Origin of the sequence: Streptomyces spinoverrucosus (genome assembly GCF_006539505.1) — a bacterium.
Lineage (GTDB): Bacteria > Actinomycetota > Actinomycetes > Streptomycetales > Streptomycetaceae > Streptomyces > Streptomyces spinoverrucosus.
Genome location: NZ_BJND01000030.1, coordinates 57,494 through 101,766 on the forward strand (window position 1 = coordinate 57,494; position 44,273 = coordinate 101,766).

General features: G+C 71.8%; 37 protein-coding genes and 1 pseudogene (1 of these 38 cut by a window edge). 16 read left to right on the top strand and 22 right to left on the bottom strand.

Annotated features, from left to right (window positions below; translation table 11 throughout):
• The 6 genes from SSP24_RS21505 to SSP24_RS21530 all read left to right on the top strand — a co-directional run.
• Positions 1-536, top strand: partial view of a DUF5685 family protein gene (locus SSP24_RS21505; RefSeq protein WP_141311303.1) — the 3' portion only. Its footprint begins 643 nt before the window's first position; only the last 536 of its 1,179 coding nucleotides appear in the window; its start codon lies off the left edge, out of view; the stop codon is at positions 534-536.
• Between the two features lie 387 nt (positions 537-923).
• Positions 924-1,826 (top strand): S1 family peptidase, encoded by a 903-nt coding sequence (locus SSP24_RS21510; protein WP_141311304.1) that lies wholly within the window; start codon positions 924-926, stop codon positions 1,824-1,826.
• A 368-nt stretch (positions 1,827-2,194) separates the two neighbouring features.
• A complete protein-coding gene (locus tag SSP24_RS21515) occupies positions 2,195-3,277 on the top strand; it encodes a S1 family peptidase (RefSeq protein WP_141311305.1) in 1,083 nt (360 codons plus the stop codon).
• Positions 3,278-3,593: 316 nt separating this feature from the next.
• On the top strand, positions 3,594-7,061 hold the full coding sequence (locus tag SSP24_RS21520) for a DNA polymerase III subunit alpha (protein WP_141311306.1): 3,468 nt from the start codon (positions 3,594-3,596) through the stop codon (positions 7,059-7,061).
• Entirely contained in the window at positions 7,058-8,032 is a 975-nt protein-coding gene (locus SSP24_RS21525; RefSeq protein WP_141311307.1) for a DNA polymerase Y family protein, read from the top strand. The genes SSP24_RS21520 and SSP24_RS21525 overlap by 4 nt, the downstream gene beginning before the upstream one ends.
• Before the next feature lie 158 nt (positions 8,033-8,190).
• Positions 8,191-9,057, top strand: coding sequence for an esterase/lipase family protein (locus SSP24_RS21530; protein WP_141311308.1), 867 nt, complete (start codon positions 8,191-8,193; stop codon positions 9,055-9,057).
• Positions 9,058-9,111: 54 nt separating this feature from the next.
• On the opposite strand, the gene SSP24_RS21535 is transcribed toward SSP24_RS21530, so the two are convergent.
• On the bottom strand, positions 9,112-10,173 hold the full coding sequence (locus tag SSP24_RS21535; RefSeq protein WP_141311309.1) for a lytic polysaccharide monooxygenase auxiliary activity family 9 protein: 1,062 nt from the start codon (positions 10,171-10,173) through the stop codon (positions 9,112-9,114).
• Between the two features lie 195 nt (positions 10,174-10,368).
• Positions 10,369-10,506, bottom strand: a complete 138-nt coding sequence (locus tag SSP24_RS42940) for a hypothetical protein (RefSeq protein WP_167529651.1) — start codon at positions 10,504-10,506, stop codon at positions 10,369-10,371.
• A gap of 139 nt (positions 10,507-10,645) precedes the next feature.
• Here SSP24_RS42940 and SSP24_RS21540 point away from each other — a divergent pair, with 139 nt between their 5' ends.
• On the top strand, positions 10,646-11,263 hold the full coding sequence (locus SSP24_RS21540; RefSeq protein ID WP_141311310.1) for a class I SAM-dependent methyltransferase: 618 nt from the start codon (positions 10,646-10,648) through the stop codon (positions 11,261-11,263).
• Positions 11,264-11,277: 14 nt separating this feature from the next.
• Here the strand turns inward: SSP24_RS21540 and SSP24_RS21545 are convergent, their stop codons facing one another.
• Positions 11,278-11,781, bottom strand: a complete 504-nt coding sequence (locus tag SSP24_RS21545) for a ribonuclease FAU-1 family protein (RefSeq protein WP_141311311.1) — start codon at positions 11,779-11,781, stop codon at positions 11,278-11,280.
• Positions 11,762-12,691: a GNAT family N-acetyltransferase gene (locus tag SSP24_RS21550; RefSeq protein ID WP_141311312.1), complete on the bottom strand. Its 930-nt coding sequence runs from the start codon at positions 12,689-12,691 to the stop codon at positions 11,762-11,764. The genes SSP24_RS21545 and SSP24_RS21550 overlap by 20 nt, the downstream gene beginning before the upstream one ends.
• 71 nt (positions 12,692-12,762) lie before the next feature.
• Between SSP24_RS21550 and SSP24_RS21555 the strand changes: the two genes are divergently transcribed.
• Positions 12,763-13,137 (top strand): GntR family transcriptional regulator, encoded by a 375-nt coding sequence (locus SSP24_RS21555; RefSeq protein WP_141311313.1) that lies wholly within the window; start codon positions 12,763-12,765, stop codon positions 13,135-13,137.
• Between the two features lie 96 nt (positions 13,138-13,233).
• On the opposite strand, the gene SSP24_RS21560 is transcribed toward SSP24_RS21555, so the two are convergent.
• Both SSP24_RS21560 and SSP24_RS21565 read right to left on the bottom strand, forming a co-directional pair.
• Positions 13,234-14,007: a DUF72 domain-containing protein gene (locus SSP24_RS21560; protein ID WP_141311314.1), complete on the bottom strand. Its 774-nt coding sequence runs from the start codon at positions 14,005-14,007 to the stop codon at positions 13,234-13,236.
• 29 nt (positions 14,008-14,036) lie between these two features.
• Positions 14,037-15,131 carry a DUF5925 domain-containing protein gene (locus SSP24_RS21565; protein ID WP_141311315.1) on the bottom strand — a complete coding sequence of 365 codons (1,095 nt, stop codon included), beginning with the start codon at positions 15,129-15,131 and terminating at the stop codon, positions 14,037-14,039.
• Positions 15,132-15,299: 168 nt separating this feature from the next.
• On the opposite strand from SSP24_RS21565, the gene SSP24_RS21570 reads away from it, so the two are divergent.
• On the top strand, positions 15,300-16,712 hold the full coding sequence (locus SSP24_RS21570) for a GH39 family glycosyl hydrolase (RefSeq protein ID WP_141311316.1): 1,413 nt from the start codon (positions 15,300-15,302) through the stop codon (positions 16,710-16,712).
• A gap of 3 nt (positions 16,713-16,715) precedes the next feature.
• Here the strand turns inward: SSP24_RS21570 and SSP24_RS21575 are convergent, their stop codons facing one another.
• From SSP24_RS21575 to SSP24_RS21600, 6 genes and pseudogenes are all read right to left on the bottom strand, one after another.
• Positions 16,716-20,300 (bottom strand): lipopolysaccharide biosynthesis protein, encoded by a 3,585-nt coding sequence (locus SSP24_RS21575; protein ID WP_141311317.1) that lies wholly within the window; start codon positions 20,298-20,300, stop codon positions 16,716-16,718.
• Positions 20,293-21,093 (bottom strand): polysaccharide deacetylase family protein, encoded by an 801-nt coding sequence (locus tag SSP24_RS21580; RefSeq protein WP_174864682.1) that lies wholly within the window; start codon positions 21,091-21,093, stop codon positions 20,293-20,295. Before SSP24_RS21580 ends, SSP24_RS21575 begins: the two co-directional genes overlap by 8 nt.
• A 280-nt stretch (positions 21,094-21,373) precedes the next feature.
• Positions 21,374-22,351 (bottom strand): annotated as a pseudogene (locus tag SSP24_RS21585) (glycosyltransferase family 2 protein); the annotation flags it as partial.
• Positions 22,348-23,199: a glycosyltransferase family 2 protein gene (locus SSP24_RS21590; protein ID WP_229864938.1), complete on the bottom strand. Its 852-nt coding sequence runs from the start codon at positions 23,197-23,199 to the stop codon at positions 22,348-22,350. The gene SSP24_RS21590 and the pseudogene SSP24_RS21585, both read right to left, overlap by 4 nt.
• Positions 23,200-23,532: 333 nt before the next feature.
• Positions 23,533-24,630 (bottom strand): GNAT family N-acetyltransferase, encoded by a 1,098-nt coding sequence (locus tag SSP24_RS21595; RefSeq protein WP_141311318.1) that lies wholly within the window; start codon positions 24,628-24,630, stop codon positions 23,533-23,535.
• 1 nt (position 24,631) lies between these two features.
• A complete protein-coding gene (locus tag SSP24_RS21600) occupies positions 24,632-25,027 on the bottom strand; it encodes a hypothetical protein (protein ID WP_141311319.1) in 396 nt (131 codons plus the stop codon).
• A gap of 220 nt (positions 25,028-25,247) precedes the next feature.
• On the opposite strand from SSP24_RS21600, the gene SSP24_RS21605 reads away from it, so the two are divergent.
• A complete protein-coding gene (locus SSP24_RS21605; RefSeq protein ID WP_141311320.1) occupies positions 25,248-26,048 on the top strand; it encodes an SGNH/GDSL hydrolase family protein in 801 nt (266 codons plus the stop codon).
• Positions 26,049-26,061: 13 nt separating this feature from the next.
• Here SSP24_RS21605 and SSP24_RS21610 read toward each other — a convergent pair whose 3' ends face one another.
• The 4 genes from SSP24_RS21610 to SSP24_RS21625 form a co-directional block, all read right to left on the bottom strand.
• On the bottom strand, positions 26,062-27,666 hold the full coding sequence (locus SSP24_RS21610) for a serine/threonine-protein kinase (protein ID WP_141311321.1): 1,605 nt from the start codon (positions 27,664-27,666) through the stop codon (positions 26,062-26,064).
• A gap of 46 nt (positions 27,667-27,712) precedes the next feature.
• Entirely contained in the window at positions 27,713-29,326 is a 1,614-nt protein-coding gene (locus tag SSP24_RS21615; protein ID WP_141311322.1) for a sulfite exporter TauE/SafE family protein, read from the bottom strand.
• Entirely contained in the window at positions 29,323-31,047 is a 1,725-nt protein-coding gene (locus SSP24_RS21620) for a tetratricopeptide repeat protein (protein WP_141311323.1), read from the bottom strand. Before SSP24_RS21620 ends, SSP24_RS21615 begins: the two co-directional genes overlap by 4 nt.
• Before the next feature lie 100 nt (positions 31,048-31,147).
• Entirely contained in the window at positions 31,148-32,671 is a 1,524-nt protein-coding gene (locus SSP24_RS21625) for a DUF4331 domain-containing protein (protein ID WP_141311324.1), read from the bottom strand.
• Positions 32,672-33,332: 661 nt separating this feature from the next.
• On the opposite strand from SSP24_RS21625, the gene SSP24_RS21630 reads away from it, so the two are divergent.
• From SSP24_RS21630 to SSP24_RS21640, 3 genes are all read left to right on the top strand, one after another.
• Positions 33,333-33,875, top strand: coding sequence for a sigma-70 family RNA polymerase sigma factor (locus tag SSP24_RS21630; RefSeq protein WP_141311325.1), 543 nt, complete (start codon positions 33,333-33,335; stop codon positions 33,873-33,875).
• A gap of 43 nt (positions 33,876-33,918) precedes the next feature.
• Entirely contained in the window at positions 33,919-34,725 is an 807-nt protein-coding gene (locus SSP24_RS21635) for an anti-sigma factor (protein WP_141311326.1), read from the top strand.
• Between the two features lie 126 nt (positions 34,726-34,851).
• Entirely contained in the window at positions 34,852-35,121 is a 270-nt protein-coding gene (locus SSP24_RS21640) for a hypothetical protein (RefSeq protein ID WP_141311327.1), read from the top strand.
• Between the two features lie 41 nt (positions 35,122-35,162).
• Here SSP24_RS21640 and SSP24_RS21645 read toward each other — a convergent pair whose 3' ends face one another.
• The 3 genes from SSP24_RS21645 to SSP24_RS21655 all read right to left on the bottom strand — a co-directional run bounded on the left by SSP24_RS21645 (position 35,163) and on the right by SSP24_RS21655 (position 38,200).
• Positions 35,163-36,359 carry a CaiB/BaiF CoA transferase family protein gene (locus tag SSP24_RS21645; protein ID WP_141311328.1) on the bottom strand — a complete coding sequence of 399 codons (1,197 nt, stop codon included), beginning with the start codon at positions 36,357-36,359 and terminating at the stop codon, positions 35,163-35,165.
• Positions 36,360-36,440: 81 nt separating this feature from the next.
• Complete coding sequence (locus SSP24_RS21650) at positions 36,441-37,223, bottom strand: ABC transporter permease (RefSeq protein WP_141311329.1); 783 nt, start codon at positions 37,221-37,223, stop codon at positions 36,441-36,443.
• Positions 37,220-38,200 carry an ATP-binding cassette domain-containing protein gene (locus SSP24_RS21655; protein WP_141311330.1) on the bottom strand — a complete coding sequence of 327 codons (981 nt, stop codon included), beginning with the start codon at positions 38,198-38,200 and terminating at the stop codon, positions 37,220-37,222. Before SSP24_RS21655 ends, SSP24_RS21650 begins: the two co-directional genes overlap by 4 nt.
• A gap of 63 nt (positions 38,201-38,263) precedes the next feature.
• On the opposite strand from SSP24_RS21655, the gene SSP24_RS21660 reads away from it, so the two are divergent.
• A complete protein-coding gene (locus SSP24_RS21660) occupies positions 38,264-38,977 on the top strand; it encodes a TetR/AcrR family transcriptional regulator (RefSeq protein WP_141311331.1) in 714 nt (237 codons plus the stop codon).
• Here SSP24_RS21660 and SSP24_RS21665 read toward each other — a convergent pair.
• From SSP24_RS21665 to hmgA, 3 genes are read right to left on the bottom strand one after another with little or no spacing between them, the layout of a single operon-like run.
• Positions 38,974-40,116 carry a type ISP restriction/modification enzyme gene (locus tag SSP24_RS21665; RefSeq protein ID WP_141311332.1) on the bottom strand — a complete coding sequence of 381 codons (1,143 nt, stop codon included), beginning with the start codon at positions 40,114-40,116 and terminating at the stop codon, positions 38,974-38,976. The genes SSP24_RS21660 and SSP24_RS21665 overlap by 4 nt on opposite strands.
• Positions 40,117-40,142: 26 nt before the next feature.
• Positions 40,143-40,892 carry a GntR family transcriptional regulator gene (locus SSP24_RS21670; protein WP_141311333.1) on the bottom strand — a complete coding sequence of 250 codons (750 nt, stop codon included), beginning with the start codon at positions 40,890-40,892 and terminating at the stop codon, positions 40,143-40,145.
• A gap of 60 nt (positions 40,893-40,952) precedes the next feature.
• Positions 40,953-42,326: a homogentisate 1,2-dioxygenase gene (gene hmgA, locus SSP24_RS21675; protein WP_141311334.1), complete on the bottom strand. Its 1,374-nt coding sequence runs from the start codon at positions 42,324-42,326 to the stop codon at positions 40,953-40,955.
• 164 nt (positions 42,327-42,490) lie between these two features.
• On the opposite strand from hmgA, the gene SSP24_RS21680 reads away from it, so the two are divergent.
• Positions 42,491-43,105, top strand: coding sequence for a hypothetical protein (locus SSP24_RS21680; protein ID WP_141311335.1), 615 nt, complete (start codon positions 42,491-42,493; stop codon positions 43,103-43,105).
• Entirely contained in the window at positions 43,102-43,719 is a 618-nt protein-coding gene (locus tag SSP24_RS21685) for a TetR/AcrR family transcriptional regulator (RefSeq protein WP_141311336.1), read from the top strand. The genes SSP24_RS21680 and SSP24_RS21685 overlap by 4 nt, the downstream gene beginning before the upstream one ends.
• The last annotated feature ends 554 nt before the right edge of the window (positions 43,720-44,273 follow it).

Below are 44,273 nucleotides of genomic sequence, written 5' to 3' on the forward strand. Positions count from 1 at the left end.
ACGCCGTGGAGGACCGCGAAGCTGACGCCGCGTCGGGTGCCTGGAACCCCCTCACCGCCACGGGCACCTCGCTCACCGAGGCCCGGCGGCTCGCCGACGACGCCGTGCACGGGATCCGGCTCGCGCTGCGGGAGGTGGAGTTCTCGGACGGGCGGCTGGCGCACCGGCTGCTCGTGCATGAGCTGCCCACCTCGGTCGACCGCGCCTTCGGCACTGCCTCCTGCGGGCATCGGCCCGAGCTCGCCGGGCCCTACGCTCCGCCCGGCGGACCGGCCGGGCCGGGTGCGCCGCTGCCACCCGGGCCGCCGCGCCGCGACCGGCGCGGGCTGCTCGCGGGGTGTGCCGTGTGGCTGGGGCTGGCCTGTACGTGTCAGTTGTGCTGCGGCACGTACGAGGACCCGTGGACGCGGGAGCGGAAGGAAGCGCCGTGCGGCAACTCCGACTGCGGCGACTGTGGTTGCGACGGGTGCTGCAATTGCTGTGACTGCTGCGACAACTGTGGATGCGACGGGTGTGACTGCGGGTGCAGCTGCTGAGGGCGGCCGCGGCGGGACGTTCCATGCTCGACGAGCATCCGGAGGGGTGACTTCCGGCCATCCCCGGATCGTGGATGGCCGACAGTGACGGGGTCGCGGCGGACGCATGGGTGGTGTTCGGCCCAGCCGGGCCTGCCCCTTCGTACTGCCCGGCAACCTGACGGGGTGTAGGGCGGGGCAGGGGTGGCCATTCATTCCGCCCAGTTGGTTCAAAAGTTGACGGCCGAAAGGCGCCCTTGCGTCCGCCCGTCGTGCGGCCGAATACTCCCCCTCAGCGCTTGTCAGGGGCACGGCGGGTTCGGAATCCGGACAACGATGCCATCTGACTGCGCCTCACGGGCCCCGACCCCACGCGGGCCCCCGACTTCCCATGTGGAGGAACGAAAAGTGAGGATCAAGCGCACCACCCCCCGCAGCGGTACGAGACGGACCCGGCTGATCGCCGTTTCCACCGGCCTCGTGGCCGCAGCCGCGTTCGCGGTCCCCAGCGCGAACGCGTCCGACGTCACCACGTTCAGCGCCAACGAGCTGAAGAGCGCCAGCAACTCGGTGCTCAAGGCCGACGTCCCGGGCACCGCCTGGGCCGTCGACAGCAAGACCAACCGCGTGCTGCTCACCGTCGACAGCACGGTCTCCGCGACCGAGCTCGCGAAGATCAAGAAGGCGGCCGGTGCCAACGCCGACGCCCTGACGATCAAGCGCACCCCGGGCAAGTTCAACAAGCTGATCGAGGGCGGCGACGCCATCTATGCGAGTAGCTGGCGCTGCTCCCTCGGCTTCAACGTCCGCAGCAGCAACGGAACGTCGTACTTCCTGACTGCCGGTCACTGCACAGACGGCGCGGGCACCTGGTACGCCAACTCGGGCCGCACCACGGTTCTCGGCCCCACCGCCGGTTCGAGCTTCCCGACCAACGACTACGGGATCGTCCGGTACACCAACACGTCCATCTCCAAGCCCGGCACCGCGGGCGGCGTGGACATCACCCGTGCGGCCACCCCGAGCGTGGGCACCAACGTCATCCGCGACGGTTCCACCACCGGTACCCACACCGGCCGTGTCACCGCCCTGAATGCCACCGTCAACTACGGCGGCGGTGACGTGGTCTACGGCATGATCCAGACCAACGTCTGCGCCGAGCCCGGCGACTCGGGCGGCCCGCTCTACGGCAGCAACGGCGTCGCGTACGGTCTCACCTCCGGCGGCAGCGGCAACTGCTCCTCCGGTGGTACGACGTTCTTCCAGCCCGTCACCGAGGCGCTGAGCGCGTATGGCGTGAGCGTGTACTGAGCGCCGTGCCGGTAGAGGCTGTGGCATCACATGTGCCCCCGCATGCAACTGGTGTGCGGGGGCACATCCTTGTGCGCGTCCGGCTGGATTCGGTGCCGAGGGGCGACTTCAAGACAGGACTAGACCTCACCTACCGCATACCGGTTACTCGCTCGTAGTGTTTGCAGTGCGAAGATTCCTGTGGTGACCGTGGACAGTCAAGGTTGCGCAAGGCGTAAGGGGCGCACGCCACTTGCCGTACGCGCGTCCTGAAGTCGACCTTGTGTGCTCCCTGTGGGTCTCGGAATAGTGGGCGCCCAGTCCACAGACCTTCTGATCCGCGAGATCCCCACTACCTCCCGGATCGACCCCCCACAGGAGGACGTGAGTTGAAGCACCGACGCATACCCAAGCGGCGGGCCGCCGTGGCAGGTGCGGGCATCGCCGCACTGGTTGCCGCGGGAGTGACCTTCCAGAGTGCGAACGCCAGCGAGACCCCGGACGCCCCGGAGGTCAAGACGCTGTCGGCCCTGGCGGCCGGAAAGCTCGCCTCGACGCTCGACCGTGACCTCGGCGCCGACGCGGCGGGAACGTACTACGACGCCAAGGCGAAGAGCCTCGTGGTGAACGTGCTCGACGAGGCCGCCGCCCAGCTGGTCGAGGAGGCCGGCGCCAAGGCGAGAATCGTCGAGAACTCCCTCGCCGAGCTCAAGAGCGCGCGTACCACCCTCAAGCAGGACGCGACCATCCCCGGCACCGCCTGGGTGACCGACCCGACCACCAACAAGGTCGTGGTGACCGCCGACCGCACCGTCTCCGCGGCCGAGTGGAAGAAGCTGACCCAGGTCGTCGAGGGGCTCGGCGGCACGGCCGAACTCCAGCGGACGAAGGGAGAGTTCAAGCCCTTCATCGCCGGTGGTGACGCGATCACCGGTGGCGGCGGGCGCTGCTCGCTCGGCTTCAACGTGGTCAAGGGCGGCGAGCCGTTCTTCCTGACCGCCGGTCACTGCACCGAGGGCATCTCCACGTGGTCCGACTCGTCGGGCAACGTCATCGGCGAGAACGAGGCCTCCAGCTTCCCGGGCGACGACTACGGCCTCGTCAAGTACACCGCCGACGTCGACCACCCGAGCGAGGTCAACCTCTACGACGGCTCGGCGCAGCAGATCACCGGCGCGGCCGAGGCGACCGTCGGTATGCAGGTCACCCGGAGCGGTTCGACCACGCAGGTGCACTCCGGCACGGTCACCGGTCTGGACGCCACCGTGAACTACGGCAACGGCGACATCGTCAACGGCCTCATCCAGACCGATGTCTGCGCCGAGCCCGGGGACAGCGGCGGCTCGCTGTTCTCCGGCAGCAACGCGATCGGCCTCACCTCCGGCGGCAGCGGTGACTGCACGTCCGGCGGGGAGACGTTCTTCCAGCCGGTGACCGAGGCGCTGTCGGCGACTGGGACGCAGATCGGCTGATCTTCGCCGCGCAGCTTGTGCTTGTGCTCGTGTGAAGTCCCGCCCCGTGTGTGAGGGGCGGGACTTTCGCGTTCGCCGTGGGTGGTTGCTCTGTGGGGTGCGCTGCGGGGCGTCGTGGGCTTGTCGCGCAGTTCCCCGCGCCCCTTTACCCGGCGTGCAGTCCCGTCGCTCACATGCTGCTGGGGCGCGTTTGTGCAGGTGGGGCTTGCCCGAGTCGATGTCGCACAGATGTTCGGGAATTGGTCTATGGTGGGGGTGGGAGAGTTGGAACTGATGTTCGAGAGCCGGTAGGGGCTCGCGAGTGCGGGAGGTGCGTGTGCCGGGTTTCACGCATCTGCACACCGTCTCCGGGTTCTCCCTGCGCTACGGCGCCTCGCACCCGGAGCGGCTGGCCGAGCGCGCCTCCGAGCGGGGCATGGACGCCCTCGCGCTCACCGACCGCGACACCCTCGCCGGTACCGTCCGCTTCGCCAAGGCCTGCGCGAAGGCGGGCGTCCGTCCGCTGTTCGGGGCGGAGCTGGCCGTGGCGGAGCCCGAGCCCGACCGTGTACGGCAGGACCGGCGCCGCCGCACCCCCGTGCGTGGCGGTGCCTTCATCGACGAGTCGACACCGCGCGTGACCTTCCTCGCCCGGGACGGCGCCCGCGGCTGGGCCGATCTGTGCCGAATCGTCACGGCGGCCCATGAAGGCGAGGGCACGCCCCTGCTGCCCTGGTCCGCCAACCACGCCGACGGCCTCACCGTCCTGCTCGGCCCCGACTCCGACGTCGGCCGCGCCCTCGCCGCGGGCCGCCCGGACCGCGCCGCGAAGCTCCTCGCCTGCTGGCGGGAGATCTACGGCGATGCCCTGCGCCTGGAGGCCGTCTGGCACGGCCGCAAGGGCACCGGCCCCGGCTCCCTGCGCCTGGCCGCCCGTACCGTCGGCTTCGCCGCCGAGCAGCGGATCCGGCCCGTGCTCAGCAACGCCGTCCGCTACGCCGACCCCGGCATGGGCCCGGTCGCCGACGTACTGGACGCCGCCCGCCGCCTGGTCCCGATCGACCCGACCAAGGAACTGGACTCCGGCGAGGCCTGGCTGAAGAACCCGGGCGTCATGCTCGGGGTGGCGGAGCGGGTCGTCGAGGCCGCCGGCTTCCGGCGGGACACCGCCCACCGGCTGCTGGAGCAGACGCAGGCGACCGCCGCCGAGTGCCTGGTCGACCCCGAGGACGACCTCGGCATCGGCACCGTGCACTTCCCCGAGCCGCATCTCGTCGGCGCGGACCGGCGCAGCGCACAGCGCGTGCTCGCCTCCCGGGCGGCGGCGGGGATGGTGCTGCACGGCTACGCCGGCCGGCGCGACTACTGGGAGCGGATGCACGACGAGCTGGACATCATCGCCCATCACGGCTTCGCCTCCTACTTCCTCACCGTCGCCCAGGTCGTCGACGACGTGAAGAAGATGGGAGTCCGGGTCGCCGCGCGCGGCTCCGGCGCGGGCTCCCTCGTCAATCACCTGCTCGGCATCGCGCACGCCGATCCGGTCGAGCACGGGCTGCTGATGGAGCGCTTCCTGTCCAAGCGCCGTCTGGTGCTGCCCGACATCGACATCGACGTGGAGTCCGCACGCCGTCTGGAGGTCTACCGGGCGATCATCGGCCGGTTCGGCGCCGAGCGGGTCGCGACGGTCGCGATGCCGGAGACGTACCGCGTCCGGCACGCCATCCGGGACGTCGGCGCCGCCCTGTCCATGGACCCCGCCGACATCGACCGCATCGCCAAGTCCTTCCCGCACATCCGCGCGCGGGACGCCCGCGCCGCCCTCGACGAGCTGCCCGAGCTCAAGCAGCTGGCGGGGGAGAAGGAGCGCTACGGGAGGATGTGGGAGCTGGTCGAGGCGCTCGACGCCCTCCCGCGCGGGGTCGCCATGCACCCGTGCGGGGTGCTCCTGTCCGACGCCTCCCTTCTCTCCCGTACGCCGGTCATGCCGACCAGCGGCGAGGGGTTCCCCATGTCGCAGTTCGACAAGGACGACGTCGAGGACCTCGGGCTGCTCAAGCTGGACGTGCTCGGGGTGCGGATGCAGTCGGCGATGGCGCACGCGGTCGCCGAGGTGGAGCGGGCGACGGGGGAGCGGATCGACCTGGACGCGTTGCGGGACGGCGATCCGGCGACGTACAGCCTCATCCGCTCCACCGAGACGCTGGGCTGCTTCCAGATCGAGTCGCCGGGGCAGCGGGACCTGGTCGGGCGGCTCCAGCCGGCCACCTTCCACGACCTGGTCGTCGACATCTCGCTCTTCCGGCCCGGGCCGGTCGCCGCCGACATGGTGCGGCCGTTCATCGCGGCGCGGCACGGGCGGGCGCCGGTCCGCTATCCGCACCCCGACCTGGAGGGGCCGCTGCGGGAGACGTACGGAGTCGTCGTCTTCCACGAGCAGATCATCCACATCGTCGACATCATGACCGGCTGCGGGCGCGACGAGGCGGACCGGGTGCGGCGCGGGCTGTCCGATCCGGAGTCGCAGGGGCGGATCAAGGTGTGGTTCGCCCAGCACGCGGCGGCACGCGGGTATGACGCGGAAACGATTCAGCGCACCTGGGAGATCGTCGAGGCGTTCGGTTCGTACGGCTTCTGCAAGGCGCACGCGGTCGCCTTCGCCGTACCGACGTACCAGTCGGCGTGGCTGAAGGCGCATCACCCCGCCGCCTTCTATGCCGGGTTGCTGACGCACGACCCCGGGATGTATCCGAAGCGGCTGCTGCTGGCGGACGCGCGGCGGCGGGGGGTGCCGGTCCTGCCGTTGGATGTGAACAAGTCGGGGGTCGCACACAGGATCGAACTGGTGTCTGAATCCGGAGTGTGGGGGCTCCGGTTGGCCCTCTCCGATGTGCACGGGATCAGCGAGGCCGAGGCGGCGCGGATCGCGGACGGGCAGCCGTACGCCTCGTTGGTGGACTTCTGGGAGCGGGCGCGGCCCAGCCGGCCGCTGGCGCAGCGGCTGGCCCAGGTCGGTGCGCTGGACTCCTTCGGCGCCAACCGCCGTGATCTGCAACTGCACCTGACCGAGCTGCACCGGGGCGCGCGCAGTGGCGGCGGCGGTCAACTCCCGCTGTCCGGCGGGCGGAAGACCGCCCCGGCCGGGCTGCCCGACCTGTCCGCGGCGGAGCGGCTCAGCGCCGAGCTGGGTGTGCTGTCCATGGACGCCTCGCGCAATCTGATGGACGATTACCGGGCCTTCCTCGACGAGCTGGGCGTGGTGTCGGCGCGGCGGCTGCGCGACGCCAGGCACGGGGAGACGGTGCTGGTCGCGGGCGCCAAGGCGGCCACGCAGACGCCGCCGATCCGGTCCGGCAAGCGGGTCATCTTCACCACGCTGGACGACGGTACGGGCCTGATCGACCTCGCCTTCTTCGACGACTCGCACGACGCCTGCGCGCACACCGTCTTCCACTCCTGGCTGCTGCTGGTGCGCGGGGTGGTGCAGCGGCGCGGGCCGCGCAGCCTCAGCGTGGTGGGTTCCGCCGCCTGGAACCTCGCCGAGCTGGTCGAGCTGCGCGCGGAGGGCGGGCTCGACGTGGTGGCGGAGCGGCTGGCGGAGCCGGGGCGGCCGGAGCCGGTACCGGAGGGGGCGGACGGCTCGGGCGGTTCCGGGGGCGATCCGACGCACGGGCGGCGGATCCGTATGCCCACCGGATACGAGATGCATCCGTGGGCCGATCTGCGTCCTGCGGGCGAAGAGGCCTCACAAGGGCCTGCGAAGGCAAGGAAGTTGTGGCACCAGAGTCCGGGGAGTGCGGGATGACCATCCTCTGCGTACGTTTCCAGCTGCCGCCGGCGCACGAGGCGGCCCTGCCCCGGCTGCTGGGGTTGCTGGAGGAGTTCACGCCGGTCGTCGAGGCGTTGCCGCCGGACGGGGCGCTGGCCGATCTGCGGGGTGCCGAGCGGTACTTCGGGCGCAGCGCCGTGGAACTGGCGTCGGTGATCCGGGTCCGGGCGCTGGCCCACCACGGGGTCGACTGCGCGATCGGCGCCGGGCCCGGCCCGATGCTGGCCCGGGTGGCGCTGCGGTATGCCGAGCCCGGGGTGACCTGCGTGGTGCCCGAGGAGCCGGACGCCATCGCGGAGTTCCTCGCCGACAAGCCCGTCGCCGTGCTGCCCGGCGTCGGGGCCGCGACCGCCCGCACGCTGTGCGAGTACGGCCTCGACACCCTCGGCCGGGTCGCCACCGCGCCGCTGTCCACGCTCCAGCGGCTGATCGGCGCGAAGGCGGGCCGTGAGCTGCACGAGAAGGCGAACGGCGTCGACCGCGGCCGGGTGGTCCCGAACGCCGTGTCGCGTTCGCTGGCCGCCGAACGCCCCTTCCCGCGCGACGAACTGGACCCCGAGCGGCACCGCCGCGCGCTGCTCTCGGCCGCCGAGGAACTGGGCACCCGGCTGCGCGCCGTGGAGAAGGTCTGCGGCACCCTGACCCTTACCGTCCGCTACGCCGACCGCTCCTCGACCACCCGCAGCCGCACCCTGAAGGAACCGACCGCGCACTCGCCGGCGCTGACGCGTGCGGCGTACGGGATGTACGAGGCGCTCGGCCTCCAGCGTGCCCGGGTCCGGGCGATCGCCCTGCGCGCGGAGGGGCTCACGCCCGCCGAGCAGGCCTCCCACCAGCTGACCTTCGACCCCGTGGACGAGAAGGTCCGCCGGATCGAGGAGGTCGCGGACCGCGCGCGGGCGAAGTTCGGGCCGCGGGCGGTGATTCCGGGGTCGCTGGCGGCGTAGGCCCTTTTCTGGCTGGTTATCACTGGAAGTTTTTACTGACGCGTAACTTCCCCCTTGAACTACCCATTCGTAACTTGACAAGTGAACAGCATCCTCGTGATCCGGATCACAGGGCGTTAGGTCATCGCACCTCCCGTGAGCCGCAAGGAGATCACCCGATGCTGCCCTGGAAACGAGTGCTCAGACCCGTGGTCGCGCTGCTGCTGACCGCCGCGATCGCCACTCTCCCCGCCGCCACCACCGCCCAGGCGGCCACCGCCGCTCCGAGTAGCGGCTGGAACAACTACTCCTGCAAGCCGTCCGCCGCCCATCCTCGCCCCGTCGTCCTGGTGCACGGCACGTTCGGCAACTCCGTCGACAACTGGCTGGGACTCGCCCCGTATCTGATGAAGCGCGGCTACTGCGTCTTCTCCCTCGACTACGGTCAGCTGCCCGGTGTCCCGTTCTTCCACGGCCTCGGCCCCATCGAGAAGTCGGCCGAACAATTGGACGCCTTCGTCGACAAGGTGCTCGCCGCGACCGGCGCCGCCGAGGCCGACCTCGTCGGGCACTCGCAGGGCGGCATGATGCCCCGCCACTACCTTAAGTTCCTCGGTGGAGCGGCCGAGGTGAACGCCCTCGTCGGTATCGCCCCCGACAACCACGGCACGACCCTGTCCGGCCTCACCCACCTGCTGCCGTACTTCCCGGGCGCCGAGGACCTGCTCTCCACCGCCACCCCGGCCCTCGCCGACCAGATCGCCGGATCCGCCTTCCTCGCCAAGCTCAACGCGGGCGGCGACACCGTACCCGGCGTGCGCTACACGGTCATCGCCACCAAGTACGACCAAGTGGTCACTCCGTATCGGAGTCAGTACCTGGACGGACCGGACGTACGCAACGTGCTGCTCCAGGACCTGTGCCCGGTCGATTTCTCCGAGCATCTGGCGATCGGGCTGTTCGACCGGATCGCCTTCCACGAGGTCGCCAACGCCCTCGATCCGGCGCGGGCGAAGCCGACCACCTGTGCGTCGGTGTTCAGTTGAGCATCGCCGGGGTCTGACCGGCCTGAGCCGCCGGTCAGACCCCGGAACCCTGGGTCAGCGGCCGTGCCGCCCGCCGCGCGCCGCGCGTCGGCGCACCGACGCGAACAGGGCCGCCGAGCCGAGCGCGAGCGCGGCCGCGCCGCCGACGGCGAGGTACGTGGTGCTGCTGTCGCCGCCGGTCTCGGCGAGGTTCTCGGAGGTCCCGGCGGCCGCGGCCTTCGGCTGGTTGGCGGTGGGGGCGTCCGGGGCGGCGGACGTGCCGGGGTCGTTGTCGCCGTGGCCGTGGTTCTCGATGGTGGAGTTCTCGGCGGCGGCCTCGATCTGCTCGTCGGTGGGGGCGGAGGCGGTGGGGGCGGAAACGGGTGGCGTGGAGCCGTTGTTGTTGCCGCTTTCGTTGTTGCTGCTGTCGTCGTTGCCGTCGCTGTCGTTGCTGTCGCTGTCACCGGTGTTGTCGTTGGAGCCGCTTCCGCCGTTGCCGCTTCCGCCGAATGTGACGTCCGAGCAGGAGTAGAAGGCCTCGGGGCTGTCCGAGCGCTGCCAGATCGCGTACAGGACGTGCTTGCCGGAGCGCTCGGGGAGGCTGCCGGAGAAGGTGTAGAAACCGCCCGACGCGGCCGGGTCGGTGGCCGTCGCCACCGGGTTCGCCAGGTCCAGGTCGTCCCAGCCGAGCGGCTGGGCGGGGTCGTAACCGGGCTTGGTGAGATAGACCGTGAAGGTGCCCTTGTGCGGGGCGGTCACGCGGTACTTGAAGGTGTGCGACCCACTGCTGACGGACGTCGCGGGCCAGTCGGCGCGGGCCAGGTCGAGGCCCTTGAACGCCTCGTTGTTCGCGCTGCACAGCTTGCCGTCCGGGATGAGCGTCCGGTGCTGCCCTGCCGCGTTGCCGATGCGGACGCCGTTCCAGTCGTACAGAGCCTGGGTACCGCCCGCCGCGACCGCCGCCTTGCACGCGTCCGACGTGGGGCTCTCCGGGCCCTCCGCGTAGCACTGGGCGACCCGGCTGACCGGGTCGCCCATCGAGCCGTGCGCGGACGCGGGCGCGGTGGACAGCGCGGTCAGGGCGAGCGGGGCTATGCCGACGGCGGCGACGGCGACGGCCTTGCGGCGTGCGGGCATGGGGGAACTCCTCGTAGCGGTCACTTGGGTTGATCCCGGGGTGATCCCGGGGGTGATCCCGTGGGGGGGGCGTTCAGAAGCTAGCCCCAAGAAACCGCGAAATCGCCTGCTGAAGGCGGTCGAGGGAGATCCTTATGGTCCCTTTAAGGGAGCGCTCAGACTGCGCTCAGGTAGGTACCTCTCGGGTGGACCAGGTCAGTGAGCCGGCCACCAGGTGCGGGCGATGTCCTTGCGCACCTCGGGCCGGCGTTCGTAGGTGGGCTCGTCGGCCTCCTCGCGGAGTCGGCGCGCTTCCGTCTTCCGCGGGGGCTTGTGCACTGTGACTCGGCGCATGGCTGCCTCCTTCAGTGCCTACCGGGTTCCGTGTTCTCACGGAGGTAGACCATTTCGGCGAGAGTTCCTCATCGCTGCCGGTATGTCTGTGGCGGCCGTCACGATTCGACTGTCAGTGGCGGGTGTCACCATGAGGGGCATGACGGCTGAAAAGGGTGCCATGACCTCGGCGAACGACCTGGACTGGGACGCGCTCGCCGCCGCTTTCGACGACGAGCCGGATCACGGGTTGCGCGATCCCGAGGTGCGGGACGCCTGGGCTCGGCGGCTGCGCTCCTGGCTGCCCGACACCGCCTGCGACGTCCTCGACCTCGGCTGTGGCACCGGCAGCCTGTCGCTCCTCGCCACCGAGCAGGGACACCGCGTCACCGGCGTCGACCTGTCCCCGGTCATGGTGGAACGGGCCCGCGCGAAACTCGCCGGACGTGACGTCGTGTTCCTGGTCGGTGACGCGGCGGCACCGCCGGTGGGGGAGCGGCAGTTCGACGTCGTGCTCGTACGGCATGTGCTGTGGGCGCTGCCCGATCCCGGCCGGGCGCTGCGGCACTGGCGGGGGCTGCTGCGGCCGGGAGGGCGGCTGGTGCTGGTCGAGGGCGTGTGGGGGACGGTCGCGCCGGTGGGCATAGCGGCGGACCGGCTCCGGGAGCTTCTCGCGCCCGTCGCCGGGTCGGTGTGGGTGGAGCGGTTGTCGCAGGACACGGCGCTGTGGGGGAAGGTCGTGGACGACGAGCGGTATGCGGTCGTCGCCCTGGAGTGACGTTCAGCTGCTGCTCACCTGCTGAGGAGGGACTCGAAATCGCCGCCGCGGGCCAGGCTCTCCAGTTCGTCCAGAGCCGCCAGTGCCGCTGTGGCCGCCTCCGGGTCCGTTTCCGTGAGGCCGCTCTCCGCGAACTCGTCCTCGTCCAGGCGGCGTACGTCCGTACCGTCGGCGGAGCGCCACAGGTCCAGGTCGAGATCCTCGACGACCAGCTCGGTGCCCGAGAAGGTGGCAGGGCGGGCGATGTCGCAGTACCAGCCCTTGAGGACGCCGGACGGGTCGCGGACCTCCATCACCGCGTACCAGCGGTCCCGCCAGTAGTACTCGGTGAAGACGTCCCCGGGATCGAAGCGTACGAAGCCGAAGTCGCGCACGCCGGTGCCCGCGAAGGGGGCGCGGACCACGATCCGGGTGCCGTCGTCCTGGAGCAGCTCGGCCGGGTAACGGATCTTCGTCCGGCCGGCCTTGACCAGGACGACGTCCACCATGGCGTCCGGCTCAGCCGAGTTGGCGGGCATGGCGCACCTCCGTCGCGCAGATCTCGTACCCGAACGACTTGTTGATCGCGAGCATCGGGTCGTTGCCCGCGTCGTTGCCCGTGAACGCCTCCGTGTACCCGGCGGCGCGGGCGCGGTGCAGGGAGTCGTTCTTGGCGAGCTTGGCCAGGCCCCGGCCGCGGAAGGCGCGGGCGGTGCCGGTCATGGCGGAGGCGTACCGGGTGGCGCCGTCCGTGTAGGCGGCGCTGAAGGCGGCGGGCCGGCCGTCGACGAGCACCACAGAGGTCAGTTCGAGGTCGAGGAGCGGGTGCTTCCAGGTTTCGGCGATCCACGCCTCGTAGTCCGTGAACTCGACCGCGATGTCGCTCGGTTCGTCCGCTGTCGCCTCCGCGTCCAGTGCGAACATCGGGCGCGGGTCGTCCGCGTAGTCGGCGGCCGTGCGCAGTTCTACGCCGGGGGGCGGGGTCTGGAGGGGCGGCAGGGTGCTGTTCGCGAGGTCCAGGCGGAGGAAGTGCGCGGAGCGGCTGGGGCGGTAGCCGTGGCGTTCGGCGAAGGAGCGGTTGGCGGGCTCGTCGAGGACCCAGGTGAAGAGTTTCGTCGCCCCCTGCGCGGCCAGATGTTCCTCGGCGACCCGGACCAGCAGCGAGCCGGCGCCGTGGCGGGTGCGCTGGGGGTGCACGTAGACGTTGAGGTAGCCCTGGCCCGGTTCCGGGCTGTCGTGGGCGATGCCCACCTGGGCGGTGCCGATGATCTCGCCGTCCAGCTCGGCCACGAGGGGGCGGTAGTGGGCGTCGGGGTGGGCCTGGGCGATGGCATGGGCGACGGAGTCCGGGGTGGACACCATGTACGGCAGGGCGAGGTGCCGTACCCGGGCGAAGGCCTCGACGTCGGCTCGGGCCTCGGGGCGCAGGTCACGCACGATCACGGTCATGGGGTCGGACGTTACGCGGGCAGGGGCCGGGATGCCTCTCATTTTGCGGCCGGTACGGGAGAATCGGGCGCGTGACCTTGAAGATCGACATCGATGAGGGTGCGGCGGAGCCGCCGTACGAGCAGGTCCGGGCGCAGATTTCCGCGCAGGCGCGGTCGGGGGCGCTGCCTGTGGGGTATCGGCTGCCGACGGTTCGAGGGCTGGCCGAGTCGCTGGGGCTGGCCGCGAACACGGTGGCGAAGGCGTACCGGGCGCTGGAGACGGACGGCGTGATCGAGACACGGGGGCGCCACGGGACGTTCGTCGCCGCGGCGGGGTCGGCGGCGGAGCGGGAGGCGGCGGGTGCGGCGCAGGCTTACGCCGAGAGGGTGCGCAGGCTCGGGCTCGGTGAGGAGGCGGCGTTGGATGCCGTGCGGGACGCGCTGCGGGCGGCGTATGGGAGGTAGGGGTTTGTCGGCGGAGGGCTGACGGGGTTCGGCACCGCCGGTATACGCCGTCGTGGCGGAGCGCCGTTGCGGCGGAGAGGGACTGCGACGTCGGCCTCAGCGCCGGACCGCAAGCTCCCTCGGCGTCCGCGTGACCCTCCGACCCGTTCGCCTCGCCAGGTCCGCGAACGTCACCGCATCGCCCACCGCCGCCCCACCCGGGTCGTTGTTGAAGTACACGTACACGTCGTGGTCGCCGGGGAAGACGGCCGTGATGCGGTGGACCCACGTCTGCAGCGACTGGCGGCCGTAGTGCGGCCACGGCCGGGCACGGCCCTGGTGGAAGCGGACGTAACCCCAGTCCGTCGTGCGCCACAGCGGCGTCACCGGGCGGGCCAGCACGTCGGCCCAGCACAGGGCCGCTCGCCGCGAGCGCAGGACCTGCTCCACCTCCGGCGTCCACCAGGAGTCGTGGCGTGGTTCCACCGCGATCCTCGTGCCGGTGGGGAAACAGGCGAGGCAGGCGTCCAGCAGCCCGGGATCCGCGCGCAGGTTCGGCGGGAGCTGGAGGAGGACCGGGCCGAGCCGGTCGGCGAGGCCCGCCGCGTGGGTCATCAGGCGGTGCACCGGTTCCTCGGGGTCCTTCAGGCGCTTGATGTGGGTGAGATACCGGCTGGCCTTCACCGCCACCACGAAGTCCTGCGGCACCCGCTCCCGCCACGCCTCGAAGTTCTCCCGCGTCGGCAGCCGGTAGAACGCGTTGTTGATCTCGACCGTGGCGAACCCCTCGGCGTACTCCTCCAGCCACAGCCGGGTCGGGCAGCCCTCCGGGTACAGCAGCCCCCGCCAGTCCTTGTACTGCCACCCCGACGTGCCGACGAACAGGGTCATACGTCCATCAAAGCACCGTACGAGACCCCCTACAGGTACAGCCCCGCCTCCGACCCGCCCCGCGGCTCCGGCAGCGCCGTCGGAGACGTGCCCCGGCGCAGCGCGTACAGCTCCGCCAGCGTCGCCCCGTCCCGCCCGACGCCCTCCTCGGTGCCCAGCCAGCTGACCGCCTCGCGCCGGGTCAGCGGCCCCACCTCGATGCGGGCCAGGCAGCGGCCGGGGCGGACGACGGCGGGGTGGAGGCGTTCGAGGTCCTCGTTGGTGGTGACGCCGACGAGGACGTTGCGTCCCTGGCCCAGCAGCCCGTCCGTCAGGTTCAGCAACCGCGACAGCGCCTGGCCCGCCGTGTGCTTGGCCTCGCCGCGGATCAGCTCGTCGCAGTCCTCCAGCAGCAGCAGCCGCCAGCGGCCCTTGCCGGTCGAGTCGTCCTCGCCGATCGCGATGTCCATCAGATAGCCGACGTCACTGAACAGCCGCTCGGGGTCCAGGACGCAGTCCACCTGGCACCAGTCCCGCCACGAGCGGGCCAGCGTGCGCAGCGCCGACGTCTTGCCGGTGCCCGGCGGGCCGTGCAGCAGGAGCAGGCGTCCCGCGATGTCCTCCGGGGTCGTCTTCATCAGCCGGTCCATGGCGTCCGCGACCGGCCCGGTGTAGTTGGCCCGCACCTCGTCCCACGTACCCGCCGAGATCTGCCGCGTCGTACGGTGCGGGCCGCGCCTGGGGGAGACGTACCAGAAGCCCATCGTCACGTTCTCCGGCTGCGGCTCGGGCTCGTCCGCCGCGCCGTCCGTCGCCCGGTCGAGGACCTTCTTCGCCAGGTCGGCGCTGGTCGCGGTCACCGTGACGTCCGCGCCCCGGTTCCAGCGGGAGACCAGCAGCGTCCAGCCGTCGCCCTCCGCGAGCGTGGCGCTGCGGTCGTCGTCGCGGGCCACTCGCAGCACCCGGGCCTCCGGCGGCAGCAGCGTCGCCCCGGAGCGGACGCGGTCGATGTTCGCCGCGTGCGAGTACGGCTGCTCGCCCGTCGCGAAGCGGCCGAGGAACAGCGCGTCCACGACGTCGGACGGCGAGTCGCTGTCGTCGACGTGGAGCCGGATCGGCAGAGCGTCGTGTGGGTTCGCAGACATGCCGCCATGATCGGGCACGCGGCCGTCGCGTGCACCCGGTTTCCGAGGTGCGCGCGGAGTGTCGGCTGCACACCCCTGCTCCCGCTGTGCCCCGCTCCATCCGGTTTCCGGGCCGTACATGTACGACATCTGCCCCAACGCCCGTCCTCGCCATTACTGTTGCCCTCGATGGGACGTCATGGGTGGAGTACGGGGGCACGGCGGTGGCGGCTCACCGCGCTGCTCGGTGTGTCGGCGGCCCTCGTGGCCCTGGTGGTGACCCTGGTCAGCACGCTTCCCGGCGACGGCGCGAGCACCGCCGGCACCTCGCCGGACGGCGACAAGGTGCACGGCACGCCCGCCGCCCCGCCCGAGGAGCCGCGACCGGACGTCGGCTGGGGCTTCACCCACACCCAGTTCAGCGCCGACGAGGGCCCCGCCGCAGCCGTGGGGCGCGTGACCACGAGCCTCAAGCAGTCGGCGCTGCCGCAGAACCAGCACATCATGGGCTGGGGCGCCGACAACCCGGAGCCGGTGAAGGGCCGTTACGACTTCGCCGCCCTCGACCGCCGCGTCGACTTCGTCCGCGCCTCCGGTGGCACCCCGGTGATCACCCTGTGCTGCGCCCCGGACTGGATGAAGGGCGGCGAGGCGGGCGCCGAGAACACCGACTGGAGCCAGGCCGCCCTGGAGACCGCCCCACGGCCCGAGCACTACGCCGACTTCGCCGCCCTCGCCGCGACCGTCGCCAGGCGCTATCCCGACGTACGCCACTTCATCGTCTGGAACGAGTTCAAGGGCTTCTGGAACGACGCCGAGCGCCGCTGGGACCACGAGGGCTACACGAAGCTCTACAACCTCGTCTACCAAGCCCTCAAGGAGGTGAACCAGGACATCATGGTCGGCGGGCCCTACCTGGTGATGGACAGCGTCGACCCGCGGCAGACGGACATCGCCTCCACCACCCTCAAGGGCCCCTGGGGCGCTCTCGACCAGCGGGTCCTCGACGCCTTCGCCTACTGGAACGAGCACAAGGCGGGCGCCGACTTCGTCGTCGTGGACGGCTCCAGCTACACCAAGGACGACGAGCTGCTGCCGGACGAGTTCGCCGCCACCGACAAGTTCACGGCCGTCGGTGAGTGGGTGCGGCGGCAGACCGGCGAGGAGCTGCCGCTGTGGTGGGCCGAGTACTACGTCGAGCCCGCCGACGGCAACGACGACCGGCACGGCTGGTCCGAGCCCCGCCGCCGTGCCGTCCAGGCCGCCGCGATGATCGCCATGGTCAAGGGCGGCGCCTCCTCCGGCTTCTACTGGAACCCGGAGGAGGAGACCGGCCCCGACTGCCCCGGCTGCCTCTGGACGCCGACCGACACCGAGGGCGGGGGCGCGAAGCTGCCCATGTACGACTTGGTGGCCCGCTTCAACGCCGAGTTCCCGCCGGGTAGGAAGTACGAGACCGTTGCCGCCCCGGGGGACGTACGCATCCTCGCCACCGACAGGACCGCCCTGGTCGTCAACCCCCTGGACCGGACGATCAGCGCGACGGTCGACGGCAAACAATTCGACCTTCAGGCGTACGAGGTCAAGTGGCTCAAGCGGTAGCCGTTACTTCATGGTCAGGAACCGCTGCACCAACGCCGCGACCAGCACCGCCAGCAGCGGCAGGGAGAACCAGAAGCCGCTCTGCAGCCACCGCAGTTGCCGCACGCTCGGCCGCATCCCCACCCGGATCACCTCCCGCGCCGACAGCAGCACGATCAGCGCGACGGCCGCGAGGGCGCCGACCACCGACCAGGGCGTCCAGGTCACCAGCGGTCCCGGCGGACCGGGATCGGCCTCGGGGACCGGACCGGCGGGCTGCGTGGCCAGGGCGTAGATCGTCGCGTCCTCGTTGACGAACACCCTGCGCAGCTCGGGCCGCCGGTCCAGGTTCTGGATCACCCGGGGCTCCCAGGTCGCCGCATAGCCCACATCCATGCGGAGATAGGTGACCTGAGCACGGTTGATCATCAGATACGAGTTCGGCCCGGCGTCCTTCAACGCCTTGACCAGCCCCGACACCAGCACCGGGTCGGTCGGCGCGAGCGTCGGCACGTACTCCACCTTCTCCATGTCCCGGGCGCCCCACGGCATCGCGGGCGTCACGGTCTGCAGCGGGTCGTCGCTGAGCCACAGCAGCCGCACGCTCGGGTCGTCGTGCGCGTACACGAACTCCATGGCGGCGACCTCGCCGGGCCGCACCCTTTCGAACGGCTCGTTGCCCCACCGCGCCACCAGGAACCCGCCCATCAGCACCAGCCCCGCCATCAGCGCGGCCGGCGGGGCGAGGCGCCCCCGGCCCTCAGTGCGCGGGAAGAGCGCGAGCCCCGCCAGCAGGGCGGCGCCGGGCAGCGCGAACAGGAAGACGCGCAGCGCCATCTCACCGCCGTACGACTGCATGCCGAAGCCCAGGAACGGCACGAAGGCCAGCACCAGCAGCGACCGCTCGCGGTACTTGTGCTCGCGCCGTCGCCACCAGCCCCAGCAGGCGAGTGCCATCACCCCGCCGGCCAGCGCCACGCGCGCGTACAGCACGAGCTGGTGGGTCGAACTGCCGCCCTCGATCCGCCCGGACACCGACGACGAGACGTTGCCGCCGACGCCGCCGATCCCGCCGAACAGCTCGTCGAAGTGCCCGGACCAATAGGGCTCGGCCATGAAGCCGATCCAGGCCGCGACCATCACCGCGAACAGCACCGGCAGGCCGCGCAGTTCGGACCTGCCGACCAGGACGAGGACCGCGAGCACGCCCAGCATCACGAACGGGGTCAGCTGGTGGGCGGGGACGGTCGCCGCGAACAGGCCGATCACGACGAGCAGCAGCACCACCCGCTGCCGCCGGTTCGTCGGTTCCACCTCCGCCTCACCGGGGCGGAGCCTCGTCCAGATCACGCGCGGGGCGCGGAACCAGACCAGCACGATCGCCACGAGCACGAGGTACAGCAGGTAGGTGAAGCCCTGCGGGGAGAAGTAGTCCTGGCCGACCCAGCCGCTCAGCACGAAGATCCACACACCGGTCCACTTGGCACGCCAGCTGGCCCGGAGCGACCGGGTCAGCAGGAACAGCGGTGCCAGGTAGAGCAGTTGGACGGTCAGCGGCCACCAGCGGATGACCTCGGTGAAGTCGGTGACCCCGCAGGCCTGGGCGACGAAGGCGGCCACCGCGAAGAAGCCGGGCCAGCTCCAGCGCGCGTCCAGGTCCGGTACGGCCGTGCCGGTGCGGTCGATGTAGTCGAGGAAGCCGAGGTGCTGCCAGGCCGTGGCGAACCGTGGCTCGGTCTCGATCACCGCGGGCAGCGCGTGCAGCGACACGACCGTGGCCAGCAGCGTGACCAGCAGCAACGTCCGGTGCTCACGGCTCAGCCAGAGCAGCGAGGCGAACACCACGACCAGCAGCGCGGCCCCGGCCAGGGTCGGGGTGGGCAGGACGGAGATCAGGCCCAGCCCGCCCATGCGGTCCAGGTCGGCCTCGCCGAGACGGGATGCCGGGACCCAGTAGAGCAGGAGTGCGGCGACCAGGAGACAGCCGAGGATCACACCGAGGCGGGTGGGCATCAGGCGCTGCGGCCAGGGGAGCCCCGGACGAGCGGCCTCCGCGGCCCCGGCAGGGTCCGACGGCACCCCCGTGGGCGGCGTCCCCGGCCCCGGTCGTACATCCGGCCGCCGTTCCTGATGGTCGAGGTCGGCCGGGATGCCCAGCGCGAGGGTGTCACTGTCGAGCGCCCAGGCGGGCCCGCGCCTCGGGACTCCCGGCAAAGGCCCCAGGTCGGCGAGGTCCCCGTCGGGTGCCGCGCCCGCCGGGACGTCGGCGGCCGCGCCCCGGACGATGCGGTACAGCCTGGGCGCGGCGATCGCCACGATCACCGCGAGGCTGACGATCTCGGCGACGCCCGCCCCGGTCAGCCCCATGCGCGGCAGCAGCACCAGCGTCAGGCCGAGCACCAGCGCGCACAACAGGCCCTGCAGCCAGGCCAGTCCGGCGGTACGGCTCTGCGCGCGCAGCACCGCGAAGTACGTCTCCATCACGACCCGCAGCACCGCCCCGACCGCGAACCAGCGCAGCAGCGGTGTCGCCGCGTCCGCATAGCCCGCGCCGAACACGCCGAGGATCCAGGGCGCGCCGAAGAACAGCACGGCGGCGGCCGGCAGCATGATCCGGGCCATCCGCTTCAGCGCGGCCCGGGTGTTGGCGGCGAGCCGGCCCGGGTCGTGCGAGCCCTCGACGGTCAGCGAGGCGCCCATGTTGATGGCGAGCAGGTTGACCGTGCCGCCGATGGTGGCGGTGATGTAGAAGTACGCGTTGTCCTCGGCGCTGACCTGCGCGGCCACGATCACCGGCACGAGATAGACCACGGCGAGCGAGAACAGCGAGCCCGTGTAGTCGCCCGCCAGGAACCGCCCGACCTCCTTCAGTGTCGGCGGCCGCGCGTGCTCCTCGGTCGCCTTCACATGCCGGGGCACCAGCCGCCTGAACACCAGCCAGCCCAGCGGCAGCACCGACGTGGCGATCGCCGCGACCCAGGACACGAAGACCCCGGCCATCGGGATCGCCACCGCGAACGCGATCAGCAGCCCCAGCTTCACCGCCGAGAACACGGTGTTCCCGACCGGCACCCACAGCGCGCTGCGCAGCCCGGTGAGCACACCGTCCTGGAGCGTGAGCAGGTTCCAGGCGACGACCGCCACCACGAAACCGGCGGCGGGCAGCGGCGAGTGCAGGAAGCGGTACGACGGTCCCCACGCGTCCAGCGTCAGCAGGAACACGCCCGCCGCCAGCGCCACCACCAGCGAACTGCCCGCGTAGGTACGGAAGATGAGGCGCCCGGTGGCACGGCCCGCGACCGGGATGAAGCGGGCCAGGGCGCCGGTGAGCGTCACCGCAGTGAGCCCCGCGAGGAACTTCATCGCGGCGATCGCGGCGGACCCCTGGCCGACCGCCGCCTCGGAGTAGTAGCGGGCCGCGAGCAGCCAGTAGCCCAGGCCGAGCACCGCGGAGATGCCGGTGTTCAGCATCAGCGCGTACGCGTTGCGCAACAGCTGGCCGCCGCCCGGCGACCGGCCGAGCCCGGGCAGCCCGAGGCGACGCCGGGGCTGCTCCGGGGCCGGTTTGTCGGTCGGTTCGGCCTGTGCTGTGGTCGTCGTGTCAGACACGGGTACGGGTGGCCTTCCGGCGGACCTGACGTGCTCGGCGGACCAGCGCGTACCCCTTGGTGAGGGCGCGGTCCCTGGCGAAGGTGCGGGTGATCGTGCGGCCCTCGACCAGCCGCTCGAACTCCTCGATCCCGGTGCTGCGGCGCACGGTGACGCGACGCAGGGCGTACGGCCCCTGGGAGCGCCGGGCGAGATCGTTGCCGACGGCGAGCGCCTGGGCGTACCCCGTCGTACGGACCTCCCGGCGGACCCGGCGGCTGGAGTAGCCGTACGGGTAGGCGAACGACACCGGCAGGGCGCCCAGTTCACCGGCGACGATGTCCCGGCAGCGGGTCAGCTCGAAGCGCAGGGCGTCGTCGTCGAGCTGGTCGAGCTGCGGGTGGCTGTGGCTGTGGCCGCCGATCTCGACGCCGGACCCGGCCAGTTCGCGCACCTGGTCCCAGTCGAGCATGCGCTCGAGGCCGCCTCCGGTGTCGTAGGCGCCCCTGATCCAGCCGGTGGAGACGAACAGCGTGGCCGGGAAGCCGTGCTTGGCGAGCACGGGCAGGGCGTGCCGGTGGACGCCCTCGTAGCCGTCGTCGAAGGTGACCAGGGCCGGGCGCGGCGGTAGCGGGCGCCCGGAGCGCCAGCGGCCCGCGAGGTCGGCCGTGGTGAGCGGGGTGAGGCCCAGGTCGCCGATGACCTCCATCTGCCGGGCGAAGGCCTCCGGGGTGACCGACAGGGCGCGGGTGGCGTCGTTCGGATCGGTCGCGACCGCGTGATACATCAGGATCGGCACGCGCGCGTCAGTCACGTCTGCCGCTCCCCTCGATGGCGTCCGCGCCTTCGTCGATGGCGTCTGCGCCTCCGTCGGTCGCGTCTGCCGCCCCTTGGATGGGGTTCGCGCCTTTGTTGATGGCGTCTGTGCCTTCGTCGGTCGCGTCTGCCGCCCCTTCGATGGGGTCTGCGCCTTCGTCGATCGCGTCTGCCGCCTCCTCGATGGGGTCCGCGCCTTCGTTGATGGCGTCTGTGCCTTCGTCGGTCGCGTCTGCCGCCCCCTCGATCGCATCTGCGCCCCGGTCGGTCGCGTCCGCGCCCCCCTCGATCCGCGCCACGGAAAACGTCGTACCGCTCCTGCGCGCCCGCACGCTCCCCACGACGTACCCGCCGGCCGCCGCGCACACCCCCGCCACGATCGCCCCCGCCCTTCCGGCCCCGCCCGGCCGGGCCAGCAGCGCGTCCCGGACGCCGCGCGCCACTCCCGCCGGCAGGACACGGGTGGTGTACCGGCGTTCGGACTCCAGGCCCTTGTCCGCGCCCACGCTGCGGGCCACCAGCGCCTTCGACAGGCCCTCGGCGTACGCGCGCGTACGGAAGTACCCGAACCGCTCGCGCGCCGACGGCACCCGGTGGTGGATCACCGCGCGGTCGTCGATCAGCAGGATCGCGTCCGGCATGGCGCGGGTGAGGCGGATGCACAGTTCCGTCTCCTCACAGCCCAGCGGGCGCTTGTCGCCGTCCCGTCCGATGCCGGTGGCGAAGCCGCCCGCCGTATCGAACGCGCTGCGGCGGAAGGACGCGTTGCCGCCGAGGACGTTGCGCACCCGGACCAGGCCGGGCGGCAGCCCCCGGTAGGTGCAGCCGACCACCCAGTCGAACTCCTCCGGGAACCACACCGGCCGCCGCCCCGACGCCCAGCTGGGCACCGTACGGCCGCCGACCGCCATCACACGCGGGTCGGCGTACGCCGAGGCGAAGTGCCTGAGCCAGTCGCGTTCGGCGACGGCGTCGTCGTCGAGGAAGGCGATCACGTCACCGTGGGCGGCGGCGATGCCGGTGTTGCGGCCCGCGGACAGGCCGCGAGGGCCCGCGTTGGCGAGCACCCGCACACCGTTGGTTTCCTTGAACTCCCGGGTCAGACGGTCCAGGAGGGCCTGGTTGTGGTCCACGACCAGGAGCGTCTCCAGGGCCGGCCGGGACTGCGCCCGCACCGAGGCGACCGCCGCGAGGATGTCCTCCCAGCGGTCCTCGGTGTAGACGCAGATCACGACGGAGATGTCGGGACCGCTCAAGACACCTCTCCCCGGACCGTGTCGAGCATCGGCGAGGGCTGGGTGCGGCGGCGCAGCGCACGCCGGTTGGAGCGCTCCCGCAGGATCACGTTCAGCACCCGCAGCCCGTCGCGCACCGCGCTGAGGTTGCTGGTGCCGTGGATGCGGAGGTACTCGTGGCTCGGTATCTCCTGCACCTTCAGCCCGGCCTTGACCACCCGGATGTTCATCAAGGTCTCGACCTCGAAGCCGGTGCAGTCCAGGTCGATCTTGTCCAGGCAGTGCCGCCAGAAGGCGTTGTAGCCATAGCACAGGTCGGTGTAGCGGGCGCCGAACTTGCGGTTGACGACCGCGCACAGCGCGCGGTTGCCCATTCTGCGGATGAAGGTCATGTCGTCGGTGCCGCCGCCGTTGGCGAACCGGGACCCCTTTGCGAAGTCCGCGCCGGAGACGAGGGCGGAGACATACGACACGATCTCGTTGCCGTCGGCGGAGCCGTCCGCGTCGACCATCACGATGATGTCGCCGGTGCAGGCCTCGAACCCGGTGATCAGCGCGTCGCCCTTGCCCTTTCCGCGCTGTTCGACGACCTTCACGTCCGGCCACAGCTCACGGGCGACCTCGACGGTGTCGTCGGTGGAATTGCCGTCCACCAGAACCACTTCGTGGATCCAGTCCGGAAGGGTCTTGAAGACGTACGGGAGATTCTCCGCCTCGTTCATGGCGGGAATCACCACGCTGACCGGCGGCGTAATGGCCAGGTGCGTGGATATCGGCCGGTAGGCGCCGGCCGTCGACGGATTCTGGCCGGTGATCGTCGAGTCAGTGGTCGTCGAGTCGGTCGTCGTCGAGCCCAGAACGGAGCTCATGAGTCTGGTCCCTCTCGTCCGGTGGACCGCCCACCCCCGGGCGGCCCGGCTTTTTGTCCGGTTCGAAAGGGGGGTTAGTCACTGGCAAAGCTCACCGGCCCCGAAAAAGGCAGCCGGTTGCGCGGAACGGCTCGATCACGCATGAGGCATCACACGTCACCGAGCACGGCACCCCCCACCGCGCGTTCCGCTCCGGCACATCACCGCGGCCCTGAGCCCTCCCCTGGTCCGCTGTGGTGACGGTCCGATGCGGATGAGATGTACGACGGTATTGACGCATCACCCCTTATGGCAAGACCTGAGCACAGCCTTACCTTTTAGTTGTATTAGCCGTTACCTGCGACCTGACCGGATCTTTCCCATTTGCTTCAGCAGTTTGTCCGCAGGCTCGAACAGCTCCGGTCGCGACACCACCACATTGCGCAGAGCGCGCACCGGCGCGCGCCGGGCGCGATGCCCGAACGCGACCGGGTGACGGCGGGTCACCCACCCTTCGGACACCTGGATTTCACGCGTCTTCAGGGAGTCCTTGTATTCCTTCTGGCCCCGCCCGAGATCGAGATAGGCGATTCCGTCGGCGGCGGCCGCCTCGGCCATCCGCAGATGCAGCACCAGCCCCGGTGAGTACTTCGAGTACGCCGGGTCGTACGCCGGGAACCAGCAGGCGAGCACACGCTCGGTGCGCAGCCCGAAGTGTGCGGCGATCGGCCTGCCGCCCGCGTACAGCACCGACAGGATCCCGGCGAACGGCTCGGAACGGGTGTGGAACAGCCGCTCCACCAGCCGGGTGATCCACTCGTGCGCGAAGCGGTCGCTGCGCCCGGTCCTGCGGTACTGGGCGGACTTCCAGTCCATCAGCGTGCGCAGGGCGGCGGGGTCCCGCTCGTCGTGGACGTACACGACCTCGCCGGCGTCGCGGCCCAGCTTGCGATCCTTGGCGAGGGTGGTCCTGGTGAACTTCGGCGACTGGCCGCGCAGACGGGCCAGATACGCGTCGAATCCCTGGTCGACGTCGATGACCGGGGACGGGAAGGTGCCGGAGGCGTGCGCCTCGAACGGCCGCTGGCCTTCCACCAGGTGGTCGAACTCCCACACCGCGAGCCCGCAGGCCCGCAGCAGCTCCCGGGCGTCCCAGGTGAACCCCGGGCGGTGCACCACGCCCTGCGCGTCGGAGACGCCGAGCCCGACGGCCCGGCCGACACCGGCGGCTGATCTCTGGAACGGGAAGAACGCGGCGGGCTCGCCGTCCTCGCGGACCACCGCGATCCGGACGCCGCGTCTGCACCGGCCCACGGCCAGCGCGAACTCCGGTGACAGGAACGGGTTCGCCAGCTCCGGTGAACCGTGCAGATGGGCCTTGGCCTGCATCGCCGTCCAGGCCGCCCGGTCGGCGCCGGTCAGTTCGCCGGGGCGGTACACACTGAGGTCCACGTCACGAGCCCCCTCTTCGCGCGGTACGGCCGCCGGAGCGCCGTACCAGAACCAGCAGGAGAGTGAGGGCGCTGAGGACGGTCACGGCCGCGATGCCGCCGCGTACCGACCACAGGTGCAGGGCCAGCAGGCCCTGGGCCACCAGCATGTCGAGCACGATCGCGCCCGCCAGTGCCACGATGGCGCGGCCGAGCGGATCGAGTCCGTCGAGCGCGGCGGCGATGGCCACGGCCGGCGCCGCCAGCAGGAAGAACAGCGTGAACGGACCGCGCAGCGGCGAGTCGGACTCGATGAGCGCGAGCAGCGCGCCGATCCCCCCGACGGCGGTCGCGGCGCCCGCGAGCGCGAGCCTCAGGTCTGCGTCTGATGCATCTCTCTTCGCACGGATGGTCTGCATTGGCGACTTTGCCCCCCGAAGCGCCGGATGCCGGGCTTCAATGTCGCGCAGCCCTCGGGGAGCCGTCAAGACGGGAATGCGCTCTCTGCGGCGGGGGTCGTCCACTGGGGCGGAACAAGGAAGTTGAACGCGCGTCAAAAAGTCTTGGCATGGACACTTCCACTCAACACGCGTAGTTGGTACGACGGTTGTGGCAGAGATCCTGCTAAAGGGAGGTTCCATGAGACGTTCCCGACTTGTCGTATACCTCGGCTCACTCCTCCTCGCCGCCACCACCGCCCTCACCGGCGCCGCTTCGGCGCAGGCGTCGGAAGCCGCCGCCACCGGCTATGTGGCGCTCGGCGACTCCTATTCCTCCGGTGTCGGCGCGGGCAGTTACCTCAGCTCCAGCGGCGACTGCAAGCGCAGCACGCGCGCGTACCCGTACCTCTGGGCCGCCGCCAACTCACCCTCGTCCTTCAACTTCACGGCCTGCTCGGGCGCCCGAACGGATGAAGTCGTCGCCAGTCAGCTGGCGCCCCTCAACGCGAGCACCGGCCTGGTCTCGATCACCGTCGGCGGCAACGACGCCGGCTTCGCGGACGTCATGACGACGTGCGTACTGCAGTCCGACAGCGCCTGCATCTCCCGCATCAACACCGCGCGGGCGTACGTCGACACCACGCTCCCCGGCAAGCTCGACAACGTGTACACGGCGATCCGCAGCAAGGCACCCTCGGCACACGTCGTCGTCCTCGGCTACCCCCGCTTCTACAAGCTCGGCCAGTCCTGCCTGGGCCTGTCCGAGACCAAGCGCAAGGCCATCAACGACGCCTCCGACCACCTGAACACCGCCATCGAGAAGCGCGCCCTGAACCACGGCTTCACCTTCGGTGACGTCCGTTCCACCTTCACCGGCCACGAGATCTGCTCCGGCGCCTCCTGGCTGCACAGCGTCAACTGGTTCAACATCGGCGAGTCGTACCACCCGACCGCCAACGGGCAGTCCGGCGGCTATCTGCCGGTGTTCAACGCCGCCTGACCCTCAGGGAGTATCAGGGACTAGGCGACAGTGAAGGGGAGGCCCCGCCCGTCGGGGTCTCCGTCGCACAGGTCACCGAGAACGGCACCGCGTTGGACGTGGTGCGCACCGGGTCGCGGACCTCGACGGTGAGTTCGTTCTCGTACGTCCCGCTCTCCTCGTACGTCGTCACGATCACCCGGTCCTGTTTGGTCCGCTCCCCGCCCTCCGGGAACGACAGCGTCTTCCAGCTCTCGACCTCGCCGTCCCTGGTCACCCAGCGGTAGTCGACCTGCGCCGGGAGTCGGCCCACCGTGAACGTCGCCGTGAACCTGGGGGCCTGGTCGCTCGGCGGCGGGCAGGGACCGGAGTAGTCGGTGCGCTCGCCGGAGAGGCTGACGGTCACCGTCTGGGGCGGGGGAGTGGACGTGGGGGTCTCGCTCGGGGTCGGCGTGGTGGACCCGGTCCCGCCGCCGGGGTCGGTGGTCTCCTCTTCCGGGGTCGTCTCCGTTGTCTCCGTGACGGGCGGGTCGGTGGTCCCCGCCGCCCCGCCGCCGTTGCCGCCCTCGTTGTTGAGGAGCGCGTACGTCAGTCCGCCGATGGCCAGCGCCAGCGCCGCGATGCCCGCGATCAGGACGGTGACGGTGCGGCGGTCGCGGCGGGGCTCGGTGGTCGTCGTGGTCGCGGCCGGGACGGGTTGCGGCGGGGTGGGGGACGGCGGTTGCTGGTGGGCGGCGATCGTCGGGGAGTACGGGTGCGGGGTGTACGGCGTCGTCGGCGCCGTGTCCGCGCGGGGAGTACCGCCGGCGCCGATCAACCGCAGGTCCTGCTCGGCCCGTTCCGGTGAGAGGCGCTCGGCCGGGTCCTTGCGGAGCAGCCCCTCGATGACCGGGGCGAGCGGACCGGCCCGGCGGGGCGGCGGCAACTCCTCGTCGACGATCGCACGCAGGGTGCTCAACGGGGTGTCGTAACGGAAGGGGGAGTGACCCTCCACCGCCGCGTACAACAGCACGCCCAGCGACCACAGGTCGGACGTCGGGCCCGGCGTCCGGCCGAGCGCGCGCTCCGGCGCGAGGAACTCGGGCGAGCCGACGACCTCGCCGGTCATCGTCAGCGCCGAACTGCCCTCGACCATTGCGATGCCGAAGTCGGTGAGGACGACCCGGCCGTCGTTCGAGAGCAGGACGTTGGCCGGTTTCACGTCCCGGTGCAGTACCCCGGCCTCGTGCGCGGCGCGCAGTGCGGACAGCACCTCGGCGCCGATGTGCGCCGCGCGCTGCGGTGACAGCGGCCCCTCGGCGTCCAGCAACTCCGCGAGGGAGATACCGCGGACCAGCTCCATCACGATCCAGGGCCGGTCCTCGTCCGTGGCCACGTCGTACACCGTCACGACATTGCGGTTCGCGACCCGCGCCGCCGCCCAGGCCTCGCGCTCCAGGCGGGCGTACATCCGCTCCACATCGGCGGCGGGCAGCCCGGCCGGGGCGCGCACCTCCTTGACGGCGACCTCGCGGTGCAGCACCTCGTCGCGGGCGCGCCACACCGTGCCCATCCCGCCCTCGCCGAGCGGGGACAGCAGACGGTAACGGCCGGCGATCACGCGTTCACTGCCCGGTTGCACGGACACGGGCGCCCCCATTCCCAGCCGCGAGTGATGTGTCGTCTGATTTCTCCCCAAAAGTAGCTCACCCGAATGCCGATGCCGCCCCCCTGAGCACCAAACCGGCACCCAGGGCCAGGACGACGAACGCGGAACCCACCGGCGCGGTACGACGCACCAGCGCGGCCAGTGGATTGGCGGTCCAGCGCGGCCGCCGGACCAGGGCACGGCTCACGCCTGCGCCGAACTTCACGACGGCGAATCCGGCGGCGGTGAGGGTGAGCGCCAGGCCGACGCCGTACGCGACGACGAGCAGCAGCCCGAACCAGGCGTGCCCGAGGGCGGCGGCGCCCACCAGGACGACGACCGCGGAGGGGCTGGGCACCATGCCACCGGCGAAGCCCATGAGGATCGTGCCGCGGAGGGTGGGGGCGAGGGGGTGGGAGTGGGTGTGGCCGCCGTGTGTATGGATGTAGGGGTGGGGGTGCGGATGGTCGTGGCCACCGTGGTCGTGTGCGTGCGGGTGGTCGTGGTCGCGATGGTCGTGCGCGTGTGCGTGCCCGTGCCCGTGGTCGCGGTGGTCGTGGGCATGTGCGTGCCCGTGGTCGTGCTCTTGGCGGTGGTCGTGCTCATCGTCGTGGTCATGGTCATGCGCGTGTACGTGCGCCTGGACGCCTCCCCGCCCGCGGACCGCCCGCCGGATCAGTCCCGCCCCCGCCAGCGTCACCAGGACGCCGCTCGCGATGCCCAGCCAGGCGACCACCGAGGGGGCCGCCGCCGAGCCCGCCGTGACCAGGAGGCCGAGGGCGACCACGCCGAGGGTGTGGGTGACCGTGACGGAGGCGGCCAGGGGCAGGACGTCCTTCATGCGGGCCCGGCCGCCGTGCGCCGCCGCGGTGGCCGCCATCAGCGTCTTGCCGTGGCCCGGTGCGAGGGCGTGCATCGCGCCCAGGCCGATGGCGATGAGCAGGGCGAGGGCGGCGAAACCGGCGGTGAGGTGCTGGCGGGCGACCAGGGAGTCCAGGGCGCGGGTGAAGCGGTCGGCGCCGCGCGGCAGGACGGACGCGGCGGGTGCGTCGCCCCGCTCCTCGGCCAGGGCGGGACCACCGGGCCGCACCCGCAAGGTCGCGGACGTCGTGGCGGCCGGGGACGACAGCAACTCCTCCGGATAGGCAGCCAGTTCACGCGACGCCGACTGCTCCGGCACGTCCGACGCGGTGAGCGTCGTACGGTCCCCGCGTGCGGTGATCTCCCGCCAGCCGGGGCCGGAATCGGCGCCCGCGCTGCGGAATCCGACGGTCACCGAGTCACCCTCGGGAAGGGGAGCGGTCAGTCGGCACTCCACCCGCAGGGTGTCGAGCCCCGCCTGACCGGGCCGCACGCGCGCGTGGCTCTCGACGGCACGGAGGGGAACCGTGCGTCCGTCGACCGTGACCTCGCTGTCCCGGGCGGCGGCCGCGCACCGCTGCTCGGCCCAGCCGGTCAGGCCGAGCCGTTCGACGTCGGGTCCGGCCTGGGTCGCCGGGATCTCGGCGAGGTCCTCGACGTGGTCGACGCGGAGTTCACCGGGGGCGGCCACCAGGCCGTCGTAGTGGTTGACGGTGAAGTTGCCGAGCGGGTGCGCGGACGCGGTGCCTGCGGGGACGAGCAGGAGGGCGCCGGTGGCGGCCAGGACCGCGAGGAGACGGGGGAGCTTCACCGGTCCGCCTCCAGGGACCTCAGTGCCGCACGGGCCTCGCGGGCGCCGAGCGGGGAGAAGCCGGGGTTCAGCCGCAAAGCCGCGGTCAGGGAGGCGCGGGCCTCCTGCGTGCGGCCCGTGGCTAGTTCGATCATGCCGCGGTGGTAGCGGAAGGCGGCGTTGCGGTAGCCGGTGGCGGTGGCCCGGCGGGCGTAGGGCAGGGCCTCCTCGTCGCGGCCGTTGACGTGCAGCGCCCAGGCGAGGGCGTCCGCGGTGTGCACGGTCCGGCGGCGGTCCCACTCGGCGCGGGCGGCGCGCAGGGCGAGCTTCGCGTCGCCGTGATCGGCGGCGGCGAGTGCGGTGTCGAGATCGACGTTGACGCCACCCGCGCGCGCGAGGGCGGTCCAGGCGTCGACGAGGGCGTACTGCTCACGGGCCCGCATCGTGTCGCCGTCCTCCTCGTACAGCTCCCCGAGCGCCACGAGCGCGCCGGGCAGCGGGGCGCGGGCCACGACCGCCTCCATGCCGCGCACGGCCTCGGCACGGTCCCCGCTCGCCGCCTGCGCGCGGGCGCGTCCCTCCAGTGCGGGGAGGTAGCCGTCGTCGGCGGCGAGTGCGCGGGCATAGTGCCGCAGGGCGGTCTCGTGGTCGCCCTGGTTCCAGGCGAGTTGGCCGAGCGCGGTGGCGACGTACGCGGTGTCGGCGGGCGTGGCGGTGGCGTCGAGGGCCTGCTCCAGCACCCGGCGGGCGGTGCGGACGTCACCGCGCAGCTCGCGCACGTATGCGTACCGCGTGAAGACGGGGATGCCCGGTCGCCGGGAGTCGGCGGTGTCGGCGGCCTTCGCGGCTTCGTCGTACCGGCCGAGTTCGAGCAGGGCGTCGATACGGCTGCACAGGGCGCGTTCGTTGTAGGGGTTCTGCTTCAGGGCCTGGTCGGCGTACTTCAGGGCGTCGGTGAAGTCGTGGCGGGCGGCGGCGAGGGCGGCCCGGCCGGCCAGGGCCTGGTCGTTGCGGGGCCTGAGGTCGAGCGAGCGGTCCAGCGCCTTGTCGGCCTGCGGGTAGCGCGAGGGGTCGCCGTCGACCCTGGCCTGTTCGACGTAGGCGAGCCCGAGGGTGGCCCAGGCGCCGAAGTCCCTCGGCTGGGCACGGAGATGGTCCTGCAGCCCGGTGACACTCGCGTCGAGATCGCCGCTGCCGAGCAGAGCGGCGGCCGAAATGCCGCCGCCCGTGGTGGCCAGGGCACGTCCGCTGTCGTCCCGCGTGTTCCCGAGCGCGATCGACCCTCCGGTGAGGGCCACGGCCAACAGCACGACACATCCGGCGAGTTGAGCCCGGCGCCAGCGCCGACCGACCGCCGAGACCCGCCGCAGCGCGGCGACACGCTCGTCGGGGTCCGTCGCCTCGGAGGCGGTGGCGCCGGTCGTGCCCGCGCCGCTCTCGCTCGCTGCCGTGGCGTCGGCTGTGGCGGGGTGGCTTCCGCTCCCCACCGCGGCGTCGGCCGTACCCGGGCGGCTTCCGCCCTCCACCGTGGCGTCGGGTGTGGCGGGGTGGCTTCCGCTCTCCACCGTGGCGTCGGCTGAGGCGGGGCCGCTTCCGCTCTCCACCACGGCGTCGGCCGTGCCCGGGCCGCTCCCGGCCTCTATGCCCGGGCCGTTCTCGCCCTTCATCACCCCGCCGTCCCCGGGGGCCGGCCTCCTGCCGTGCTCGTCCTCCGGGGCGTCGTCGTTCGTACGCGGGACCATGCCTCTCCTTGGTGCACCAGCGGATGGGGATGTTCGTCGGGAGGCGCGGCCCGCGCCGTGGGGGATGGGGAGTCACGGGCCGCGCCGGTCGGTGGGGGCGTCAGTACGCGCGGCCCCGCATCCGGCGCCACCACATCAGGGCCACGCCGATCAGCAGGATTCCGCCCGCACCCGCGCCCGCGGAGGCGGCGATCAGGGTCGTGTCGTCCGAGCCGGCGGGCTGGAGGGCGTCGCCGATCTGGCTGCGGACGTCGTTGCCGCCCGAGGTGCCCTTGGCGAGCGGGCCGCGTGAGCCCTCCGTCGGCAGGGCGACGTACGGGAAGGCCTTCTCGAACTCCTTGTCGTTCTTGTCCACCGCGTCGCCCAGGTCGTTCTTGGCGCCGAGCAGTTCACCCTCGACGACCTGGAGGGAGGCGTCGATCACGTCGTCGGTGAGGCGGCGGCCGTTGGGGAATCCCGCGTTGTCGCCGTCCAGGACGCCGAGCCGCTTCGGTTCGGCGGCCGGCTTGATGGAGGTGTTAAGGCGCAGCATCTCGGACGGCGTCACGTGCGGCGGCTGGTTGAGGCCCTGAACGCCCTTCAGGAAGACGTCCACCAGGTCGTTGCGGGGCTCCTTGGGCGCCGGGATCTTGTAGATCGCCTCGATGAGCTTCGGCAGCTCAGGGTTGGTGACGTTGTCCAGGAACTGGGCGTCGTCCCACGGCCCGGACGCGTTGAAGGTGTCCTTGTCCTCGATCGGGTTGACGACCTCGTTGACCAGCGGGTTGCCGAGCCGCGAGACCTGCCGGAAGTGGCCCTGGGCGTTCTTGCGCTGGGTCGTCGACCAGACGCCGACGATCGGCTGGTCGGCGGACTCCTGGATCAGGTGGTTGGGCACCTGCAGGGCGATGGAGTTGACGTTGTAGCCCTTGAGCGTGTCGTTGCCGACCTCCGAGAGGTTCCCGCCGTAGAGGAGGTCGAAGACGCGCAGGTCCAGGAAGAACGGGTCGTCGGCCTGCCCGGCGAACGTCGTGGCGCCGCCCGCCAGTTCGTGGATCGCCTGCCCGCGCAGCTTGGCGTAGTCCGGCATGGACGCCTTGCCGACGTTCGAGGGCGCGACCGGCACATCGTCCGCGATCTTCGTGCGGGACACCAAGTGCTGCTTCTTCAGGCGCAGCAGGTCGATGTCGTAGGTCTGCGTGACGTTGAGGTCCGGGTCGTCCAGGCTCTCGACGGGGCCGGTGTTGTAGAGGAACGTCTTCTTGTCCTTGGTGTGGGTCTTGAAGGTGTAGCGGAACAGCAGCTCGCCTTGCGCGTCGCCGTTGTTGTCGATGTGGATGTCGTACTGGGCGTCCTCGGCGAACGTGAAGAAGTTCGGTCCGCCGGCCGGCTCCTCGAACGGGATCCAGTTGGCGATGATCGTCGTCGTGTCCGGCTTGTCCGGGCTGACGAACGCGTACACGTCGGTGTTGTCGTACTGCGGGGTCCCCGAGATCAGCGGAGCCTCCCGGTGGCTGGAGGCGGCGGCCGCCCCCGGTTCCAACGCGGTCACGCCGGCGGCCGCGAGCCCCCCGGCGGCCAGCGCACCACAGACGAGGGTGGCGACGCTCCTGAGTCCCGCGCCGCGCTTGGAGATAGCTGTCATGCCGTCCGTCCTCAGTGCCAACTTGCCTGACACCGGGGATTCGGAACGGCGCGCGGACCGGATTGGTCGAGGACGAAAATTCCTGGGCCGAGCCTCCGACCGCACTGATTCCGGCCGGTGGCCTGCGGCTGGTGGTGTTGGCCGGGCTGTGGGTTGTGGCAGGTGGTGTTGGCCGGTTTGCGGGGTGTGGCGCGTGGTGTTGGCCGGTTCGCGGGTGTGGCGCGTGGTGTTGGCCGGGCTGTGGAGTGTGGCGCGTGGTGCTGACCGGTTCCCGGGGTGTGCCTGGCGGCGTTGCCGATCTGCGGGCTGCGCCCCGCGGCACTTCTCGGCTTGCGGGCTGTGCCCCGCGGCGTTCGTCGGCTTGCGGGCTGCGCCCCGCGGCACTTCTCGGCTTGCGGGCTGTGCCCCGCGGCGCTCCTCGGCTTGCGGGCTGCGGCCCGCGGCGTTTCCCGGGCTCCGGCCCGCGCCCTTCCCGGACTGCGACCCCGCGGCGTTCGATGGTCGCCGACCCCGGAGGGTGTCCCGGCCTCCGGCCGTGAATTTCCTGGTCCCCGACCCGCGTTTTCGGCACGCTGATCCGTAACCCCATCCGGAGGTGCGTTCGTTGCGAATGTCTGGTGTGACGGGACGGCCCGGGTGTGGCCGTGGAGAGGGGGAGCGTGTGGAGGCGGACAGACTGCTGATCCGCGTCGCGGGCGGGGACCACATGGCGTTCGAGGAGCTCTACGCACTGGTGTCCGGACCGGTGTTCGGGCTCGTCAAACGCGTGGTGCGGGATCCGGCGCAGTCCGAGGAGGTGGCCCAGGAGGTGCTGCTCGAACTGTGGCGGTCCGCCGCCCGCTTCGACCCCGGTCGCGGCAGCGCCCTGTCCTGGATCCTCACCCTCGCCCACCGCCGCGCCGTCGACCGGGTGCGCAGCGCCCGCGCGGCCGGTGAGCGGGAGCAGCGCGAGGCACTGCGCGCCGGGACGCCCGCCTTCGACCATGTCGCCGAGGAGGTGGAGGCCGGACTCGAACGCGAGTGGGTGCGCCGGTGCCTGGACCGGCTCACCGCCCTCCAGCGGGAGTCCGTCACCCTCGCCTACTACGACGGCTACACCTACCGTGAAGTGGCCGAACGGCTCTCCCTGCCGCTCGGCACGGTCAAGACCCGGATGCGCGACGGACTGACCCGGCTGCGCGAGTGCCTCGGAGGAGTCGCGTGAGCTTCCTGGACCGTCCGCACACCGAGCGCCGAGGGGGTACGGCATGAGCCTGCTCGACCGCCTGCGCGGCCGCGCCGACCTGCACAGCCTCGCCGCGCCCTACGCGCTCGACGCCCTGGAAGGCAACGAACGCGCCCGCTTCGAGAAGCATCTGGCCGGCTGTGAGCGCTGTGCGGCAGACGTACGGGCGCTTTCCGAGGACGCCGTGCGCCTCGCCTGGTCCACGGCCGCCCCTGCGCCGGCCGCCCTGCGCGACCGGGTGCTGACCGCCGTACGCACGACCCCGCAGGAGCCCGCACGCGCGCGGGAGAACCGGCTGCCCCCGCATGTGTGGGGCACACAGCCGCCACCGGCGCGCTCCCGTGCGCCCCGGCCGCGCCCCCTGTTCGTACCGTTCGCCACCGCGACCGCCGCCGCGGCCCTCGTCGTCGCCGCCCTCTTCGCCGTCCAGGCGAACCGGAGCGAGCAGCAACTGGCCGCCGAGCGGGACCGGGCACGTGAGATCGCCCACGTCCTCGCCGCTCCGGACGCCCGCGCGGCCACCGGGCGGGACGCCGAGGGACGGACGATCGGAGTGATCGCCTCCGCTTCCGAGGGGCGCGCGGTCGTCACGCTCAACGGGTACGACGACCTGCCGGGTGACCGTGTGCATCAACTGTGGCTCATGCGCCCCCAGGCGCAACCTCTCTCTCTGGGTCTCCTCGACGACGACACGCCCTTCGTGGCCAACGGCCTGGATAGGGCGGCGACGTCACTGGCAGTGACCGTCGAGCCCGACGGGGGGTCAGCTCAGCCCACCACGCAGCCGGTTGTCCAACTCGCCCTGGAATCGGTCGGATTCGGAGAGTGATCGAGAAGGGATGGTCAACGGCCTTACGGGGAAGGTGAATCCTGTGACCGCGATACACGCGTGCCCCATGGGGGAGATAGGGTTACCCTGCCCGGGCCGGGTGGACTCGTACGGGTGGGGAGTGACATGGAACAGATAACAGTGCGCAGCAGGGCAAGGGTCCCTGCGATCACCTGCGGGAGCAGCGCGACCAGCTCGCGCCTCGACCGCCATCTCTCGGTGCTGGCCGGCCCTGCCGTCCCGCAGCGGGAGGCGGCCGAGGCGACCTCGCTGATGCGCGAGATAACCGCACGTGACACCGCGCACAAGCGCAGCGACCGGGGCACACGGGTGAGCCGGGTCTCGCTCTTCGCACCGCTGCGCCGGCTGCGCCGTTCGCTGTTCGGCGGGCGCTGACCCGCACCGGCGTCCTCGACCGACCCTTCGAGGGCCCGCGCTCAGGCAGCCACACCCTCCCGGCGCAGCGCTGCGATCTCGCCGTCCGTCATCCCCACGGCACGCAGCAACGCTTCGGTGTGCTGCCCGAGCGCGGGTACGTCGCCACTCCGCGCCGGCTCCCCACCCGGCCAGGTGATCGGCGGCAGCAGCGCCTTCAGCGGCCCCACCGGCGAGCCCACCTCCCGCCACCGCTCCCGGGCCGCCAGCTGCGGATGCTCCGCCACCTCCCGTACGTCCCGCAGCCGGGCGCACGCGATCCCCGCACCCTCCAGCCGGGCCAGCGCCTCCTCGGCGCCCATCGCGCCCAGCGCCCGCGCGACCTCGGCGTCCGTGCGCTCCCGGTTCGCCACCCGCGCCGCGTTCGTCGCGAACGCCGGGTCGGTCCCCAACTCCGGCCGCCCTATGACCTGTTCGGCGAGCCGCCGCCACTCCCGGTCGTTCTGCACCGACAGCAGCACCCGCCCGCCGTCCGCCGTGGCGTAGGCGTCGTAGGGCGCGATGACGGCGTGCGCGAGGCCCGTGCGCGCCGGGGGCGTGCCGTCGTGCATCACATGGTGCAGCGGATGCCCCATCCACTCCGTGAGCGCCTCCAGCATCGACACCTCCACCGGCCCGCCGCGCCCGGTGGTGCCGCGCCGCACCAGCGCCGCCAGCACGCCCGAGAAGGCGTACATGGCCGCGGCGATGTCCGCCGCCGGGATCCCCGCCTTCACCGGCTGCTCCGGCGTCCCCGTCACCGACACCAGCCCGGCCTCGCACTGCACGAGCATGTCGTACGCCCGCTTGTCCGCGTACGGCCCCGACGCCCCGTAGCCCGAGATGTCCACGGCGATCAGCCGCGGATGCGCGGCACACAGCGTGGCCGCGTCGAGCCCGAGCCGCGCCGCCGCCCCCTGCGCGAGGTTCTGCACGAACACGTCCGCGTCCGCCACCAGCCGCCGTACGACGTCCAGCCCGCGCGGGTCCTTCAGGTCCAGCGCGATGGACTCCTTGCCGCCGTTGCACCACACGAAGTGCGAGGCGAGGCCACGGGCGGCGGTGTCGTAACCGCGCGCGAAGTCGCCGCCGTCCACCCGCTCCACCTTGATCACCCGGGCGCCGAGATCGGCGAGCTGCCGGGTGGCGAAGGGGGCGGCGACGGCCTGTTCGACGGCGACGACGGTGATGCCCGCAAGGGGCAGGGGCTGCTGTTCCATGCCGGGGATCATGGCCCGCGCGGCACAGCTTTGTCATGCGCGTGTGTGACCTGCCGCGAACTGGCCTGCCAGCAGTAGGAGTCAGCGCTCGCCGTGCGCGTAGCGGCGCACGGCGAGCGGCACGCACACCGCCAGCAGCACGGCGCACCACGCCAGCGACCCGGCGACCGGATGCGCCACGGGCCAGGCGGCCCCGTCCGGCACGGGGGCGTTGCCGAAGAGGTCCCGCAGGGCCGTGGTCGCCGCGCTGATCGGGTTCCACTCGGCGACCGTGCGCAGCCAGCCGGGCATGCCGTCCGTGGGGATGTAGGCGTTGGACAGCAGTGGCAGCACGAAGGTGGCGCCGCCCAGCTGCCCTGCGGCCTCCTCGCTCCGGGTGAGCAGGCCCAGCAGGATCCCGGCCCAGGTGGTGGCGAACCGAAACAGCAGCAACAGGCCGACCGCGCCCACCGCCCCGAGCACGCTCCCCTCGACCCGCCAGCCCATCGCGAGTCCGACCAGCAGCAACGGCACGGTCCCGGCGGCCGTGACCACCAGGTCCGCGACCGCCTGCCCGAGAGGCACCGCCGCCCGGCTGATCGGCAGACTGCGCAGGCGGTCCGTCACACCTCGGTGGGTGTCCTGGGCGGCCTGGAACATGCCCGTCATGATCCCGTTCGCGGCCGTCGCGACCAGCAGACCCGGCACCAGAAACGAGCGGTACTCCGCGCCGGGCATCGCCAGGGCGCTGCCGAGGACGTAGGCGAAGAACAGCAGCATCGTGATCGGCATGGTCTGGGTGAGGATCAGCAGCCCCGGGTTGTTCCGCAACCGCCGCAGCTGGCGGCCGAGCAGGGCGGTGCCGTCGTAGGCCAGCGTGCTCATGCGGCATGCTCCTTGGTGTCGGTGAGCTCTTCGGTGTCCGTCGGCCCTTCGGTGGCCGTGAGCCGGAGGAAGACGTCGTCGAGGGTCGGCGGGCGCAGGCTCGCGTCGAGCAGCGGGACGCCCGCGGCGTCCAGTTCGCGCACCAGCCGGGGGAGCGTGAGCGTGATGTCCCGGGTGACCGCCCCCACGGCGTTCCGCTCGCGGTCGAACGACGGCTCCCCGCCCGTCAGTTGGTCCAGTACGGCCGCTGCCTTCGCCATGGCGTCCGGGTCCGCGACGACGACCTCCGCGTGCGCGCCGACCAGCGCCTTGAACTCGGCCGGGGAACCGGTCTGCGTGACCCGGCCCCGGTCCACCAGGGCGATGGTGTCGGCGAGTTGGTCGGCCTCCTCCAGATACTGCGTGGTGAGCAGCACGGTCGTACCGTCCGCCTTCAGACGCCGTACGGCCTCCCAGATCCGGTTCCGTCCCGCCGGGTCGAGTCCGGTCGTCGGCTCGTCCAGGAACAGCACGTCCGGGCGGCGGACCAGGCTCGCCGCGAGGTCCAGCCGCCGTCGCATGCCGCCCGAGTAGGTGGACGCCGGACGGTCGGCGGCCTCGGTCAGCCCGAGGTCGCCGAGGAGTTCGGCGGCGCGGGCGGCCGCCCCGGGCACCCGGTGCAGGCGCGCGAACAGGCGCAGGTTCTCGCGTCCGGTGAGGTCGCCGTCCACCGACGCGTACTGCCCGGTGACGCCGATCCGCCGTCGTACGGCGTCGGCCTCCCGCACCAGGTCGTGCCCGGCGACGCGCGCCGAGCCCGCGTCCGGGGGGAGCAGCGTGGTCAGCAGGCGTACGGCCGTGGTCTTACCGGCCCCGTTCGGCCCGAGCACCCCGCACACCGTCCCCGCCGCCACGGCGAGATCCAGGCCCCGCACCGCCCGCACCTGCCCGAAGCGCTTCTCCAAACCCTCACTAAGTACAGCGTACGTAGTAGTCATGCGGCGACCATAGCGCACTACGTACGCTGTACGTAACTAGGATGGTGGCCGAGGTGATGACCGATGGCGGGCCGAGCGGCCGAACCCGAAGTGATCTGGACGCGCCCCGAGCGCACCGGCCGTGGCCCCAGACCGGCGTACACCCGCGCCGATATCGCGGCGGCGGCCGTGCGGATTGCGGACGCCGAGGGACTGGAGGCGGTCTCGATGCGGCGGGTCGCCGCCGAGCTGGGCTGCGGCACGATGTCGCTGTACAACTACGTCCCCCGCAAGGAGGACCTGTACGAGCTGATGGTGGACGCCGTCAGCGGTGAGCACGAGCTGTGGGAGCCGAGCGGCGACTGGCGGGCGGACATGCTCCGGGTCGCCCATCGGACCCGCGCCCTGATGCATCACCACACGTGGCTGCCGCGCCTGATGTCACCGGTGCACGGCTTCAGCCCGAACGCCCTGCGCTATCTGGAGCACTGCCTGGCCTGCCTGGAGCCCCTGAAGGCGCCGTACGGCACGAAGTTCGAGCTGATCGCGATGCTGAACGGCGTGGTGACGACGTACGTCGCGAACGAGTTCGCCACCGCCGAGCGCACCCGCTCGCTGCCCTGGTCGCCGGAGCAGGAGAACGCGATGCGGGCCGCCTATCTCGGGGGCCGGATCGCGACGGGCGACTATCCGCGGCTGGCGGCGGCCCTCGCGGAGGATCCCGGGCCGGTCGACCCGGAGGCGGTGTTCGAGCGGGTGCTGCTGCGGGTGCTGGACGGGTTCCAGGGGGCCGTCTAGAGGAGCGCCAACTGCCCCTCCGGGCCCTCCTCCTGGGCGTCCAGGACCGACGCGGGGCGCCGGGCGGAGGCGGGGACGGGCAGGACGCCGGCCGCGCACAGGTCGGTCGCGGTGAGGGTCGACTCCGCCTGGATCTGCGGGAGTTCGGCCAGCAGCGTGAGGACCGTGATCAGCTCCAGCAGTTCCGACGTCCACGCCTGGGGCCAGGTCGCAGGGCGGATCGCGAGGAGCGTGCCGGGCTCGCCCTCGGCCGTCCGTGCCGTGAACCACTGCTCCAGGACTCGGATACCGCCCGCCTCGAAGTCCCAGGCCTGGGACGGCACGGGGGAGATGCGGCCCTCGTCGAGATGCAGGGTCTCCTCGTCGCGGTCGTAGTGGAGCGTGCGGGGGCGGGCGGGGAGCGGGGCGCGGACGTAGGGGCGGCGGCCGCCGGGCAGTTTGGGGCGGTCGCCGTCGCGGCGCAGCAGCCAGAGCATGCGGCGGCCGGTCTCGACGCCGTGCGCCCAGAGGTCGGGGTCCGTGGTGAGCGGAACGGTGAGGTCCGCCCGTACCGCGGTCAGGATCCAGGCGAGGACGTCGACCGGGGCGAGGGCCTGCCCGAGGCGGGCGGCCAAGTGGTCCAGCAGGCCGGGGGTCAGGTTCGGTTCCGAGCCGCCGGGGCGGCGATACAGGGGGCGGACGCGGCCGGGGCGGAGCAGCGGGAGCAGGGAGGTGGCCAGCAGATGGGGGCCGCCGCCCTCCGGGTTCTCGACCACGAACACCTGCCGTTCGTCGGCCACCCGCCACAACTCCGGTCGCGCCGCGTCGATGAGGCGGTGGTCCGGAATCAGCCACTGTTCGTCGAAGGGGGACAGCAGCACACGGATCGGTTCCGGGCAGGGGCCCTGCGCGCGCAGCAGCTTCTCCGTGCCGGTGGACCGGCCCGGCAACTGCCCGACCGCCGAGTGCAGGGTGCGCGAGCGCGTGGGCTCGAACAGGGCCTCCCGGTCCGCTCCTTCCGCCTTCATCAGGGCGTCCCAGCGGGCCTTGAGGCAGGACGGGTCGGGGGCCGTCGGCCACCCCCGGCCGAGTCGCGGCGGTGCGACGGACCACGGCATGAGGTCCGCGAGCAGCGGAGCGTCGTCGGTCACGCCGGGCATCGTACGACGGGCTTCTGACACGCGCCTCAAGTGGCGTCCAGCGTCACCGTGAAGGAGAAGCGGTCGCCCCGGTAGTAGATGACGGCGACGTCCAGCACCCGCCCGTCCGCGTCGTACGTCACGCCGGTGTAGTGCAGGATCGGGCTCAGCAGCGGTACGTCGAGCAGCCGCGCCGTCTCCGGGTCCGCGAGCCGCGCTTCCACGGTGTCCGTGATGCGGCTGATGTCCGCCCCGACGACATCGCGCAGCACCTTGGTCATCGGCCAGCGGGTCAGATCGTCCAGGTCGATACGCCCGGCCAGTTCGGGACGGACGTAGTTGTGGGCGTGGTTGGTCGGCTCGCCCGTCTTCTCGTCGCTGCGCAGCCGGTGGTACGTGGCCACCTCACCGAGGTCCGGGAAGTACTCGGCTATTTCCGCGGGCACGGGCGCGTGGCCGTGGTCCAGCAGTTCGGTGGTCATGCCGGACTGCTGGGCCACGATCGCGTCCACCGAGCCCAGCAGCCGCACCGGGGCGCCCCGCCGCGCGCTGGGTTCGATGAACGTGCCGCGTCGGCGGTGACGCGTGATGAGCCCCTCGTCCTCCAGCTCCTTCAGCGCCTGCCGCATGGTCAGCACGCTCACCCCGTAGTGCCCCGCCAGTTGTTCCTCGGTCGGCAGGCGCAGCGGGTCCCGGGGCGAGCGGCCGAGTATGGAGGCGCGCAGCGACTGCGAGACCTGGTACCAGAGCGGCAGCTTGCGGTTCAGGACGATCGAGTCCGGAGCGAAGGAGGTCACGGGGCCATCCGTACCGGCAGGAAACGGTCAGTGCAAGGCGCGCCCTGCGGCGAGCGACCGTCAAAGCGCGCGGAAGTGCCGCTGAAGGCCCTGCCACACGTCGTCGTAGCGCTGTTGCAGGTGTTCCGCCCGCGCCGCCTGGGGAGTCAGGGTCACCGGCCAGCGCGTCTCGAACATGAACGCCAGCCCGTCGTCCACCTTCTGCGGCCGCAGCTCGGCGGCGCTCGCCCGGTCGAACGTCTCCCGGTCCGGGCCGTGCGCCGACATCATGTTGTGCAGCGAGCCGCCGCCGGGCACGAAGCCCTCGGCTTTCGCGTCGTACGCGCCCTCGATCAGGCCCATGTACTCGCTCATCACGTTCCGGTGGAAGTACGGCGGCCGGAAGGTGTCCTCGCCCACCAGCCAGCGCGGCGCGAAGACCACGAAGTCGACGCCCGCGAGGCCGGGGGTGTCGGACGGGGAGGTGAGGACCGTGAAGATCGACGGGTCCGGGTGGTCGTACGAGATGGTGCCGAGCACATTGAAACGACGCAGGTCGTAGGCGTATGGCACATAGTTGCCGTGCCAGGCGACGACATCGAGCGGTGAGTGGTCGTACGTCGCCGTCCAGAGGTTGCCGCAGAACTTGTTGACCACCTCCACCGGGCCCTCCACGTCCTCGTACGCGGCCACCGGCGCCCGGAAGTCCCGGGGGTTGGCGAGGCCGTTGGCGCCGATCGGGCCGAGGTCGGGGAGGCGGAAGGGGGCGCCGTAGTTCTCGCAGACGTAGCCTCTGGCGGTCGGGCTCTGCCCGCTGTCGGACGCAGTGTCGAGCAGTTCGACGCGGAAGCGGACCCCGCGCGGGACGAGCGCGACATGGCCGGGCTCCACCGCCAGCAGCCCGAACTCCGTGCGCAGCAGCAGCCCGCCGCGCTCCGGCACGATCAGCAGCTCGCCGTCCGCGTCGCTGAAGACGCGGTCCATGTCGGCGTTGGCGTGGTAGAGGTGCACGGCCATGCCGGTGCGCTGGGTGGCGTCGCCGTTGCCGCCCAGGGTCCACAGTCCGGCCAGGAAGTCGGTGCCGGGCGGCGGCTCGGGGAGCGGGTTCCAGCGCAGGCGGTTCGGGTCGGGCACGGTCTCGGTGAAGGGGGCCGTGCGCAGGCCGCCGTTGTCGGTGCGGGTGAACGCGGGGTGCGCGGCCGAGGGGCGGACGCGGTAGAGCCACGAGCGGCGGTTGTGGGCGCGGGGCTCGGTGAAGGCCGTACCGCTGAGCTGCTCGGCGTACAGGCTGAGGGGGGCGCGTTGCGGTGAGTTGCGGCCCTCGGGCAGTGCGCCCGGGACGGCCTCCGAGCTGTGCTCGTTGCCGAATCCGGTGAGATGGGCCAGCCCTTCGGCGGTCTTCCGCGCTCCCCCACGCTCGAACACGCTCGCGCGGGAGGTACCCCCATCGCTCATGATCGCTGCTCCCTTGCACGCTGATTCCTATGGTTCACCGTAGGATTGCGGTTGCTTCGGCGCAAGGGGGAGTTCGGCCTCCTCTCGATGGACGACGGAGGGCGGACGAGAACCAGACTCCAGAGGGATTTTGGGTGTCGTACCGGTGTTCTACGCTCCTCGGCATGTCGTGGACGCGTCGATCTCGTGCCGCGCTCGCGGTCTGTGTCCTGCTGCTGGCGGGAGCCGCGGGGTGCGGCACCAGTGATGCCGGAGAGCGGAACAACGGGGAGTCACCGCCGGCGGTGGGCCGGCTGCTCGACGACACCGACGAGGCCGGGCGGCCCTACCGCGAGGTGCCGAAGGAGGACGCGCCCGAGGTCGGCATCGAGGTGCAGCCCGACGCCTCCGGTGCCGGGTGGGACGTACGGCTGACCCTGCGCGAATTCCGCCTCTCACCGGCCGGTACGGCACCGAAGGCGTCGCCCGGCCGCGGCATCGCCCGGCTCTTCCTGAACGGCCGCCCCGTCGCCGACCTGCGCGCCCCCGAGCACCACCTGGACGCCGGACTGGTCAAGCGCGGCACGCACCAGCTCACCGCGCGGCTGTACGCCGACGACGGCTCCGTCTGGGCGGTGGACGGTGAGGCTGTCGAGTGCACGGCCGACATCACCGCGTCGGGAAGCGAGCCGAGCAAGGCGGGCGAGCCGAGCGAGCCGACGGCCACGATGAGTGCACCGGGCATGGATGTGCGTACTGGGGGTGGAGGTTCACCCGATCCCGGCGGAAAGGCATCATGAAGCCCGTGCCCCATCCCTCCATGCTCCGCCGTGCGCCCGTCCAGCGGCGCAGTGCCGAACGCCTGACCCGCATCCTCGACGCCTGCGCCGACCTGCTCGACGAGGTCGGCTACGACGCCCTGAGCACCCGCGCGGTGGCCCAGCGCGCCGGGGTGCCCATCGGCTCGGTCTACCGCTTCTTCGGCAACAAGCGGCAGATGGCCGACGCGCTGGCCCAGCGCAACCTGGAGCGCTACGCCGAGCGCGTCACCGAGCGCCTGAAGGGCGCGCGGCGCGGGGACTGGCGGGCCGCGATGGACGCCGTGCTCGACGAGTACCTCGCCATGAAGCGCACCGCGCCCGGCTTCTCCCTCGTCGACTTCGGCAACCAGATCCCCGTCGGCAGCCGCCAGGCCGAACCCAACCACCGGGTCGCCGACCGGCTCACCGACCTCCTCGCGGAGTACCTCCCTCGCGAGCCCGACGCCGACCTGCGCCGTGCCTTCCTGATCGCCGTGGAGACGGCGGACGCCCTGGTGCAGCTGGCGTTCCGGGTGGATCCGGAGGGGGATGAGGCGATCATCGGGGAGATGCGGGTGATGCTGCGGGCGTATTTGGGGCGGGTGCTGGACTGAGGGGCGCCGTCCGGCGGTTGCGTGTGGGTTTCGGGGTCTCGGTGTCTGGGTGGCGCGTGTTGTTTTCGGGGTCTCGGTGTCTGGGTGGCGCGTGTTGTTTTCGGGGTCTCGGTGTCTGGGCGGCGCGCGTTGCTTCCGAGGCCCCGGCGTCTGGGCGGCGCGCGCACGCTTTCGAGGGGTTCCTCGTCTGGCGTGCACGCGTGTGTTCAGGGGCTCCCGGTCAGGCGGCGTGCGCGCGTGTGTTCAGGGGGCTCCCGGTCAGGCGGCGTGCGTGCATGCGCTTAGGGGGCTCCCGATCGGGAGGTGCGTGAAGTTCGGGGCTCCTCTTCGGGTGGCATGCAGCCCGGGGCGCCTCTTCACGTGGCGCGCAGTCCGGGGCCCTTCTTCGGGCGGCGCACGTTTCGTTGCGGCGCCCCTTCCTTGCCGCGCGCGGACTCATGCCGAGGTCCCTCGTAATGGCGCGCTCTTCATGCCAGGCTCCCCTCCTGCTGCCGCGCCCTTCATTCCAGGCTCCTCTCCTGCTGCCGCGCCCTTCATTCCAGGCTCCTCTCCTG

What these genes read in the sequence shown, in the direction of transcription:
- SSP24_RS21525 (WP_141311307.1), top strand. Translation starts at nt 7,058, where the DNA reads ATGACCATCCTCTGCGTACGTTTCCAGCTGCCGCCGGCGCACGAGGCG.
- SSP24_RS21530 (WP_141311308.1), top strand. Translation starts at nt 8,191, where the DNA reads ATGCTGCCCTGGAAACGAGTGCTCAGACCCGTGGTCGCGCTGCTGCTG.
- SSP24_RS21535 (WP_141311309.1), bottom strand. Translation starts at nt 10,173, where the DNA reads ATGCCCGCACGCCGCAAGGCCGTCGCCGTCGCCGCCGTCGGCATAGCC.
- SSP24_RS42940 (WP_167529651.1), bottom strand. Translation starts at nt 10,506, where the DNA reads ATGCGCCGAGTCACAGTGCACAAGCCCCCGCGGAAGACGGAAGCGCGC.
- SSP24_RS21540 (WP_141311310.1), top strand. Translation starts at nt 10,646, where the DNA reads ATGACGGCTGAAAAGGGTGCCATGACCTCGGCGAACGACCTGGACTGG.
- SSP24_RS21545 (WP_141311311.1), bottom strand. Translation starts at nt 11,781, where the DNA reads ATGCCCGCCAACTCGGCTGAGCCGGACGCCATGGTGGACGTCGTCCTG.
- SSP24_RS21550 (WP_141311312.1), bottom strand. Translation starts at nt 12,691, where the DNA reads ATGACCGTGATCGTGCGTGACCTGCGCCCCGAGGCCCGAGCCGACGTC.
- SSP24_RS21560 (WP_141311314.1), bottom strand. Translation starts at nt 14,007, where the DNA reads ATGACCCTGTTCGTCGGCACGTCGGGGTGGCAGTACAAGGACTGGCGG.
- SSP24_RS21565 (WP_141311315.1), bottom strand. Translation starts at nt 15,131, where the DNA reads ATGTCTGCGAACCCACACGACGCTCTGCCGATCCGGCTCCACGTCGAC.
- SSP24_RS21570 (WP_141311316.1), top strand. Translation starts at nt 15,300, where the DNA reads ATGGGACGTCATGGGTGGAGTACGGGGGCACGGCGGTGGCGGCTCACC.
- SSP24_RS21590 (WP_229864938.1), bottom strand. Translation starts at nt 23,199, where the DNA reads ATGAGCTCCGTTCTGGGCTCGACGACGACCGACTCGACGACCACTGAC.
- SSP24_RS21600 (WP_141311319.1), bottom strand. Translation starts at nt 25,027, where the DNA reads ATGCAGACCATCCGTGCGAAGAGAGATGCATCAGACGCAGACCTGAGG.
- SSP24_RS21605 (WP_141311320.1), top strand. Translation starts at nt 25,248, where the DNA reads ATGAGACGTTCCCGACTTGTCGTATACCTCGGCTCACTCCTCCTCGCC.
- SSP24_RS21610 (WP_141311321.1), bottom strand. Translation starts at nt 27,666, where the DNA reads ATGGGGGCGCCCGTGTCCGTGCAACCGGGCAGTGAACGCGTGATCGCC.
- SSP24_RS21620 (WP_141311323.1), bottom strand. Translation starts at nt 31,047, where the DNA reads ATGGTCCCGCGTACGAACGACGACGCCCCGGAGGACGAGCACGGCAGG.
- SSP24_RS21625 (WP_141311324.1), bottom strand. Translation starts at nt 32,671, where the DNA reads ATGACAGCTATCTCCAAGCGCGGCGCGGGACTCAGGAGCGTCGCCACC.
- SSP24_RS21635 (WP_141311326.1), top strand. Translation starts at nt 33,919, where the DNA reads ATGAGCCTGCTCGACCGCCTGCGCGGCCGCGCCGACCTGCACAGCCTC.
- SSP24_RS21640 (WP_141311327.1), top strand. Translation starts at nt 34,852, where the DNA reads ATGGAACAGATAACAGTGCGCAGCAGGGCAAGGGTCCCTGCGATCACC.
- SSP24_RS21645 (WP_141311328.1), bottom strand. Translation starts at nt 36,359, where the DNA reads ATGGAACAGCAGCCCCTGCCCCTTGCGGGCATCACCGTCGTCGCCGTC.
- SSP24_RS21650 (WP_141311329.1), bottom strand. Translation starts at nt 37,223, where the DNA reads ATGAGCACGCTGGCCTACGACGGCACCGCCCTGCTCGGCCGCCAGCTG.
- SSP24_RS21655 (WP_141311330.1), bottom strand. Translation starts at nt 38,200, where the DNA reads ATGACTACTACGTACGCTGTACTTAGTGAGGGTTTGGAGAAGCGCTTC.
- SSP24_RS21660 (WP_141311331.1), top strand. Translation starts at nt 38,264, where the DNA reads ATGGCGGGCCGAGCGGCCGAACCCGAAGTGATCTGGACGCGCCCCGAG.
- SSP24_RS21665 (WP_141311332.1), bottom strand. Translation starts at nt 40,116, where the DNA reads ATGCCCGGCGTGACCGACGACGCTCCGCTGCTCGCGGACCTCATGCCG.
- hmgA (WP_141311334.1), bottom strand. Translation starts at nt 42,326, where the DNA reads ATGAGCGATGGGGGTACCTCCCGCGCGAGCGTGTTCGAGCGTGGGGGA.
- SSP24_RS21680 (WP_141311335.1), top strand. Translation starts at nt 42,491, where the DNA reads ATGTCGTGGACGCGTCGATCTCGTGCCGCGCTCGCGGTCTGTGTCCTG.
- SSP24_RS21685 (WP_141311336.1), top strand. Translation starts at nt 43,102, where the DNA reads ATGAAGCCCGTGCCCCATCCCTCCATGCTCCGCCGTGCGCCCGTCCAG.